Annotated in this window: 49 protein-coding genes (2 of these 49 cut by a window edge); 30 read left to right on the plus strand and 19 right to left on the minus strand. The window is 69.6% G+C overall.

The window, feature by feature from the left end; all coding sequences use genetic code 11:
- Window positions 1–667 carry the 5' portion of a glycosyltransferase family 4 protein gene (locus HOV77_RS08230; protein ID WP_290860008.1) on the minus strand. Its footprint begins 578 nt before the window's first position, so only the first 667 of its 1,245 coding nucleotides appear in the window; its start codon is at window positions 665–667; its stop codon lies off the left edge, out of view.
- Between the two features lie 438 nt (window positions 668–1,105).
- A complete protein-coding gene (locus HOV77_RS08235; protein WP_290859832.1) occupies window positions 1,106–3,064 on the minus strand; it encodes an amylo-alpha-1,6-glucosidase in 1,959 nt (652 codons plus the stop codon).
- Between the two features lie 85 nt (window positions 3,065–3,149).
- Here HOV77_RS08235 and HOV77_RS08240 point away from each other — a divergent pair, with 85 nt between their 5' ends.
- Window positions 3,150–3,734: a hypothetical protein gene (locus HOV77_RS08240; RefSeq protein ID WP_290859834.1), complete on the plus strand. Its 585-nt coding sequence runs from the start codon at window positions 3,150–3,152 to the stop codon at window positions 3,732–3,734.
- On the opposite strand, the gene HOV77_RS08245 is transcribed toward HOV77_RS08240, so the two are convergent.
- A complete protein-coding gene (locus HOV77_RS08245; protein WP_290859836.1) occupies window positions 3,725–4,909 on the minus strand; it encodes a YibE/F family protein in 1,185 nt (394 codons plus the stop codon). The two genes, HOV77_RS08240 and HOV77_RS08245, sit on opposite strands and share 10 nt — an antisense overlap.
- A 223-nt stretch (window positions 4,910–5,132) precedes the next feature.
- The gene (locus HOV77_RS08250; RefSeq protein WP_290859838.1) at window positions 5,133–7,781 is read right to left on the minus strand and encodes a glucosidase; all 2,649 of its coding nucleotides are present in this window, start codon (window positions 7,779–7,781) and stop codon (window positions 5,133–5,135) included.
- Window positions 7,782–7,887: 106 nt separating this feature from the next.
- On the opposite strand from HOV77_RS08250, the gene HOV77_RS08255 reads away from it, so the two are divergent.
- From HOV77_RS08255 to HOV77_RS08270, 4 genes are read left to right on the plus strand one after another with little or no spacing between them, the layout of a single operon-like run.
- A complete protein-coding gene (locus tag HOV77_RS08255) occupies window positions 7,888–8,538 on the plus strand; it encodes a GNAT family protein (RefSeq protein WP_290859841.1) in 651 nt (216 codons plus the stop codon).
- Between the two features lie 25 nt (window positions 8,539–8,563).
- Window positions 8,564–8,932 (plus strand): VOC family protein, encoded by a 369-nt coding sequence (locus HOV77_RS08260; RefSeq protein WP_290859843.1) that lies wholly within the window; start codon window positions 8,564–8,566, stop codon window positions 8,930–8,932.
- A 39-nt stretch (window positions 8,933–8,971) separates the two neighbouring features.
- A complete protein-coding gene (locus tag HOV77_RS08265; protein ID WP_290859845.1) occupies window positions 8,972–10,477 on the plus strand; it encodes a glycosyltransferase family 39 protein in 1,506 nt (501 codons plus the stop codon).
- Between the two features lie 29 nt (window positions 10,478–10,506).
- The gene (locus tag HOV77_RS08270) at window positions 10,507–12,825 is read left to right on the plus strand and encodes an ATP-dependent RecD-like DNA helicase (RefSeq protein WP_290859851.1); all 2,319 of its coding nucleotides are present in this window, start codon (window positions 10,507–10,509) and stop codon (window positions 12,823–12,825) included.
- Between the two features lies 1 nt (window position 12,826).
- On the opposite strand, the gene HOV77_RS08275 is transcribed toward HOV77_RS08270, so the two are convergent.
- Window positions 12,827–13,186, minus strand: coding sequence for a TIGR02611 family protein (locus HOV77_RS08275; protein ID WP_290859858.1), 360 nt, complete (start codon window positions 13,184–13,186; stop codon window positions 12,827–12,829).
- Between the two features lie 354 nt (window positions 13,187–13,540).
- Here HOV77_RS08275 and HOV77_RS08280 point away from each other — a divergent pair, with 354 nt between their 5' ends.
- Window positions 13,541–13,972, plus strand: coding sequence for an SsgA family sporulation/cell division regulator (locus HOV77_RS08280; RefSeq protein ID WP_184843436.1), 432 nt, complete (start codon window positions 13,541–13,543; stop codon window positions 13,970–13,972).
- Here HOV77_RS08280 and HOV77_RS08285 read toward each other — a convergent pair.
- On the minus strand, window positions 13,947–14,780 hold the full coding sequence (locus tag HOV77_RS08285; protein WP_290859862.1) for a hypothetical protein: 834 nt from the start codon (window positions 14,778–14,780) through the stop codon (window positions 13,947–13,949). The genes HOV77_RS08280 and HOV77_RS08285 overlap by 26 nt on opposite strands.
- A 146-nt stretch (window positions 14,781–14,926) precedes the next feature.
- Here HOV77_RS08285 and HOV77_RS08290 point away from each other — a divergent pair, with 146 nt between their 5' ends.
- Genes HOV77_RS08290 through HOV77_RS08305 form a run of 4 tightly spaced genes read left to right on the plus strand, consistent with a single transcriptional unit; the run spans window position 14,927 to window position 18,723 of the window.
- Window positions 14,927–17,392: a nitrate- and nitrite sensing domain-containing protein gene (locus HOV77_RS08290; protein ID WP_290859864.1), complete on the plus strand. Its 2,466-nt coding sequence runs from the start codon at window positions 14,927–14,929 to the stop codon at window positions 17,390–17,392.
- Window positions 17,389–17,790 carry a roadblock/LC7 domain-containing protein gene (locus HOV77_RS08295; protein ID WP_290859866.1) on the plus strand — a complete coding sequence of 134 codons (402 nt, stop codon included), beginning with the start codon at window positions 17,389–17,391 and terminating at the stop codon, window positions 17,788–17,790. Before HOV77_RS08290 ends, HOV77_RS08295 begins: the two co-directional genes overlap by 4 nt.
- The gene (locus tag HOV77_RS08300) at window positions 17,787–18,155 is read left to right on the plus strand and encodes a DUF742 domain-containing protein (RefSeq protein ID WP_290859868.1); all 369 of its coding nucleotides are present in this window, start codon (window positions 17,787–17,789) and stop codon (window positions 18,153–18,155) included. The genes HOV77_RS08295 and HOV77_RS08300 overlap by 4 nt, the downstream gene beginning before the upstream one ends.
- Window positions 18,136–18,723: an ATP/GTP-binding protein gene (locus HOV77_RS08305; RefSeq protein ID WP_290859870.1), complete on the plus strand. Its 588-nt coding sequence runs from the start codon at window positions 18,136–18,138 to the stop codon at window positions 18,721–18,723. The genes HOV77_RS08300 and HOV77_RS08305 overlap by 20 nt, the downstream gene beginning before the upstream one ends.
- A 29-nt stretch (window positions 18,724–18,752) precedes the next feature.
- On the opposite strand, the gene HOV77_RS08310 is transcribed toward HOV77_RS08305, so the two are convergent.
- A complete protein-coding gene (locus HOV77_RS08310) occupies window positions 18,753–20,243 on the minus strand; it encodes a GH1 family beta-glucosidase (protein ID WP_290859877.1) in 1,491 nt (496 codons plus the stop codon).
- Window positions 20,244–20,596: 353 nt separating this feature from the next.
- Between HOV77_RS08310 and HOV77_RS08315 the strand changes: the two genes are divergently transcribed.
- A complete protein-coding gene (locus HOV77_RS08315; protein WP_290859883.1) occupies window positions 20,597–23,956 on the plus strand; it encodes a S8 family serine peptidase in 3,360 nt (1,119 codons plus the stop codon).
- On the opposite strand, the gene HOV77_RS08320 is transcribed toward HOV77_RS08315, so the two are convergent.
- On the minus strand, window positions 23,943–25,421 hold the full coding sequence (locus HOV77_RS08320; protein ID WP_290859885.1) for an ATP-binding cassette domain-containing protein: 1,479 nt from the start codon (window positions 25,419–25,421) through the stop codon (window positions 23,943–23,945). The genes HOV77_RS08315 and HOV77_RS08320 overlap by 14 nt on opposite strands.
- On the minus strand, window positions 25,421–28,354 hold the full coding sequence (locus HOV77_RS08325) for an FtsX-like permease family protein (protein WP_290859887.1): 2,934 nt from the start codon (window positions 28,352–28,354) through the stop codon (window positions 25,421–25,423). Before HOV77_RS08325 ends, HOV77_RS08320 begins: the two co-directional genes overlap by 1 nt.
- 97 nt (window positions 28,355–28,451) lie before the next feature.
- On the opposite strand from HOV77_RS08325, the gene HOV77_RS08330 reads away from it, so the two are divergent.
- Window positions 28,452–29,018 carry a CGNR zinc finger domain-containing protein gene (locus tag HOV77_RS08330; protein ID WP_290859889.1) on the plus strand — a complete coding sequence of 189 codons (567 nt, stop codon included), beginning with the start codon at window positions 28,452–28,454 and terminating at the stop codon, window positions 29,016–29,018.
- 281 nt (window positions 29,019–29,299) lie between these two features.
- On the opposite strand, the gene HOV77_RS08335 is transcribed toward HOV77_RS08330, so the two are convergent.
- Genes HOV77_RS08335 through HOV77_RS08350 form a run of 4 tightly spaced genes read right to left on the minus strand, consistent with a single transcriptional unit; the run spans window position 29,300 to window position 33,673 of the window.
- Window positions 29,300–30,592: a D-arabinono-1,4-lactone oxidase gene (locus HOV77_RS08335; protein ID WP_290859891.1), complete on the minus strand. Its 1,293-nt coding sequence runs from the start codon at window positions 30,590–30,592 to the stop codon at window positions 29,300–29,302.
- A complete protein-coding gene (locus HOV77_RS08340; protein WP_290859893.1) occupies window positions 30,589–31,800 on the minus strand; it encodes an amino acid deaminase/aldolase in 1,212 nt (403 codons plus the stop codon). The genes HOV77_RS08335 and HOV77_RS08340 overlap by 4 nt, the downstream gene beginning before the upstream one ends.
- On the minus strand, window positions 31,797–33,062 hold the full coding sequence (locus HOV77_RS08345) for an MFS transporter (protein WP_290859895.1): 1,266 nt from the start codon (window positions 33,060–33,062) through the stop codon (window positions 31,797–31,799). The genes HOV77_RS08340 and HOV77_RS08345 overlap by 4 nt, the downstream gene beginning before the upstream one ends.
- Window positions 33,059–33,673 (minus strand): TetR family transcriptional regulator, encoded by a 615-nt coding sequence (locus tag HOV77_RS08350; RefSeq protein ID WP_290859897.1) that lies wholly within the window; start codon window positions 33,671–33,673, stop codon window positions 33,059–33,061. Before HOV77_RS08350 ends, HOV77_RS08345 begins: the two co-directional genes overlap by 4 nt.
- 203 nt (window positions 33,674–33,876) lie before the next feature.
- On the opposite strand from HOV77_RS08350, the gene glpK reads away from it, so the two are divergent.
- Complete coding sequence (gene glpK, locus HOV77_RS08355) at window positions 33,877–35,361, plus strand: glycerol kinase GlpK (protein ID WP_290859899.1); 1,485 nt, start codon at window positions 33,877–33,879, stop codon at window positions 35,359–35,361.
- 45 nt (window positions 35,362–35,406) lie between these two features.
- Here the strand turns inward: glpK and HOV77_RS08360 are convergent, their stop codons facing one another.
- From HOV77_RS08360 to HOV77_RS08370, 3 genes are all read right to left on the minus strand, one after another.
- Window positions 35,407–36,369 (minus strand): carbohydrate ABC transporter permease, encoded by a 963-nt coding sequence (locus HOV77_RS08360; protein ID WP_290859905.1) that lies wholly within the window; start codon window positions 36,367–36,369, stop codon window positions 35,407–35,409.
- Window positions 36,366–37,352, minus strand: a complete 987-nt coding sequence (locus tag HOV77_RS08365; protein ID WP_290859910.1) for a sugar ABC transporter permease — start codon at window positions 37,350–37,352, stop codon at window positions 36,366–36,368. The genes HOV77_RS08360 and HOV77_RS08365 overlap by 4 nt, the downstream gene beginning before the upstream one ends.
- 117 nt (window positions 37,353–37,469) lie before the next feature.
- Window positions 37,470–38,813: an ABC transporter substrate-binding protein gene (locus HOV77_RS08370; RefSeq protein ID WP_290859912.1), complete on the minus strand. Its 1,344-nt coding sequence runs from the start codon at window positions 38,811–38,813 to the stop codon at window positions 37,470–37,472.
- A 201-nt stretch (window positions 38,814–39,014) separates the two neighbouring features.
- Between HOV77_RS08370 and HOV77_RS08375 the strand changes: the two genes are divergently transcribed.
- Together HOV77_RS08375 and HOV77_RS08380 are read left to right on the plus strand one after the other, a co-directional pair.
- The gene (locus HOV77_RS08375) at window positions 39,015–39,806 is read left to right on the plus strand and encodes a trans-aconitate 2-methyltransferase (RefSeq protein ID WP_290859915.1); all 792 of its coding nucleotides are present in this window, start codon (window positions 39,015–39,017) and stop codon (window positions 39,804–39,806) included.
- 44 nt (window positions 39,807–39,850) lie between these two features.
- Window positions 39,851–40,861, plus strand: a complete 1,011-nt coding sequence (locus HOV77_RS08380) for an adenosine deaminase (RefSeq protein WP_290859917.1) — start codon at window positions 39,851–39,853, stop codon at window positions 40,859–40,861.
- Here the strand turns inward: HOV77_RS08380 and HOV77_RS08385 are convergent.
- Both HOV77_RS08385 and HOV77_RS08390 read right to left on the minus strand, forming a co-directional pair.
- Entirely contained in the window at window positions 40,847–41,314 is a 468-nt protein-coding gene (locus tag HOV77_RS08385) for a type II toxin-antitoxin system PemK/MazF family toxin (protein WP_290859919.1), read from the minus strand. The genes HOV77_RS08380 and HOV77_RS08385 overlap by 15 nt on opposite strands.
- Before the next feature lie 28 nt (window positions 41,315–41,342).
- On the minus strand, window positions 41,343–42,287 hold the full coding sequence (locus HOV77_RS08390) for a serine hydrolase (protein ID WP_290859921.1): 945 nt from the start codon (window positions 42,285–42,287) through the stop codon (window positions 41,343–41,345).
- Between the two features lie 191 nt (window positions 42,288–42,478).
- Between HOV77_RS08390 and thrS the strand changes: the two genes are divergently transcribed.
- The 8 genes from thrS (at window position 42,479) to HOV77_RS08430 (ending at window position 49,938) form a co-directional block, all read left to right on the plus strand.
- Window positions 42,479–44,518 (plus strand): threonine--tRNA ligase, encoded by a 2,040-nt coding sequence (gene thrS, locus HOV77_RS08395; protein ID WP_290859923.1) that lies wholly within the window; start codon window positions 42,479–42,481, stop codon window positions 44,516–44,518.
- 39 nt (window positions 44,519–44,557) lie between these two features.
- Entirely contained in the window at window positions 44,558–45,736 is a 1,179-nt protein-coding gene (locus HOV77_RS08400) for a Gfo/Idh/MocA family oxidoreductase (RefSeq protein ID WP_290859925.1), read from the plus strand.
- 87 nt (window positions 45,737–45,823) lie between these two features.
- The gene (locus tag HOV77_RS08405) at window positions 45,824–46,282 is read left to right on the plus strand and encodes an HIT domain-containing protein (RefSeq protein ID WP_290860010.1); all 459 of its coding nucleotides are present in this window, start codon (window positions 45,824–45,826) and stop codon (window positions 46,280–46,282) included.
- A gap of 68 nt (window positions 46,283–46,350) precedes the next feature.
- Window positions 46,351–47,073, plus strand: coding sequence for a VOC family protein (locus HOV77_RS08410; protein ID WP_290859927.1), 723 nt, complete (start codon window positions 46,351–46,353; stop codon window positions 47,071–47,073).
- 184 nt (window positions 47,074–47,257) lie between these two features.
- Window positions 47,258–48,058 carry a polysaccharide deacetylase family protein gene (locus tag HOV77_RS08415; protein ID WP_290859931.1) on the plus strand — a complete coding sequence of 267 codons (801 nt, stop codon included), beginning with the start codon at window positions 47,258–47,260 and terminating at the stop codon, window positions 48,056–48,058.
- Window positions 48,059–48,151: 93 nt separating this feature from the next.
- Window positions 48,152–48,586: a DCC1-like thiol-disulfide oxidoreductase family protein gene (locus HOV77_RS08420; protein WP_290859933.1), complete on the plus strand. Its 435-nt coding sequence runs from the start codon at window positions 48,152–48,154 to the stop codon at window positions 48,584–48,586.
- A 57-nt stretch (window positions 48,587–48,643) separates the two neighbouring features.
- Window positions 48,644–49,084, plus strand: coding sequence for a hypothetical protein (locus tag HOV77_RS08425; RefSeq protein ID WP_290859935.1), 441 nt, complete (start codon window positions 48,644–48,646; stop codon window positions 49,082–49,084).
- Entirely contained in the window at window positions 49,081–49,938 is an 858-nt protein-coding gene (locus HOV77_RS08430) for an MFS transporter permease (protein WP_290859937.1), read from the plus strand. The genes HOV77_RS08425 and HOV77_RS08430 overlap by 4 nt, the downstream gene beginning before the upstream one ends.
- 156 nt (window positions 49,939–50,094) lie before the next feature.
- On the opposite strand, the gene HOV77_RS08435 is transcribed toward HOV77_RS08430, so the two are convergent.
- Entirely contained in the window at window positions 50,095–52,269 is a 2,175-nt protein-coding gene (locus HOV77_RS08435) for an elongation factor G-like protein EF-G2 (RefSeq protein ID WP_290859939.1), read from the minus strand.
- A gap of 139 nt (window positions 52,270–52,408) precedes the next feature.
- Here HOV77_RS08435 and pgsA point away from each other — a divergent pair, with 139 nt between their 5' ends.
- The 7 genes from pgsA to HOV77_RS08470 all read left to right on the plus strand — a co-directional run.
- Window positions 52,409–53,038 carry a phosphatidylinositol phosphate synthase gene (gene pgsA, locus HOV77_RS08440; protein ID WP_290859941.1) on the plus strand — a complete coding sequence of 210 codons (630 nt, stop codon included), beginning with the start codon at window positions 52,409–52,411 and terminating at the stop codon, window positions 53,036–53,038.
- A complete protein-coding gene (locus HOV77_RS08445) occupies window positions 53,035–53,907 on the plus strand; it encodes a phosphatidylinositol mannoside acyltransferase (protein ID WP_290859943.1) in 873 nt (290 codons plus the stop codon). Before pgsA ends, HOV77_RS08445 begins: the two co-directional genes overlap by 4 nt.
- Window positions 53,908–53,935: 28 nt before the next feature.
- Complete coding sequence (locus HOV77_RS08450) at window positions 53,936–55,081, plus strand: glycosyltransferase family 4 protein (RefSeq protein WP_290859945.1); 1,146 nt, start codon at window positions 53,936–53,938, stop codon at window positions 55,079–55,081.
- Between the two features lie 26 nt (window positions 55,082–55,107).
- Window positions 55,108–55,590, plus strand: coding sequence for a hypothetical protein (locus HOV77_RS08455; protein ID WP_290859947.1), 483 nt, complete (start codon window positions 55,108–55,110; stop codon window positions 55,588–55,590).
- Window positions 55,591–55,881: 291 nt separating this feature from the next.
- Window positions 55,882–56,787, plus strand: a complete 906-nt coding sequence (gene pdxS, locus HOV77_RS08460; RefSeq protein WP_253752164.1) for a pyridoxal 5'-phosphate synthase lyase subunit PdxS — start codon at window positions 55,882–55,884, stop codon at window positions 56,785–56,787.
- A complete protein-coding gene (gene pdxT / locus HOV77_RS08465; protein ID WP_290859951.1) occupies window positions 56,784–57,386 on the plus strand; it encodes a pyridoxal 5'-phosphate synthase glutaminase subunit PdxT in 603 nt (200 codons plus the stop codon). Before pdxS ends, pdxT begins: the two co-directional genes overlap by 4 nt.
- Window positions 57,387–57,407: 21 nt before the next feature.
- On the plus strand, window positions 57,408–57,671 hold the 5' portion of the coding sequence (locus HOV77_RS08470) for a YebC/PmpR family DNA-binding transcriptional regulator (protein WP_290859954.1). It continues 489 nt past the right edge of the window; the window shows 264 of its 753 coding nt (coding positions 1–264); the start codon lies at window positions 57,408–57,410; its stop codon lies off the right edge, out of view.

Here is a 57,671-nt window from a genome sequence, read left to right on the forward strand (position 1 = left end):
TCTCGTAGACCAACCGCCCGGCGAACCCGACGAGCGGACCCTTGCCGCCGAGCCGCGCGCGGGCCCGCGCCACGTCCTCGGGGGTGGCGGACCAGGCGCGGTCGTCGACGCCGTTCGGAATCACCTCGACCCGATCGAGCGGGGGCTCCCAGAGCTTGCCGACCTCCCACTTCATGTACTCGGAGCAGACGAGCACCCGGTTCGCCTCGTGGGCCAGCCACCACTCCACGGAGTGGATGCACTTGTTCATCTCCTCGGGCAGCCAGCCCTGGTGGCGGCCCGCCTCGGTCGCGTGGATCGTGGCGACCAGCGGCACGCCGAGGTGCTCCTTCAGCGTGACGGCAGTGTGAGTCACCAGCCAGTCGTGCGCGTGGATCACGTCGTACGCCCCGTCCCCGGCGGTCGCCCGCAGCGCCGCGCGGGTGAGCGTGTGGTTGAACGCCATCGTCCAGGCCAGCAACGACGGCGTCGCGAGCGGGAACTGCGGCGGATCCTCCGGTGCCCGGACGACGCGTACGCCCTCGACCACCTCGTCGAGCGGCGCGCCCGGCGCATGGCGGGTGACGACCGTGACGTCGTGGCCGACCGCGACCAGGGAGGTCGCCAACGCGTGGACGTGCCGGCCAAGGCCGCCGACGACGAGCGGCGGGTACTCCCAAGAGAGCATCAAGATGCGGAGCGACTTCCCCTTTTCGCCAGAGCCTCCGGTTCCCCCGGTTGCGGGCCCGGTTCTTTTTGCGGCTCCGCTGGTCGGCCGGTCGGTCCCGGCACCCGCTGTTGCGGATCCGGGTTCGGCTCGTGTGGTGAGTTGGTCCATGACAAGCGACATACCGGCCCCCAGGTTGATCGCGCGCCGTCCGTACATACGCCACCAGGCACCTGACCAGGCACCTGGTGGTTCGACGGGGTACCTCCATCCTTGCCGATCACGCGTTACCTGCGGAGAAGTTCAGGTTTCCGGTATGTAACGTTCGCCTTGCTAGGGCGTTTCGTCCGGCGTGTCGGTCGTTCCTTTTGCTGCGCGTGTCGTCTTGGCTGCTCTTGCCGCTTTAGGCGGGCCTAGTCGTTTCTTCTCGCTCAGGCGGTCCTGGCCGCTTCTTCTCGCTTAGGCGGCCCTAGTCGTTTCGGCGGTTCTCGGGGCTTCGGCGGTCCACGTGGTTTCGGCGGTTCTTGTGGTTTCGGCGACGGACCAGGCTTGGAACGGGCAGCCGGTCGCCCCGTGGGGCGCGTCGCCGTCGGCGGTTTCGCTGACCGACCCCAGGCCGTACTCGCTCCGGTGGGCCTCGATGCCGCTTCCGGCCAGCTGCCGACCTTTCCCGGCGTCTGTTCTCGCGGCGTCTGTTCTCCCGGCGGTTACTTTGGCGGTGGCGTCGGTTCTCCCGGCGGCGTCGAGTTTCGCGGTGGCGTCGCGGAACGGGCCGAGGAGCCACGGCCAGACCGTGCCCTGGTGATACGCCCGGTCGCGATCTTCCGGCGTACCCCGGTGGTGTCCGCGATATGCGTCGGCGCCGGGCGACAGGCTCCGCAGCCCCAGCGGGGTGAGCAGGGCATCGGCCAGCGTCCGGAGGACGTGCTCATCAGGGGTCAGCGGTGCGTACGGGAGGGACCAGGCGAGCAGCTGGTTCGGCCGGATCCCGTCCTCCGGGCGGTCCAGGACGTCGTGGAGCAGGCCGTCTTCGCGGAGGAACTTGGCCTGGAAGGACTCTCGGGCCCGGTCGTGCAACTGCCGATAGCCGTCCTCGGGCCAGCGCCGGGCCAGGCCGGCCAGCCCGTTGACCCACAGCGCGTTGATGTCGACCGCCTTTCCCGCGCGCTGCGTCACGGGCACCCCGTCGAGGCGGGCGTCCATCCAGGTCAGCGCCGCACCCTCGGCACCCTGGCTGAGCAGGCCGTCGACCGGGTCCATCTTGATCGCGTACCGGGTGCCCCAGGTATGGTGGTCCACCACCGAACGCAGTTGTGGCCGCAACTCCTCGGCCAGATCGGGGTCCAGCCGCGCGTGCCGGTCGACGGCGTGCAGGAACCACAGGGTGGCGTCGGCCGTGTTGTACTCCCGCGAACCGGTGTCGCAGGTGTTCGCCAGCATGCCTTCGCTCAGCGTCGCCGCGTAGTTCCGCAGCAGTTGGCGGCCCTCGTCGACCCGTCCGGTCGTGAGGAAGAGTCCCTCATAGGAGATCATCGTGTCCCGGCCCCACGCCCCGAACCAGGGGTAGCCCGCGACGACGTCCGGCCCGTTCGGGGTGCGGACGACGAACTGGTCGGCCGCTCTCAGCTCACCCAGCCTCCGGCCGCGCTCGCGCGCTTTGCGGACGGTCATTTCGGCGGGCTCGTCCGGGGTGGTCGGAGCAGCGGCGGTCACTCCGATGGACTGGCCGGGACGATCGAGGCGACCGGCGTACTCGCCGAGGTGCCAGAGGTCCTCGCTCGGGTTCAGACCGCGCTGCGCCTCCTCGCGATGGCGTACGCCGAACCACCACTCGCCCTTCGGCCGCCACTCGGCCTCTCCGCGTACGCGGTAAGCCCCCTCGACGACCACCCCGTCCGCGATGTTCTCCGTGTGCGGCGGCGGGCCCTGAGCGGTCCGCTCGCCGTGCACGTCACGCCAGGTGCCGAGCACCGACAAGGTCAGATCGACCGGGCCGCCACTGACCAGCCGGTGCACCACGGCGACCGACGGTTCACCGTGCCGCATGGCGATCTCGCGCTCGATCACCACTGAGCCGATCTGCCACCGCCACCGAGGTATGCCGTCCGCCAGGTCGAACTCGGCCAGCAGCTCATGACCGCTCGGATCCACGGAGCCGTCCGCCCACTCGTGTACGCCGAGCTTGATCGCCCGGCCCGACTCGAGAGTGATCGTGGCGTCCAGGCTCGCCAGCCCCAGTTGCCGCCGCGCCGGCCCGTCCACCGGATCCGCCATGATCAACAGCCCGTGATACCTGCGCGTACGCAGACCGCTGACCGTCCCCATGGCGTACCCGCCGAGGCCGTCGGTCACCAGCCACTCGCGTTGCGTGCCTGCGTACAGGTCGGTGCAGAGCTGCGGTCCGAACCGGATCGTCATACCTCCGATTATCGGCGGTCCTGTTTCCGGCTCGGTCGTTTCCAGTGGGACCGCGTCTCAGGGCCGCGAGCCCTATGCTCGCCGGGTGAGGGCTTGGGGGATGGTCGTCGTGCTGGTGCTCGCCGCTGGATCGGTGGCCGGTTGTGTCAACTACGACCCGCAGCCCGTGTCGCACCCCACGCCGCCCATCCGCCCGGGCTACTCGACGGCGCCCGGGTCGCCTCCGAGCGCCGTCTCACCGACACCGTCCTCCACCTGGACGCCGGCCGGCGCTCCGACCTGGATCAGCCCGCCGCCCGTCATCGAGTGGGTGAAACTCACCCCCGAGATCTTCAACCCGGACTGCGACCGGGATTACACCGTGGTACCGGTCGTGACCGCGAAGGTGAGCGATCCTGACACTCCACTGCCGGAACTTCGAGTGACCGCGCAATGGGATGGCGGAAACGCGCACGGCGAGTTGCGTATGACATTCGATCCTCGCCGGAAGCTGTTCACCGCTGCCCTGCCTCGGATTCGGATTCACGACGTCATCGGCCCCAACAACAATGCGCCCTCAGCGATGGTCGTCGTCACCGACCCTCGGCGAGATGGACCGGGACCTCGGCCGGTGACGGCGTTCTCGTTCCTCGGCTGCATTTCGATGGGGACCATCCAGAATCACGCCTGATCGGCGACCTGCTCGGCGGGGTCGAGGGCGGCCCGGTGGGACAGACTCGTCAGCCAAGCTGCCAATGCAGTGGTGAGCGGAACCGCTGCGACGAGGCCGATCGTGCCGACGACGCCCCGGACTATCTCGGCCGAGATCTGCTGGGTGGTGAGGACGTCGCGGGTGTGCGTACCCGCTGCGACTATCAGGAGAAGGAGCGGGAGGGACGCTCCCGCGTACGCGAGGATGATGGTGTTGACCGCGGACCCGATGTGGGCGCGGCCGACCCGGATGGCCGCAGCGTAGAGGCGACGCGCGGACAGGGTCGGGTCCGCGCCGGCGATCTCGCCGACGATCGCGGTCTGGGTGACCGTGACGTCGTCCAGTACGCCCAGCGTGCCGATGATGATGCCGGCCAGGAGCAAGCCGCGCAGATCGACGCCGGACAAGACGTTCGAGAGGATCACCGACTCGTCGCTGCCGCTGCCGTTGAGGTGTAGTAGCGAGGTGACCGCCAAGCCCAGCAGGCCGGTGAGGACGAGGGCGCCGAGGGTCCCGAGAATCGCGACCGTCGTCGGGACCGTGACGCCATGGGTCAGGTACAGGACGACGAACATGATGACCGCCGACCCTACGACGGCGACCCAGAGCGGGGATTCGCCGCGTTGGATGGCGGGCAGGATGAAGACGAGTAACACGAAGAAGCTGACGGCCAGACCACCCAGGCTCGCCAGCCCGCGCCACCGGCCGAACGCGATGATCACCGCGCAGAACAGAGCGACCAGCCAGATCAACGGAGTGGTCCGATCGTGGTCGACGACGGAGTAGGTCTTGACCGACGGGTCGGCCGGATCGTCGGTGACGACCACTACTACCTTGTCGCCCTCGCGTACGGCCGGCGCCGATGTGCCCGACGGAATCGTGGCTTGGACGGTCTGCCCGTCGAGGTCGACTGTCGCGTTGCCGCATGGCCCGCCTAACGTCGGTGCCTCGCCGGGCGCGCAGGCGTCGGTGGCGCTGACGACGGTGCCCCGAATTCGCTGGATCGTGTCGGTCGCCATCGTCGGAGTCGCCCCTCGGGGCCAGAGCACGATCAGCCCGATCACGGTTGCGACGACCAGAGGTACCACGATCGCGGTCACGACCCGGCGCACTTTCGCCGGTGCGGGCGGGGCGTGGCCGTGGTCGTGACTCATGCCCGCATCGTCTCCCGGGTGGGCCGCCAGAAAGGGCATAACGGACGACATTCTGAGTTGATCAGTGCGCTCGGGAGTTGATCAGGGTCTCCGGCACGCGACACGCCGATCGATCATGCCGACAAGTTCATGATCGCGCGGAAAGCCCCCCGCGGAGATCCCCGCGCGGGAGAGCCCCCCCGCGGAGATCCCCGCGCGGAGGGCCGCAACGCGGGAAGGAGCGTCAGCGGCGGTGGAGGATCAATGAGAGCACGAGAGCGGTCCACCCGGTCTGGTGCCAAGCGCCCAGCCCGGCCCCGTTGTCCCCGTGGAAGTACTCGGGGAAGGCGAGCCGGTCCTTCCAGTCGGGATGGGTCTGGAACAGCTCGCACGCGCCGTAGATCGGCCGCCGCCCGTGCTCGTCGGGTACGAAGAGCGAGATCAATCGGTCGGCGAGGTCGTCGGCCACTTCGGTCAGCGTACGCTGAACGCCCGAACGCACCGGGTATTCGACGCGGAGGCCGTCGCCGAAGAAGTGGGCGTACTCCCGGAGCGCTTCGATCAGCAGGAAGTTCACCGGCATCCAGACCGGGCCGCGCCAGTTGGAGTTGCCGCCGAAGACGCCACTGGTCGATTCGGCCGGTTCGTAGCCGACCGTGAAGTCCTGCCCGGCCAGGGTAACGGTGAACGGCTTGTCCTCGTGCCGCTTGGACAGGCTGCGGATGCCGTACGGGGACAGGAACTCCTCGTCGGACAGCATCCGCCGGAGCACGCGCAGCAGCCGTTCGGGGTCGACCATGGCGAGCAGCCGTCGTTGCTGGCCGCCGTCGGAGATCCGGCGAGCGCCCACGACGTCGGCGTACTCGGGTTTGTTGGTGAGGAACCAGCGGACGCGCTGGGCGAGTTCGGGCAGCCGGACGAGGGTCACCGTGCCGACCGTCGTCGTAGCGCAGAGCGGGATGAGTCCGGCGACCGAGCGATAGCGCATCGGCGTACGCCCCTTGCCCGGCACCCGCAGCGAGTCGTAGAAGAACCCGTCGGCGTCGTCCCACAGCTTGGTGGCCGCCGTCGCGATGTACGCGAAGTGCTCGAAGAACTTCGTCGCGATGTCTTCGTAGGTGCGGTCGTGCAGGGCCAGGACGGTCGACATCTCCAGCATGTTGAGGGCGTACATCGCCATCCAGCCGGTGCCGTCGGACTGTTCGAGCAGGCCGTCGGCGATCGGCAGGGCGGCTGAGCGGTCGAACGGGCCGACGTTGTCCAGGCCGAGGAAGCCGCCTTCGAAGACGTTGTTGCCGTCGGTGTCCTTGCGGTTGACCCACCAGGTGAAGTTGAGCAGCAGCTTGTGCATGATCCGGCTGAGGAAGCCGAAGTCGGTGCCGCCGTCGATCTCGAACACGCGCAGCGCCGCCCAGGCGTGCACGGGTGGGTTCACGTCCCCGAAGGCCCACTCGTACGCCGGGATCTGCCCGTTGGGGTGCTGGTACCACTCGCGGAGGAGCAGGAGCAGCTGCTGTTTGGCGAACCCCGGATCCACCTCGGCGATCGCCACGCAGTGAAAGGCGAGATCCCAGGCGGCGTACCAGGGATATTCCCAGGGATCGGGCATGGAGATGACGTCGAAGCTGTTCATGTGCCACCACGCGCCGTTGCGGCCCTTGCGGCGCGCGGCCCACAGCGGCGGTGAGGCCGGGTCGCCGCGGAGCCATTGCTGCACGTCGAAGTGGTAGAACTGCTTGCCCCACATGAGCCCGGCGACAGCCTGCCGGACCACGGCGGCCTCGTCGGCCGAGGCGCCAGCCGGAACCAGTGCGGCGAAAAAGGCGTCGGCCTCCGCTTGGCGGTCCGAGAGGACGGCGGAGAACGACAGGTCGAGCGCGGGTGGCGCGCCGATCGCGGGTGGCGGGGCGGTCTGGGCGAGCCGCAGCCGCAAGGTCACCGAAGCGCCACCGGCGACTTCCAAGGCGTAATGCAGCGAGCCTTTGGTGCCGACGAGGTCGGGGTTGACCGTGGCCGCGCCGTGGATCAGGTAGTCGTTGATCCCGTCCTTCGGGTACGCCGACCGCCCGCGCAGCCCCCACAGCCGTTCCGCGTTGGACTCGTTGTCGCAGACCAGTGCGGGTGGCCGCGAGCCGTCCGGCCCCGGACCGGCCTCCAGCACCAGCTGACCGAGCGTCTGGTGCCGCGCGACGAGCCGCCCGCCGCCGGGATCGCCGTGCAGGACCGGCTTCACGTCGCGGTTCGGCAGCCCCCAGGACCAGGTGTTGCGGAACCACAGCGTCGGCAGCACGTGCAGCGTCGCCGCATCAGGCCCGCGATTGCTCACGGTGATCTCGACGCAGACGTCGTGCGGGTCGGCCTTGGCATAGACGACCTCGACCGCCCAGTAGCGGTCTTCGTCGAACACCCCCGTGTCGACCAGCTCGAACTCCGGCTCGTCCCGGCCGCGTTCCCGGTTGACCGCGACGAGGTCCGCGTAGGGGAACTCAGCCTGCGGGTAGTGGTAGCGCCAGCGCATGAAGGAATGGGTCGGCGTCGAGTCGAGGTACCACCAGTACTCCTTGGCGTCCTCGCCGTGGTTGCCCTCCGGCCCGGCCAGCCCGAACAGCCGCTCCTTGAGGATCGGGTCGCGGCCGTTCCACAGCGCCAGCGCGAAGCAGAAGATCTGATGCTCGTCGCTGAACCCCGCCAGCCCGTCCTCGCTCCACCGATAGGTCCGCGACCGCGCGTGGTCGTGCGGAAAGTAGTCCCACGCGGTGCCGTGCTCGCTGTAGTCCTCGCGCACCGTGCCCCAGGCCCGCTCGGACAGGTAGGGCCCCCACGCCCGCCACGGTTCGGCGCCGGCTTCGGCCGCCGCCAGCCGTCGCCGCTCACTGCCCGCGTGTTCCTCCATCACGAGAATCTTCCCGGTTGTACGCACAACGGCGGGCCCTTTGCCGGAAAGATTTTGCCCGAAGTTAACGCGGCCGGGGAGAACGACCCGATTCACCCTGGGGCGAATGTTGTGGTCGCTCGGAGTGAGCTCGACCTACCATCGGCGAGTGCTCAAGCCGTCCTACCCGATCTACACCGCCCGGTTGACCCTGCGTCCGTACGTGCTGGACGACTTCGGCGACCTGTACGCGATCCAGTCGAATCCCGAGGTCACGCGCTATCTCTACTGGGAGGCCCGCGACGAGCCGGCGGTCCGGGCGGATCTGCAGGCCAAGATGGCGGCTTCGGAGATCCGTGAGGTCGGCGACCGGCTGTTCCTGGCGGTCGTGTGGCGGGAGGTCGAGCGGGTCGTCGGAGGGGTGACGCTGACCTGGCTGAGCCGTGAGGACGGCGGTGGCGAGATCGGTTACGTCTTCAATCCCGAGTTCGCCGGGCACGGGCTCGCGACCGAGGCCGCCTCGGCGCTCCTGCGGCTGGCGTTCACCCTTCCGGTCGACGGCGGGCTGGGCCTGCACCGGGTGATCGGGCGGCTCGACGCGCGCAACACGGCCTCGGCGAAGGTGCTGGAGCGACTGGGACTGCGCCGCGAGGCGCACTTCGTCGAGAACGAGTACGTCAAGGGGGAGTGGACCGACGAGGTCGTCTACGCCATCCTCGAATCGGAGTGGCTGACCCGGCGCGTCTCGCCGCCACGCAGCCGAGCGTCGCGCGCCTGAGCCCGGGGCGTCCTACGCTGGGCCCATGGCGCTCGGACCCGTCGCTCAGATCCACATCTCCGTCACCGACCTCGACCGCTCGGTGGCGTTCTACCGGGACGTCCTGGGCATGTCGCTGCAGTTCGTCGTGCCCGGCCAGCCCATGGCGTTCTTCGCCAGCGGCGACGTCCGGCTGTATCTCGGCGTACCGGAGAACCCGGAGTTCCGGACCCGGACGGTGCACTACTACTCCGTCACCGACATCGACGCCGAGTACGCCCGGCTCCTCGATCTGGGCGTGGAGTTCCTCGACCAGCCGCACGTCGTGCATACCGACGACACCGGGGACCTGTGGATGGCGTTCCTCGAGGATCCGGACGGCCACAAGATCGCCCTCACCCAGCTGAAGAACTAGGGGCTGCGCGATCAGGTCCGGTCGATCACACTGGGGCAGGTGACCGCCGAGACCGTCCACTCTGCACGACGCAACCGCCCGCTGCTGCTGACGGCGCTCGTGGCCGCACTCGTGGAGTTCGCCTTCAGTGGACGGTACGGCTTCCACCGCGACGAGCTTTACTACCTCGCGGCGGGCCGGCATCCGGCGTTCGGCTACGACGACCAGCCGCCGTTGGCGCCGTTGTGGGCCGGGTTCACCGGCTGGGCCGCCGACGGCTGGCCGGACTGGTTGCAGTTGATGCTGCTGCGCCTCCCGTCCAGCCTCGCGGTCGGCGCGATCGTGCTGGTCACCGGCATTATCGCCGCCGAGTTCGGGGGCAGTCGCCGGGCGCAGACGCTCGCCGGGCTCGCCATGGCGATCGCCCCCGCCGTCGTGGTCTCCGGGCATCTGCTGTCCACTACGCCGTTCGACATCCTCGTGTGGAGCACCTTGGCCTGGCTGCTCGCGCGCTGGGTGCGTACGCGGGACGACCGGCTCCTGCTGCTCCTCGGCGTCGTCGCCGGCGTCGGTCTCCAAGTCAAGAACCTGCCCCTCGTGTACGCGGCAGGCCTGGTCGCCGGGCTGCTGCTGGCCGGGCCTCGGGAAGTGTTCCGCCGCTGGCAGCTCTGGGCGGGCGGGCTGATCGCGCTGCTCATCTGGGCGCCGAACCTCTGGTGGCAGGCCACCCACGGCTGGCCGCAAGTCGCGATGACCGCCGTCATCCGGGACGACGCCGACTGGGGTGGCCGCGCCGGGCTCATCCCGTTCCAGATCCTCCTGTTCGGCATCGTCACCACCATCGTGTGGGCCACCGGACTCTGGCGGCTGCTGCGCGATCCCACGGCGTCACCCTTCCGAGCGCTCGGGTGGGCGTACCTGGTGGTCCTCGTGCTCGTGTTGGCGACCGGGGGACGGGAGTACTACCCGGCCGGGGCGTACCCGGCCCTGCTGGCCTCGGGCGGCATCGTCCTCGACCGGTGGCTCGGCGACAGTTCGAAACGGCGCGCCACGGTCGGCTGGGTCGCCGGTCTCAGCGCGGTCAGCACGCTGGCCCTGAGCCTGCCGGTGTACCCGGTCGCCATGCTGCACGCGACACCGGAACCGGCGGTCAACTACGACGCGGGCGAGACGGTCGGCTGGCCGGGCTTCGCCGAACAGGTGGCGGTGGTCTACCGCGGCTTGTCCGCCGAGGAGCAGCGTACGGCGGTGCTGCTCGCCGGGAACTACGGTGAAGCCGGCGCGCTCGACCACTATGGACCGTCGCTGGGACTGCCGCAGGTGTACTCGGCGCACCTGGCGTACTGGCGCTGGGGGCCGCCGCCGGAGGGACCGGGTCCGGTGATCCTCGTCGGCCACGGCTGGAAAGAAGCCGAACTGCGTCAGGAGTGCGCAGACGTGACCCATGCGGCGACCTTCGACAACGGCGTACGCCTCGACAACGACGAGCAGGGCGCGGAGGTCTGGGTCTGCCGGGGCAAGCGGCGTACCTGGGCCGAGCTGTGGCCCGGGCTGCGGCGCCTTTGATTGTGAGACCCAGCTGTTAAGTTGCATCCGTGCTGCAGGAAGCTCCCCCGAAAGGCGCGGTGCTGGAGGCCGTCCTCGAACGGATCACGTACGCCAACGAGGAGACCGGCTACACGATCGCCCGCGTCGCCACTGATCGAAGCGCGACCGATCTGCTGACGGTCGTCGGGCCGCTGCTGGGCGCGCAGCCGGGGGAGAGCCTGCGGTTGACCGGCCGCTGGACCTCCCACCCGAAGTACGGCAAGCAGTTCGAAGTCTGGTCGTACGCCACGGTGCTGCCCGCGACCGTGAAGGGCATCGAGCGCTACCTCGGGTCGGGGCTCATCAAAGGCATCGGGCCACGACTGGCGGAGAAGATCGTCGCGCATTTCGGCGTGGACACGCTCCGGATCATCGAGGAGGAGCCGGACCGGCTGGTCGAGGTGCCCAAGCTCGGCCCGAAGCGGACCAAGCTGATCGCCGCCGCCTGGGACGAGCAGAAGGCCATCAAAGAGGTGATGGTCTTCCTCCAGGGCGTCGGGGTGTCCACCTCGCTGGCGGTCCGCATCTACAAGCAGTACGGCGACTCCTCGGTCTCGGTGGTGAAGAACGAGCCGTACCGGCTGGCCGCCGACGTGTGGGGAATCGGGTTCAAGACGGCCGACACCATCGCGCAGGCGGTCGGCATTCCGAAGGACAGCCCCGAGCGAGTGAAGGCGGGCCTGCAGTACACCCTGAACGAGGCGGCCGACGCCGGGCACTGCTTCCTGCCGCAGCCGAACCTCATCGGCGATGCCGTGAAGATTTTGGAAGTGCCGGCGGCGCTGGTCACCGAGTGCCTCGAAGACCTCGTCGTCACCGAGGGCGTCGTACGCGAGCAGGTGCCCGGGCCTGCCTCGGCCGACGGCCCCGCCACCATCCCCGCCGTGTACTTGGTGCCGTTCCACCGGGCGGAGACGGCGCTGGCGAGCACCCTGCTCGGGCTGCTGAACACGAGCCGGGATCGCATGTCTGCGTTCGGCGGTGCCGGCTTGAACGCTCGAGCCGGGAGTGAGGACGGAGAGCCGGCCCAACGGGGCACAGTCGATTGGGTCAAGGCGCTGGCCTGGCTGCGTACCGTGACGGGGCATGAGCTCGCGCCCGAACAGGAGCAGGCGGTCCGCCTGGCGTTGACCGAGAAGGTCGCGGTGCTCACCGGCGGCCCGGGCTGTGGCAAGAGCTTCACCGTACGCTCGGTGGTCGAACTCGCCCGGGCCAAGCGCGCGAAGATCGTGCTGGCCGCGCCGACCGGACGGGCGGCCAAGCGCCTGGCCGAACTCACCGGGCACGAGGCCACGACGGTGCACCGGCTGCTGCAGCTGAAGCCAGGCGGCGACGCCACCTACGACCGGGAGAACCCGCTCGACGCCGATCTCGTCGTCGTCGACGAGGCGTCCATGCTGGATCTGCTGCTCGCCAACAAGCTCGTGAAGGCGGTTGCGCCCGGTGCGCACCTGTTGTTCGTCGGCGATGTCGACCAGCTGCCCTCGGTCGGGGCCGGCGAAGTGCTGCGCGATCTGCTCAACGCCGACACGGTGCCGCGCGTACGCCTGACCCGGATCTTCCGGCAGGCTCAGGAGTCCGGCGTCGTGGTGAACGCGCACCGCATCAACAACGGCGAGCCGCCGCAGCTGCGCGGCTTCGGCGATTTCTTCTTCTTCGCCCGCGACCAGCGCGAGGACGAGGAGCCGGCGCAGACCGCGGAGGCGACCGCTCAGCTGGTCGTCGACCTGGTGAGCAAGCGCATCCCGCGGAAGTTCGGCCTGGACCCCCGGCGGGACGTGCAGGTGCTCGCGCCGATGCACCGGGGCGCGGCCGGGGCCGGGAACCTCAACATCTTGCTGCAGGAGGCGCTCACGCCCGGTAAGGAGAACGCGCCGGAGAAGCGGTTCGGCGGCCGGGTGTTCCGGGTCGGCGACAAGGTCACCCAAATCCGGAACAACTATGACAAGGGTGTGGCGGGTGTCTTCAACGGCACCGTCGGTGTCGTGACCGGACTGTCGGTCGAGGATCACAAGCTCACCGTCCGCACCGATGAGGACGAGGAGGTCGAGTACGCCTTCGACGAGCTCGACGAACTGGCTCACGCGTACGCCGTGACGATCCACCGCTCGCAGGGCAGCGAGTATCCGGCGGTGGTGGTGCCGCTGACCACCGGAGCCTGGATGATGCTCCAGCGCAACCTGCTCTACACGGCCGTCACCCGGGCGAAGAAGCTCGTCGTGCTGGTGGGCTCGTTCAAGGCGCTCGGCGTCGCCGTACGCACCCTGGGCGCGGGCCGCCGGTGGACCGCGCTGGACCACCGGCTCACGCCCGGGGACTTCAGATAGCTCAGGACACGTAGCTCAACAGGTCGACGCCGAAACTGAGCTTCAGCGTCAGCCAGACCACGAACGAGACGAAGGCGAGCCCGACTGCGCCGATGAGCGCCTTGACCGGCCAGGGTTGCAGGCTGACCCATGCGGTCCACGCGCCGAGCTTGCGCCGTCCGTACTGGAGCAGATGGCGTGCCCAGACGAACTCGATCGCCCAGACGCTCACGCCGAAGAAGACGATGAGCCAGCCCGGTCCGGGCAACGGGACGAGAACGAGTCCAAGAACGACGATCAGTCCGCCGAGAATGGCGATCGCGGTCCGAAAGGCGACACTCCCCGTGGGGTGCGCCCGAATTGCCGTAATCTTCGCCTTCATCCCCCGGCGACTGTCCGGTTTCGACCCTCCCGTGGGGCCATCGGGCGTACTCATATCGCGTGTGGCGGTCTTTCCGGGTGACTCGTCTGGCATGGCGGTGCTCCTCGCCCGTCACCTTACAAGCGGCGCGCACGTTACGGAGGTGAGTCGACGTTGAAAGCACCCGGCGCCGACAGGCACCCCGCAGCGAGCTGCGGATTCTAACGAAATCCGGTCCCCAGTGGGCCGGGTTTCTGCCTGTCTTCCCACTACTGGGTGAGATCATCGTATGACGGAGCGTAATTGCCGGAGTGCGCCTGAGTATGGGAAGGCGGGGCGAGACCAGCCTCGCAGCGGTGCCGGGGGGAGTACGACATGAGTGCCATCCGACCAACGACCGTCGAGGTCGAGACGTCGCTGCGGCTCGTCGCGCCGGACGCGACGGCGCTACCTGTACGCGCCAGCCTGCGCTATGACCCGGCTGACCCGTACGCGGTCCAAGTGATCTTCCATGCCGAGTCCGCCGGAGGGGAGGCGGTCAGCTGGTCGTTCGCTCGCGAACTACTGGTGACCGGCCTCGACGAGCCGGCCGGGATCGGCGACGTACGCGTCTGGCCGTGGGCCACGCCGCGCGGCGACTTCGTCGCGCTCGCGCTCTCGTCACCCGACGGGAACGCCCTGTTCGAAGTGCCGAGGAGCGTGCTCGTACGCTTCCTCCGGCGTACCTATGTCGTCGTTCCGAGGGGTCGGGAGACCGAGCACCTGGACGTCGACGCTGCGGTCAACCGGCTGCTGGCCGGGCGCTGACCGTCGTCACAGCGGGTGAAGACGAGGCAGGCGGCGCAGGGGAAGGTGTCGCCTCCTCATATTTCTCCCGATGGTCGGCTCCGAGCCGGGTCTTGTCCGGGTCCAGGAAGTCGATGAGGTCGATGAGTGCCCGCTGGGTGTCGATGATGCGAGCGTTGCCCGCGATGCTCTGATCGGCGATGTCGTCCACCTCGCGGAGCAGCCGGGCGAACCAGCGGTGGAACCGCGGGTCTTCGGCGAGCCGGTGGGTGAACTCGGGATAGGTGAGGCAGTCGTGGTGGCCGTCGGCCCCCGGCTGCATCATCAGTTCGCCGAGTGCCTGCTGCTGGCCGCGGAACAGCCGGTAGTGCGGCGACCCGTAGATCTTCTGGTCGGACAGCGTGTTCGTCACCGCCAGTAACCGCTTGGTGAAGTCGCGGTTCTCCCGCTCCGCGCCCAGATCGAGGAAACGCAGCTCGCGCCGGATGATCTCCACCCAGCAGAGGTACTCCGCCAGGGTGTAGACGGTGAACACCCGGGCGTACTCCTCCTGCTCCTCGTCGCCGCAGTGCAGGTAGACCGGCAGGTACTCGTCGCGTACCGCGTTGTAGAGCCGGGACTGGAGGCTGTTGGCCGCCAGGAGCAGCGGCTCGCGATAGCGGCTGAGCACCTTCGCGGCCTGCTCCGCCTTCGTCTCCTCGTGCCGCTCCCGCTCCAGCTTCGCCTGGAACGCGGTCGCCTTGCGGCTGGACCAGCTGGTCATGACGCCGGCGACGATCGCGCCGAGCACCGAGACGACGGCCGAGAGGATGCCGATCAGGTTGTCCACGGCGGCAGTCTGCCGGGTACGCCCGCCGGGCGGCATCGGCCACCCGGCCGGGTGTTGACTATCCAAACTAGACGGACGTAGTGGACAACCAGCCCCGCCTGTGATGCCATGTCCGGCGTGCTAACTTGCTCCGCCGGAGGCTTGAGGTGTTGAAGAGACGGTCGATCCGGGCGAAGATGGCGGCCCTGGTCATCATCCCCCTGGTGGCGCTGCTCGGGCTGTGGCTGCTGGCCACGGCGCTGACCGTCGGGCCCGCCCGGAACCTGGCCGACGCGGGGCTCTTCGCCAAGCACGTCGGCGGGCCGGCCGCCCAGGTCGTGGCCGAGCTGCAGACCGAGCGCCGGCTGACGGTCGTCGCGCTGGCTCAGGCGGGCCCGTCCACCGAGGTGAACTCGCAGCGGGATGCCACCGACACGGCGGTGCGGACGTTCCGGGCGCAGTCGGCCGGTGCCGAGGTCACCGATCGGGCCGACGACCTGATCCGCCGGCGGCTGAGCGAGTTCACCGCCGAACTCGATCAACTGCAAGCCGCCCGGAACGCGGCGGACGCGGTGAACGCGAGCCGGGGCGCGGATCTGCGGGCCGCCGCGATGACGGCGTACACCCGGATCATCGACGCCGCGTATCGGCTGTTCGTGCCGCTCGCCGAGGTCCAGGATCCGGAGCTTTCCCAGCTCTCCCGTACGCTCATCGGCCTGTCCCGGGCGCGCGAGCTCGTCGCTCAGGAGGACGCGCTCCTCAGTGCGGTCTTCGCGGTCGGGAAGCCGACGATGAACGACGTAACCCAGATCGCGGGGGCCATCGGAGCGCAACGGCAGCTGTTCGCCGACGCCGTCGGCGAGCTGCCCGACGCCGACCGCGCCCGCTATCAGGAGATGGTCCGGGGCGACGCGTTCGTGCAGCTCGCGGTGATGGAGGAGACCTTCCTCAGCCACGGCCAGCCCGAACGGCCGCTGCCGATCAATGCGGCGAACTGGCGTACCGCCACGAACGCGGTACTCAAGGCGCTGCGATCGTTCGAGGAGCAGGCGGCCGCCGCGCCCGCGGAGCGGTCGGAGGCCGCCGTGTCCGCGGCGTACACCCGGATCGTCGCGACCGGTCTGGCCGGCCTGATCTCGGTGGCGCTCGCGCTGTGGGTGGGTCTGCGCGTGTCGCGGTCGGTGGCCGGGCGGCTGCTGCGCCTGCGGGACACCGCGCGTGACCTGGCCGAGGTCGAGTTGCCCGCAGTCGTGGCCAGACTGCGCCAGGGCGAGCGGGTCGAGGTCGACGAGGCCGAGCTGAACTTCGGCCACGACGAGATCGCCGAGGTCGGCCGGGCCTTCGCCGAGGTACGCCAGACGGCGGTGCGCTCGGCGGTCGACGAGGCGGTGCTGCGCCACGGGTTGAACGAGGTCTTCCTGAACGTCGCCCGGCGCAGCCAGACCCTGCTGCACCGGCAGCTGAGCCTGCTCGACCGGATGGAGCGGCGCGCCCGCGACCCGCAGGAGCTGGAAGACCTCTTCCGGCTCGACCACTTGTCCACCCGGATGCGGCGGCACGCCGAGGACCTCGTGATCCTGGCCGGTGGAGCGCCCGGCCGGGGCTGGCGTCACCCGGTCGCGGCGGTCGACGTCATCCGCGGCTCGGTCAGCGAGATCGAGGAGTACGTCCGGGTCGTCGTCGAGAAGATCCCCGACGTCGCGATCGCCGGTCGGGCCGTCGGCGACATCATCCACCTGCTCGCCGAGCTGGTCGAGAACGGCACCTCGTTCTCCCCGCCGCAGACCCGGGTGAACGTCAGCGCCGAGACACGGCCGGACGGACTGCTGATCCGCATCGCCGACCGCGGCCTCGGCATGACTCCCGAAGCGCTGCAGGAGGCGAACGCCCGGCTTGTGGTGCCGCCGGACTTCGACCCGGCCGACAGTGCCCGGCTCGGCCTGATGGTGGTGGCGCGGCTGGCCGCCCGGCACGGGATCACCGTGGAGCTGACCCGGTCGACGCACGGCGGCGTGGCGGCCGAGACCCTGATCCCGCAGTCGCTCATCGCGAAGGTGGGCAAGCCGGCCGTCAAGGCGGCCCCGGTGACCGAGCTGCCGAAGCGGCCGACGGCGGCGGCCGTGCCCGCTCAGCGCGACGCCGACCGGCCCGCCGAGCTGTCGCCCGAGCCGGTCGCTCAGACGGCCGGCGCAGTCGACGTCGGCGGTCTCCCGCGCCGGTCGCGGCAGACGCCGGCGGACCCGCCGGTGTCGCCCGCGCCGGAGGCCACGCGGCCGGTCAGCGAGCGTACGCCCCAGCGGGTGCGCGCCAACCTCGCGGCGTTCCAGCGAGGCACCGCCTCCGGCCGGGCGTCGCTCGACCCGCCGGTCGACCAGCTGGAGACACCGGTCGATCCAACCGGGTCGACTGTTGAAGCCGACCCGAACCGTCCTCACGCCCGGCTCGATCGAACCGGGTCGGCGGGGTCCGTTGGGTCGGTAGTGGACGGTGGGGAAACCGACAGTTCCGAGCCGGTCCGCGCGGGTGATAATGGGCCGTCGGCGGCGCAGCCGGCCCTGACGGCGAACAAACCGGAGACCGGTCCGGTCGAGGGCGATCAGCCCGTGCGCGACGAGGGGGAGGCCCAGCCATGACGTCCACCAGCGACACCGCCGCGCCGAGCGGGCTCGGGTGGCTGCTCGACGACCTCGTCGGCAAGGTGCCCGCCGCGCGGCACGCGGTCCTGCTGTCGGTCGACGGGCTGGTGCTCGGCCGGGACGCCAAGTTCGACGTCGACGAGGCCGATCATCTGGCGGCGGCCGCCTCCGGCCTGGCCAGCCTCGCCCGGGGCGCGGGCCGCCGGTTCGAGGGCGGCGCGGTTCGGTCCACTGTGGTCGAATTCGACACGGCGTACCTGCTCATCTCCGACGCCGGCAACCGGACTTGTCTGGCCGTGCTCACCGGGGCGGACACCGACCTCGGGCTGCTGGCGTACGAGGCCGAACTGATGGTCACCCGGGTGGGCGAGCACCTGGCGACTGGAGCGCGGTGAACGCGGAGGACTGGGAGTCCGGCTGGCTGGACGAGGAGGCCGGTCCGGTCGTCCGTCCGTACGCGATCACGGGCGGGCGGGTGGACCCGGCCGGGTTCGACCTCATCGCGCACGTGGTGGCGACCGTCGACGACCCAGCCCGGGGCCAGACGCCCGAACAGCGGGCCATCCTCGCCGCCGCCGCCCGGCCGTGCGCCGTGGTGGAGGTGGCGGCCATCGTCGACCTGCCGCTCGGGGTGGTCCGCGTCCTGCTCGCCGACCTGCACGCCGACGGGCTGATCGAACGCTACGATCCGCCATCCACACCGGACGGTCCTACCGAGCAGCTTCTCCAGGCGGTGATCCATGGCCTCCGGGCGATCTGACCGGGCGGCGGTGCCGCAAGCGCTGAAGATCCTGGTCGCGGGGGGCTTCGGGGTCGGCAAGACGACGCTCGTCTCCTCGGTCAGCGAGATCAGCCCGCTGCGTACGGAGGAAGTCCTCACCAGTGCCGGCGAGGAGACCGACGACATCAACGGTGTCGAGACGAAGCGGACCACGACGGTCGCGATGGACTTCGGCCGGATCACCATCGCGCCGCACCTGGTGCTCTACCTGTTCGGCACGCCCGGCCAGGACCGCTTCATGTTCCTCTGGGACGAGCTGGCCTCGGGCAGCCTCGGCGCGGTCGTCATGGCCGACACCCGGCGGCTGGCCGACAGCTTCAACGTCATCGACTACTTCGAGCGCCGGGGCACGCCGTTCATGGTCGCGGTCAACTGCTTCGACGGGGTGCGTACGCACACCTCGACCCAGGTGCGTACGGCGCTGGACCTGGAACAGCACGTCCCGGTGGTGCTCTGCGACGCCCGGGAACGCGAGTCGGTCAAGGAAGTGCTGATCACGTTGCTGGAATACATCCTGCGAACGGGCGGAGCCTCGGCCACCAAGTGACCGAGGCTCCGGTGTGTGAAGCGGGCGGATCAGACCTTGTTCGCGTGGATGACGTCGGAGTACCAGAGCGCGCTGCGCTTGGGGATGCGGCGCTGCGTCGGGTAGTCCACATAGATCAGACCCCAGCGCTGCTCGTAGCCCTCTTGCCACTCGAAGTTGTCCATGAAGGACCACACGTGGTAGCTCTCCAGGCGTACGCCTTGCGCGATGGCGGCGTGCGCGGCCGCGAAGTGGTCCCGCAGGAACGCGATCCGGCCGGCGTCGTCGACCTTGCCGTCCGCGCCGAGCTGGTCCGGGGTGGGCAGACCGTTCTCGGTGATGGTCAGCGGGACGTCGCCGTAGTCCTTCTTGACGCGTACCAGGATATCGGTCAGCCCCCGCGGGTAGATCTGCTGCCAGAACGCCTCGGTCAGCGGGTGCTTCTGGACCGTGCCACCACCGGCGGTCACGTAGATGGGCGTGTAGTACTGGACCGCCAGGACGTCCACCGGCGCCGAGATGATCTTCAGGTCACCGTCCTTGATGTACTGCGCCATCGGGCTGAACGCGGCGATCGCCTCGAGGGTGTCGCGCGGGTACTCACCGCGGAACACCGGGTCGAGGTAGAGCCGGTTCTCGAAGCCGTCCATGAGGTGCGTCTGCTCGGCCGCGTCCGCGCTCTCGTCGGCCGGATAGCACGGGTGCAGGTTCAGCGCCGGGCCGATCCGGGAGCCGCCGATGTGCGGGCGCGCGGCCTCCACCGCCAGGCCGTGAGCCAGCATCAGGTGATGCGCCACCACGTACGCCTTCGCCGGGTCGCGGAATCCGGGGGCGTGCCCGCCGTTGAGGTAACCGTTCTGCACCACCGTCTTCGGCTCGTTCAGCGTCAGCCACGTCGGGACTGAGTCGCCGAGCGCCTCGGTCACCGCGGCGGCGTACTCGGCGAAGCGGTAGGCGGTGTCGCGGTTCTCCCAGCCGCCCGCGTCCTGTAGCGCCTGCGGGGTGTCCCAGTGGTACAGCGTCGCCATCGGCGTGATGCCCCGCTGGTGCAGCCCGTCCACGAGTCGCTTGTAGAAGTCCAGGCCCTGCTGGTTGACCGGGCCCTTGCCGTCGCGGATCACGCGCGGCCAGGCGATGGAGAACCGGTAGGAGGACAGCCCGATCGACTTCATCAGGTCCAGATCGGCGGCGAAGCGGTGGTAATGGTCGGCTGCGACGTCGCCGGTGTCGCCGTTGCGCACCTTGCCCGGCGTGTGGCTGAACGTGTCCCACACCGACGGCGTGCGGCCGTCCTCGGCGGCGGCGCCCTCGATCTGGTACGCCGACGTGGCGGCGCCCCAGACGAATCCGGTGGGAAAGCTCAGCCCGAGCGTCGGTTCGGGGATGGGCTGCCCGGGGCTGTCGTCGCAGGCGGCCACGGTTGCGCCCACGGCCGTCGCAGCGGCCGCCGCCGCGCCGGTCGTGCGGGCCGTGGTGACCGCCGCGCTGTAGGCCGAAACTGCGGCCTTTTCCAGCAGCCTCCGGCGGGTGAGCACCGGCATGGTCGACTCCTTCAGTTATGGACCTGGACGTAGTGTATGTGGGAACGCTCCCACGTTCGGCCGGGCATCGCCCTATCTCCAACCGGGTCGCCTCGTTGCGCTGCGATCAAGTCTTTGCCGCCGACCGTGGGAGCGTTCCCACGCTATTGGGGAGGACTGTATCTCGGATGACTCGGCCTTTGGAAGACCCGCAACCACATTTGAATATTTCAGGCACTTGCCCGTAACGCGGATCGGCTAGTCATCCGCGGAATTTGGCCCACGGCCGGTGCAACGCGACCCCCATTCGAGGCGTCTTCCGATGTGCGGGCATCCATGAACTCATGGATGCCATTACACGGATAGGGGAGGTCATGCTTCGACACCGACGAGAGGGCGGCCGCGTTCTGGCGGCCACCTTCGCTCTGGCGGTGCTGTTCGGCGGCGTACCCGCCACTGCGGCGCCGACCGGTCCGGTCAGTGCAAACCCGACCGCCACGACAACCGGGGGCTTCCGTGCCACGCTTCCGGGCCGGGCTCACACCGTCACGCTGATCACCGGCGACGTCCTGCGGGTCGCCGACTCCGGTCAGGTCAGCGTGGTCCGGCAAGCCGGCCGCGAACACATCACCTTCGCCAGCTACCGCTCGAAGGGACATCTGCACGTCATCCCGTCCGACGCCCGGCCGCTGCTCGCGGCGGGCCGGCTCGACTCCCGGCTGTTCGACGTCACGGCGCTCATCCAGTTCGGCTACGACGAGCGCCGCGCCGACCTGCCGGTCATCGTGGCCGCGAAGTCCGCGCCACCGGCCGACACCGGCTTGAAACTGATCCGCACGCTCAAGGCCGTGCACGGCGCGGCCGGTCGGGCCGACAAGAACCGCCTGGGCAAGCTGTGGAAGGGCCTGACCGGCTCCGACGCCCGGCTCGCGGCTCAGCCGTTGGCCACGGCCAAGGTCTGGCTCGATGGCGTACGCACACCGACGCTGGACGTCAGCGTTCCGCTCATCGGGGCGCCCACGGCCTGGCAGGCGGGCTACACCGGGGCCGGGGTGAAGGTGGCCGTCCTCGACACCGGCGTGGACGAGACGCATCCCGATCTCGCCGGAAAGGTCGTCGCCCGGCAGAACTTCGCCGCCGCCGACTACCCCGACGAGGACGACCGCGACCACGTCGGCCACGGTACGCACGTCGCCTCGACCATCGCCGGAAGCGGCGCGGCGTCGGGCGGCAAGTACAAGGGTGTGGCCCCGGACGCGCAGCTGCTCAGCGGCAAGGTGTGCGTCGTCGACGGCTGCGCCGAGTCGTGGATCCTTGCGGGCATGCAGTGGGCGGCCGAGCAGGGCGCCGACGTCGTCAACCTGAGCCTCGGCGGACCGGACACGCCGGACGTCGATCCGCTGGAGCAGGCGGTCAACGATCTGACTGCGCAGTACGGCGTACTGTTCGTCATCGCGGCGGGCAACGACGGCGAGTTCGGCGACCGGACGGTCGGCTCGCCGGCCAGCGCCGACGCCGCCCTGGCGGTGGCCGCCACGTCGAAGACCGACGAACTGGCCGAATTCTCCAGCCGGGGACCGAGGGTCGGTGACGGTGCGGTGAAGCCGGAGATCTCCGCGCCCGGCGTCGACATCGTGGCCGCGTGCAGTTCCGTCGGCTTCCTGTGCACTCCGGGCCAGCCGTACGCGACCCTGTCGGGCACCTCGATGGCGACTCCGCACACCGTCGGTTCGGCCGCGCTCCTGGTGCAGGAGCATCCGCAGTGGACACCGGCGCAGCTGAAGGCGACGCTGATGGCCTCGGCCAAGCCGCTGGACGGCATCGCCGCCTTCGGCCAAGGCGCGGGCCGGGTGGACGTCGCCCGGGCGATCGGGCAGACGATCACCGCGGACGGGCCGAGCCTCAGCTTCGGACTGGCGCGGTGGCCGCATACCGATGACACTCCCGTGGCCAAGACGGTCACGTATCACAACAGCGGGTCGGCCGACGTCACGCTGAATCTGGCTCTGAATACCACGGGAGCGGGAGACGCCGGTTCGCTGTTCAGCCTCAGCGCCTCGACGGTGACCGTGCCGGCCGGTGGCTCGGCGTCCGTCACCGTCACCGCCGACACCCGGGCCGACGTGGCGGACGGCTTCTACAGCGGCCAGCTCGTCGGCACCGCGCCCGGCGTCAGTGTCAGCGTGCCCTACGGCGTGGAGAAGGAGGTGGAGAGCTACGACGTCACCTTCGAGCACCTCTCGCGCGACGGTACGCCGAACGAAGACCACCTGACCATCCTGGCCGCCGGCGGCCAGGGCGAATACGTGCTCTACAACGGGGGGACGGAGACGATCCGGCTGCCCAAGGGCGAGTACTTCGTCAACAGCTGGCTGAACGACATGGCGAACCTCTCGACCACCATGCTCGTGCGGCCGAAGCTCGTCGTCGCCGGATCGGGCAAGGTCGTGCTGGACAGCCGGACTGCCGAGCCGGTGCACACCGCCGTGCCGGACCCGGCGGCGGTCAACGTCTCGACCATCCTCGACGCCACCTACACGTTCCCCGACGGCGGGCAGGCCGGCTTCGCCCTGCTCGGCGATGAGCAGTTCGGGAAGATTTACAGCGCTCTGCTCGGCGACGCGCCGGTCGACGGGCTGCGTGGGGCGGTGTCGTCGACCTGGGCCACGCTGGGCCCCGACGGCACGTGGTTCAACGCGCCCGACATGTACAACCTGGCCTGGTTCTACCCGAAGTCGTTCCCGACCGGGCTCGACAAGCGGGTCACCAAGCGGGACCTGGCCACGGTGAAGACGACCTACCACCAGCACAACTCCGGCCAGACTGCGGTGGCGTTCAGTCACGCCACGCCGGTGGGTGATCCCCTCGGCGGCGGCTGGGCGACCGGCATCGGCTTCCAGACTCCGTTGCAGCGCACCAATTACTACGGTGGCGACAACGTGGCCTGGCAGGACGAGTTCGACGAGTCCGACGACTCGGATGCGACCGGTGGGCAGTGGACGATGCTGACCGGGGCGCAACGCGTACTCAAGCCGGGCCGGGTCACCGCGGAGTCGTGGAACGCGCCGGTGTTCGGCCCGGCCTTCGGCGCGGCGACGTATCCGTTCGAATACCTCGTGCGGTACGGCGACGAGCTGATCATCGGGCCGCCGACCTTGGGCGACGGGGCCGGGCACGCCGGTTACTCGGCGTACGCGTCGGCGAAGACCACGTTGTATCGCAACGGGGTGAAGTTCGCCGAGGCGAGCGATCCCTACCTCGACGTCGAGGTTCCGCCGGAAGCCGCGGACTATCGCGTAGTCACCGAGGTGAACCGGGACACCCGGTTCTCGACGAAGGTAATCGCCAGCTGGTCGTTCCGATCCCAGCACGTGGAGATCGGCGACGACCCGCTGACCTCGGTCAAGCGGTTGCCGGTCACCTCGGTGAGCTTCGCCCCGGAGGTCGACGCCACCGGGCTGGCCGCACCGGCGGTGGTCGCGATGGTGCCGGTCACCGTGGCGGGCCAACCCGGCTCGGGAGCGGCTCCGCTGCGCAAGCTGGTGGTGGACTACTCCACCGACGGCGGCAAGAGCTGGAAGCCCGTGCTGATCGTTCAGGCCGGCTCGACCTGGTACGCGTTCCTGCCGCAGAAGGCGGGCAGCACGATCTCGCTGCGCGCCCGGGGCAGTGACGCGACCGGGGTGGTCGTCGAGCAGACGATCATCGGGGCGTACGCGGTCAAGCAGAAGTAGCAGCGCTCTGCAGGAGGAGCGGGTCGTGGGTGGCGACGACGATCGCCGCCCCGGCCCGCGCCGCCGCTCGCAGGGTCGCCGCGACGAGTCCGGCATGCGCCTCGTCCTGCTGTGACGTGGGCTCGTCGAACACGGCTATGGACGGCTCAGCGGCCAGCGCCCGGGCGACGGCGACGCGCTGGCGTTCCCCACCGGACAGCGTCTCCACCGGCCGATGGCGTACGCCGGTCAGCCCGAGCCGGGCGATCAGCCGCCCGATCAGCTCCGCGTTCTCGGGTAGCCCCCGGGCCTCCCGGGCGACGTGGAGGTTGGCGACGGCGTCCAGCGTCTCGACGAGCGCCGCCCGTTGCCCGGCGACCCCGAGCCAGGTACGCCGGAACCGGGCGAGCTCCGCTCGGTCTAGTGTGGACAGGTCGGTGCCCTGGACGACGACCTGACCGGAGTCCGGCCGCTCCAACCCGGCGAGCAGCCGCAGCAGCGTCGTCTTCCCGGAGCCTGAACGTCCCTTGAGGACGGTCCACGTCTCGGCCCGGACGTCGAACGACAGTCCGGAGAGGATCTCACGGCCGTCGCGGGCCAACGAGACCTCCGACAGCGAGGCGACGACCTCGCCCGGTGGGTGTGGCGTACCGGTCTCCGGCGAGGGGCGCTCCGTCTCGACCGGAGTGGACGGACGAAGAAGCAACCCTTCCGGGCGCTGCTCTGGGCGTACTCGATGAAGAGCGAGCGGGAGCCGAACCCAGCCGCGGTCGTCGACGACCAGGTCCTCCGGCTGGCCCGGACGCCATTCCTCGGACAGCCGCCCATCGCGGATCCGGACCACCCGATCGGCGATGCGGGCCGCGCGGACGTCGTGGCTGACGACGAGCAGGGACGCGCCGACCGCGGCCGTGGCCGCCACGAGCAGGTCGTAGATCGCGTCGGCCGAGGCGCGGTCGAGCTCGCCGGTCGGCTCGTCGGCGAGCACGAGGGTCGGGGAGTGGGCCACGGCGGCGCAGACGGCGACGCGCTGCGCCTCGCCGCCGGAGAGCGTTCCGGGGGACCGATGCGCGAGATCGGCGAGCCCCAGCGTGGCGAGAAGCTTCAGCGCGTGATCTTTCGGCTTGTCTGCTTTTCGCGTTCCCACTCGGCTTTGCAGCGTTATGTTGTCCACAACGGACAGTTCCGGGACGAGAGTCTTCTGCTGATCTACCAAACCGAGTACGCGGGACCGCAATCGGGCTGTCTCGGCTTGCGGCGCGCCCACGAGATCGACGCCACCCACCGACACCGTCCCAGCGCTCGGCGCGATCTCCCCGGCGAGCACCCGGAGCAGCGTCGTCTTGCCCGAACCGTTAGGGCCGTGCACCAGCAGGCGTTCACCGGGGGCCAGTTCGAGGGTCAGCCCGCGCAGGGCCGCCACGAAACCGTTGCCGGATACGCGATGCAGGCAGAACAAGTCGTCGGCGCGAATCACCGGGGTCATTACAAAGCCTCCGGTCGCACGGGCAGGGGAGTGCGGAACGATCGCCAGGCCACCAGGCCGGCGCAGAGCAGACCGAGCCCGACGCCCGCGCCGAGGACGGCGGCAAGCTGCATTGGCGAGGCGGAGAGCGCGAGGGGCGGCCGCGGTGCGGAACCGACGGCGGTGACGAGCACCAGTGCGGTGGTCAACCGGGTCAGTAACAGTCCCAATAGGACACCACAAGGGACGGCGACCACCACGACGGCCGTGGCGCGAGCGAACAACAGTCCACGCAACGCACCCGGCGTCAGGCCGTCGCTTTCCCAGGCGTACAGCTCGGCGGCGTCGTCCCGGCGCTCGGCGATCACTAGCAGAACCAGGGCGACCGCGCCCACGCCGAGGGCGACGAGTGCTCCGGTCCACAGCAGACCGGCCGCGCCGACGGCGAGGGGGTCGGTGGCGAGCTGCTGCTCGACCTGAGCTCGGGACCGCACGGTGAGCTGATCGAACGGGGACTTCGCGAGGTTCTGGCGCAACGCGTCCGGGTCCGATGAGGACAGCCAGAGTTCGCTCACCGAGCCGGTGCCCGGCTCCCGGGCGTCCATGGCGCCGGCGAGCGCTTGGACGTCGGCGACGACGAACCGTTCGCCGATGGCCGGGAATCGGGGGAGGACCTGCACGATCCGGCCGACGATCGGGGCCGCGCCTTGGATGGACAACTGGACCCGGCCACCCGAGGCGGCGCTCGCCGTGACCGGGTCGAGGATCACCGGCACCTCGGCCTCCGCCGCCGCGCCGATCAGCGCCACCAGCCGCCCGGTGGCCAGGTTGTAGTCCGTCTCGAAGGTGTTGCCGAGCCCGGCCAAGGTCAGGTGCCCGCTGAGGACCGGGACGTCGAGCCCGCCCTCGCCGGTGTGGTGCTGGCGGCGCTGGCCGTAATCGGGCGTCTCGGCGATGTTGAAGGCGAACAACCGGGCCTCGGTGGTGGTCGCCTTCGGCAGCTCACCGGTCAGTTTCTGGCCGGATCGGGCCAGCGCGTCGGTCGCTCGCCGGCCCGTCACGGTCAGCTCGACCGCGAAGTCCCGGCCGCCGGAGTCGCGCAACCAGGCGGTGAACTTCAGGTTGTCCAACTGCCCCGTCACGTCGAACGTCAGGCTCTTCGTGCCGACCGGGACGACCCAGCCCTGAACCGGCGTCGCGGACGTGATCAGCTTGGCCGACCGGGCGGCGTCCTGGCCACCGGTCACCCGTTCCCAGGCCGGGATGTGCGTCAACGCCGCCGGGGTCACACCGAGGACTTCGGCCGCCTTGGATTCGGCCGCGTTGACCCGGATGCCGGCCGAGGTGCGTACGACGCGGGCGGTCAGCACCTCCGGCGCCAGCGCGGCGTAGGCGCTCTCGTCGGCCACGTCGAGCGGACGGCGGAGGTTCTGCCCCGCGCGTACGCTCACGTCGAGCGGCACGGCGAAAGTGGCCTGGTCGACCGCGCCTTGGCGCAGCGTCGCCCGGTAGCCTCCGGCGAACAGGACGATCCCCGTCGCCGCGGCGAGGAAGGCAACGGTCGCCACCGCCCGCAGCGGGCGGCGTACCGCCCCGGACAGGCCCAGTCGCACCGGCAGCCCGGCGTTGCTCGGCAACCGGCGCGCGAGGCGTACGCCGAACGGCGCGACCAGCGGGAACAGCCGCCCGGCGAGCAACCCGCCGCAGACCACCGCGATGATCGGCAAGGCCACCAGCAACGGGTCCGTACGCTGATCGATCGCCTGCACGGTGACGACGCCCCGGGCGAGCGCCACGGCGGCCACCACGATCCCGGCGACGACCACGGCGTCGACCGCCCGCCACGGATGCTCGGGCGCCCAGCTGAGCGCGGCTCCGAGCAGAACCGCGGCGAGCACTGCGGTGACGGCGATCTGCACCATCGCTGGGCCCGACAGGCCGGTGGTCCCGAACACGGCGAGTCCGATGAGGACGCCTGCGGCGGTTCCGGCCAGAACGGGGATCGCCGCCGTGACCGCCGTCAGGGTGAACAGGCGGCGGGCCGGTGCGCCCCTTCGGCGTACGAGGGCGACGACGGCACGATGATCCCGGCGCGCGCCGATCGCGCCGATGACGGCGAAGCCGACCAGCAGAGCCGTGGCGGCCCCGCTGAGCAGGTCGAAGCGGCGGGTGCTGCGCTGCGCCCGATCGTGCTCGGACCGCAGCACCTCGTCGGGGGCGGTCAGATGCAGACCGACGCTGTAGCGGGACAAGTCGTCGCCCGCTTGGCGGCTGGCGTCGAGGTACGCGTTCACGTCGGCCGAGGCGCGCTCGACGTCGAGCGGAGCCACCCAGCCGTACTGCCGCTGGAAAGCAGTCAGCGAATCGATGGCGCTCGCCTTCGCCACCCCGTCCGCGAGCAGCAGCGGAATGTCGCGCTTCGGCTCGAACGTGCCGGTCAGCAGCAACGGATCGGTGCGTACGCCGGTCCCGACGATCTCGACGCCCAGCCCGTCCGGCATCTTCGGCGGCGTCTGTCCGATGAGGATGATCTCGCAGTGCTTCGGCGTGCACTCGGCCGGAAGCCGCCCGCTGGTCACCTCGACGCCGGAGGCGAGATCGTCGGCCGCGCCCAGGAAGAAGGAACCCCCGGCGGTGTCGCCCATCTCCCGGAACAGCATCTGCGCCCGGGCGGGATGGCGGGTCAGCTTGGCCAGCCGGGTGCGTACCTCGGTGTCCATGCCGGTCAGCTGGGCCGGTTCCATCGCGAGGTTGGGGTAGGACACGATCAGGCTCTGCTCGCCGGCCGGCAGCGCGGCCAGTCCGTGGGCGAGCGCCTTGGTGGAGGTCGAGGCGGCGGTGGCGGCGGCCGACATCGGCAGCAGCGTCGCGACGGCGATCCCGGCCACGATCAGCAGCCAGCGTGTCGGCCCCCGATACAACCGGGCCAGAGCCAGTGAGAGGATCGCCCGCACGCCTTCTCCTTCTGGAGAACCAGCCGGTCTTCTCCTTCTGGAGAGCTAACCGGTAGAGTACGTTTTAGAGGTTAGTGGTTGACTAAGGGGTAGAGCAATGCCTGTCATGGTCGACGGTCTGCGGATGCCCGCCATCGTCGCCGGAGACGTGGCGCTCGAGATCTGCAACACCCGCGCGGCCTGGTCCGGCGGTGAAGAGACCCACGAATACCTGCACAGCTACCAGCATGTCGCGGTGTGGGCTCGCCATGCGGGATTGCTGCCCGATCTGGCGACCGCCGACGCCGCCGAGGGAGAGCGGGTGCTGGACCGCGTCCTGGAGTTCCGCCGGGCGTACTACCTCGCGCTGACCGACGGCGACGCCGACTGGGCGTTGCTGTCGCGATATGTCCGCGACTACGGCCCCGGCCTGCACGCTGGGACCGACTCGGTGGCCGACTGGGATTACGGGGACGACGCGGAGCGCCCGTTGCGTGCGATCGTCCACCGGGCCGCGCAGTTGCTCGCCTCGCCCCACAGCCACGAAGTACGCGCCTGCGCCGGGATCGGCTGCGGTTGGCTGTTCCACGATCCGCGGGGACGGCGGCGGTGGTGCGTCATGGCCGTGTGCGGGAACCGGGCCAAGGCGGCTCGGCACGCCGCCGCGCATCGCCCGTCCGCCTGACACCTCACACCGCCCGCTGCGCGCCCCGCCCTGCGCGCCCCCCCCGCTGCGCGCCCGTGGGCGGCCCTGGGCGACCCGCCCGTTGGCGCTGGATCAGGGATCACGGCCGAATCATGGTCCAAGATTCGACCCGGATCCCTGATCCAGCGCTGAAGGCGGGAGCGCGGCGCGCGCCGAGCCCGGCTGGGCGGGTTGCCTGCAAATCACGGTTACGCAGGCCAAACCGGCCTCGGGAAGCATGCGTAACCGTGATCTGCAGCCGAAAAGCGAAAGCCGGAAGGTCAGGGGCCGAGGACGCGGGACAGGTAGGCGTTGGCGAACACCCGGTCGGGGTCGAGTTTCTCCCGGGCCGCGAGGAAGTCGCCGAACCGCGGGTACAGCGACGCGAAGTCGGACGAGTCCCGGTAGTGGATCTTGCCCCAGTGCGGCCGGCCGCCGTGCGTACGGAAGATCTGCTCGACCGCCCGGAAGTACTCGTGGTGGTCTTCCTTGTAGTAGCGGTGGACCGCGATGTATCCGGTCCGGCGCCCGTACGCCGTCGACAGCCAGATGTCGTCGGGAGCGGCGACGCGTACTTCGAGGGGGAAGGAGATCCGCCAGTTCTTGCGGGCGATCAGCTCCTCGATCTCCCGGACGGCGTGCGGGATCGCCTCGACCGGGAGGGCGTACTCCATCTCGCGGAAGCGGACGCGGCGGACGGTGGTGAAGACCGAGGTCGAGACGTCGGTGAAGGTGCGGTCGCCGGTCAGGTGCGAGGCCAGCCGGTTGATCGACGGAATCGCCGCCGGGAGGGCCCGGCCGACGCCGCAGACCCAGGAGAAGACGGTGTTGGACATGAACTCGTCGTCGACCCACCGCTTGAATCCGCCCAGCGGCGCGCTCTCCGAGGACGCGGGCAGACGGGTGTTGGTCTTCGTCAACGCGGTCGTCGTATGCGGGAACCAGTAGAACTCGAAGTGATCGGGTGCGGCCGAGCGCTCCAGAAACGACTCGAGTACGCCCGCCAGCGGCTCGGGCTGCTCGACCGCCGAGAGCTTGAACGCCGGTACGCATTGCACCGTGATGTCCACGAGTACGCCGAGAGCACCGAGCCCGAGGCGGGCGGCACTGAACAGTTCGTGCGAGGAGTCGATCCGCAGGGTCTCCCCGGTCGCGGTGACGAGGGTGACCGCCACGATCTGGGTCGCGAGCCCGCCGAACGCCGCGCCGGTGCCGTGCGTACCGGTCGAGGTGGCTCCGGCGATCGTCTGGGCGTCGATGTCGCCGAGGTTCTGCATCGCCAGCCCGTGCGGGGCCAGCAACGCCGGAACCTCGTGCAGATGCGTACCGGCGGCGAGGGTGACCTGCTGAAGCTCCGGATCGACCCCCAGGAGACCGCTGAGCCGGGACAAGTTCAGCTGTACGCCGTCAGCGACGGCGATCCCGGTGAAGCTGTGTCCCGCGCCGATCGGCTTGACCGTCAGCCCGTCCCGGCGGGCGTCGGCGATCGCGGTGGCCACCTCGTCCGGCGACGCCGGAGTGACGACGCGGACAGGGTTGGCGGACTCCGACCGACCCCAGTTGTGCCAAGTCACAGGAACACCTTTCCTTCGCCGCGATACGTCGGCACCGAGCCCACGACCGTCTGTCCGTCCACGATGTACAACTCGTCGACGTGTTCGCAGATCTCGCCGGCCTTGGTATGCCGCAGCCAGACCCGGTCGCCGACCCGCAGTGAGCGAGCGGCCGCACCGACTACCGGCGTCTGCACCTCGCCGGCCGCTTCCCGGGCCACATAGGACAGCCCGGTCGGCCACACGATCTGGGGCAGCCGATCCGGTCCGGGCGGGCCCGACGCGATCCAGCCGCCGCCGAGCAACGTCACCCGGTCCGGGGCGGGACGGCGTACGACGCTCAGGGCGAACGCGGCGGCCGGGGCCGGCGTGAAGTGCGCGTAATTGTCGAACAGATGCGGACCGAGCAGCCCAGATCCGGCGGTCACCTCGGTGACGGACGGGTCGGACGCGGTCGCCTCCAGGCTTCCGGTGCCGCCGCCGTTGACGAACTCCAGCTCGGCCAGCTCGCGGACGGCGGCGACGGCGGCGGTCCGCCGTTCGATCAGCTCCGCCATCGATCGCTTCTGGACGGTCCGCAGTAGACGGCCCATGAGCGGCTTGCCGCGCGGCGCGTTTCCCAGCCCGGCGATCTGCGCCTCGTAGCCCATCATCCCGACGAGGGTGAAGCCGGGCCGCCGGACGATCTCGCGGGCCAGGGCGGCCGCCTCGGGCGCCTGCCGGATGGGCGACCGCCAAACGCCGACGTGCCCCAACAGGCGCGATCGGTAGGACGAGTCGAGCTCCATGCATACCCGGAACGGTTCACGGTGCGGCACGACGGAGTCGATGAAGTCCAGCTGCTCCACCGAGTCGACCATCAAAGTCACGCGCGTGGCCAGTTCCGGCGACACCGCCAGCTCCGCGAGCGCCGCGCGGTCCGCCGTGGGATAGCCGACGACCACGTCCTCGATGGTGCCCGCCAGCCACATCGCCTCCGGCAGCGTGTAAGCGAGCACGCCCCGATACTGCGGCAGGGCCAGCAGGCTCGCGATCAGCTCACGGCTGCGGATGCTCTTGCTCGCCACCCGAATAGGAGTATGCCCAGCGCGGCGGACCATGTCCTGTGCGTTGTGCCGCAGCGCTCCCAGATGGACAGTCCCAAAAGGAGGGTCCAACTCGGCGGTCGCCTTGTCGACCTCCGCCCAGCCCACGGGCAGGTGCGCTGCGGGCAACGACAGGTCGATCATTTGACGCCTTTCACGGGTGCGACGCAGAGGGCGCCGACGAGCGAGGTGAGCCCGGCGATGAGGTAGAGCACCCCGAACCCGCCCGCGTACGCGACGATGGCCGCGCCGACCAGCGGAGCGACCGCCTGCGGCACGGTCGTCGCGATGTTCATGATGCCGAGGTCCTTGCCGTGCGTCGCCGGGTCGGGCAGCACCTGCGTCGCCAGGGCCTGGTCGACGGACAGGAAACAGCCGTAACCGAGCCCCAGCAGCCCGGCCCCCACGGTGGCGACGGTCAGGTTCGGGAAGACGGCCAGCAGGATGGCGGCCAGGGCCTGGCTGGCCGACGCCGTGATCACGAAGATCTTGCGGCGGCCCAGGCGGTCGGACAACCGGCCCAGGTAGAGCGAGGCGGCGATCACGAAGAACATGTAGATCACCGAAAGCAGCAGCAGGGAGCCGTCCGGATCGGCCGCGTGCACGTGGTACTTCAGGAAGTACAGCAGGAGCGTGGTGCCGAATGCGTTGCCGAGGTTCACCAGAATCCGGCTGAGGAGGGTCCAGCCGAAATCGGGATGCTGCTTCGGGGAAACCCAGAAGCCGGCGAGCAAGCCGCGCAGGCTGAAGCGTTGCTTGTCACTCTGGCGGAGCGCTGCGTCAGGCGTACCAAGGAGAAAAGGAAGGACCAGCGCGACGAGCAAGACGGCGACGGTCGTATAGCCCCGGACCCGGCCCGTGAAGATGGTCGTGACCAGCAGCAGGCCGAGGATCGTGCCGATGGCCTGCGGTGCGGAGATCCAGCCGGAGACGAAGCCGCGCTGGCCCACGGGCACTTGGTCGGAGATGGTCGCGGTCAGCGCGGCCGTGAGCACGCAGAAGCCGATGAGCGCGAGCGTCCACCAGATGCCGACCGCGACGACGCCGGTTTGCGTGCCGAGAACCACCAGCGACACCGCGAACAGCAGCGTGCCGATGGCGATCCACGGACGGCGACGGCCGAACCGTGACGTCGTGCGGTCGGAGAGCGCCCCGGTCAACGGGTACGCGACCAGGGCGAACAACCCGGCGACGCCGGAGATGACGCCGAACGCCATGACGCTGCCGACCCAGTCGGAGGCCGGGCGTTGCGCCTCGACCTGCTCGGGCAGCAGCAATTGGACGGGCGTCAGCTGAGCCATCCAGATGCCCAGCCAGGCCAGGCCGAACAGGCCGACCCAGCGGCCGGTGACCGGCTTGGCGGGTTCGGCGAAGGCAGCGGGTCTTTCGGCGAGCATTTCGCTCATGCCGGCTCCGAAGTGTCGAGAGGGTCCGCGAGCGCGGCGATCGCGTCCGCGGCGAAGTCGATGATCGGCTGAGTGGCCGCGCGGTCGCGATGAACCAGCCAGCCGAGGGTGAGCCCGTCGGTCAGGGTGACGACGATCCGGGCGATCTCGCTCGCCGGGCGGCTCCAGGTACGCCCGGTCAGCTGAGCGGCCGCTGCCACGATCCCTTCGGCCGCCTTGTAGTAACTCGCGTACTGGGCCTTTGCGGCTTCCCGCAGTTCCTCCGTACGCAGCGCGTACAGGGAGAGTTCGAACATCGCCTGTTCCCGGGCGGGGTCGGCGGCGACCAACTCGACGAAGCCTTCCAGGCCTCGTTTGATCGTCTCCCGCAGGTCGCGCCCGGGCGCGAGGGTCTGCTCCGCCGCCAGGCTCTCGTGCTCCACGACGTACGGGATGAGCTCGGCGATCAGTTCGTCCCGGGACCGGAAGGCGTAGTGGAAGCTGGCCAGCGACATGCCCGCCTCGGCGGTGATCGCACGAGTCGTTGCGGCCGCCACCCCGTCGGCGGCGATCACGCGCAGCGCCGCCTGGATCAGCGCGGCTCGCCGCTCGGTCACCGCCATCCTGGGCATACGGCACTTCCTCCGTAGTGGGTCAACTGACCCAGTCGTGTGACCTAGAACTATGGCACGCGTCACGCTCCTTGTCCACGGCGCTTTTCGGTTTGGCGCGAGTGCTTAGGTGCTGGATCAGGGTTCTGGGCCGAATCTTGGGCGAAATACGACCGAGAACCCTGATCCAGCGCCCAAGGGGTTGGGTGCACTAACCTCATCGCGTGCGGTATGTCGCAGCCATCGATCAGGGCACAACCTCGTCCCGGTGCATCGTCTTCGACGCCGAGGGGCAGGTCGTCGCCGTCGACCAGCACGAGCACGAGCAGATCTTCCCGCAGCCGGGCTGGGTCGAGCACGATCCGGAGGAGATCTGGGCCAACGTACGCCGGGTCGTCAGCGGCGCATTGGACCGCGCCGGGCTGACCCGGTCGGACCTCGACGCCGTCGGGATCACGAACCAACGCGAGACGACCGTCGTCTGGGACAAGCAGACCGGCCGTCCGGTGCACAACGCGATCGTCTGGCAGGACACGCGTACGGACACTCTGCTGCGCGAATTCGGCGAGCCGGAGGTGTTCCGGGCGCAGACCGGGCTGCCGCTGGCGACGTACTTCGCCGGGCCGAAGCTGCGCTGGCTGCTCGATCACGTGCCCGGACTACGGGCGCGCGCCGAGGCGGGGGAGGTGCTCTTCGGCACGGTCGACTCCTGGCTCATCTGGAATCTGACCGGCGGCCCGAAGGGCGGCCGTCATCTGACCGACGTCACCAACGCCAGCCGTACGCTGCTGATGAATCTCGCGACGCTCGACTGGGACGACGACATCGTCAAGGCGATGGGCATCCCGCGCGCGATGCTCCCCGAGATCCGCCCGTCCGTCGAGGTCTACGGCGAGGCCCGGGGGGAACTGGCGGGCGTACCGGTGGCGGCGGCGCTCGGCGATCAGCAGGCGGCCCTGTTCGGCCAGACCTGCTTCTCGCCCGGCGAGGCGAAATGCACCTACGGCACCGGCAGCTTCCTGCTGCTCAACACCGGCACCCGGCCGGTCGCCTCGACCCATGGGCTGCTCACGACGGTCGGCTATCAGATCGGCACCGGGCCGGCCGCGTACGCGCTGGAAGGGTCGATCGCAGTCACCGGCTCGCTGGTGCAATGGCTGCGCGACAACCTCGGCCTCATCCGGTCCGCCGACGAGATCGAGACGCTCGCGGCGAGCGTGCCCGACAACGGCGGCTGCTATCTGGTCCCGGCCTTCGCCGGCCTCTTCGCGCCGCACTGGCGCTCGGACGCGCGTGGGGTCCTCGCGGGACTCACCGGCTACGTCACCAAGGGCCACATCGCCCGCGCCGTGCTCGAGGCCACCGCCTGGCAGACCCGCGAGGTCGTCGACGCGATGCTCCAGGACTGGGAGGGCGACGGCCTCGCGCAACTGCGGGTCGACGGTGGCATGACCGCCAACAACCTGCTCATGCAGTTCCAGTCCGACGTGCTCGACGTGGAGGTGGTCCGGCCCGCGGTCGCGGAGACGACCAGCCTCGGCGCGGCGTACGGCGCGGGGCTCGCGGTGGGGTATTGGCCCGACCTCGCGACCCTCCGGGCACAGTGGACGGTCTCGGCCCGCTGGACTCCCGCGATGACCTCAGGGGTACGCGAAAAGGAGCTGACCCAGTGGCGTAAAGCGGTGCAGCGGACTCTCGGCTGGGTCTGACACCCTGTCCCGCCCCTCGGCTGGGAGCGGGACAGGGCCGGTAGGTCAGCCCTTGACGGAGCCCGCGAGCAGGCCGCGGACGAAGTAGCGCTGCAACGACAGGAACACGATCAGCGGGATCACGATCGAGATGAACGCGCCCGAGGTGAGGCGCTGCCATTCGTTGCCGCGCGTACCCGCCATCTCGGCCAGGCGGACGGTCAGCGGCGCGGTGCGCTGATTGCCCCCGGCGAAGATCAGCGCGACGAGCAGGTCGTTCCAGACCCAGAGGAACTGGAAGATCGCGAAGCTCGCCAGTGCCGGGACGATCAGCGGCAGCACCACGCTGCGGAAGATCTTCGGATGGCTGGCCCCGTCGACCTTGGCCGCCTCGATCAGGTCGCGCGGCAGGTCGGCCATGAAGTTGTGCAGCAGGAAGATGCCGAGGGGCAGGGCGAAGCAGGTGTGGGCGAACCAGACCTGGATGAACTTGTCCGGCCCCTGCAGGTCCCACGCGGGCAGGATCGTGACGCCGCCAAGGCTGACGCCCCGGCTGAAGAAGCTCAGCAGCGGCACGAGCGCCATCTGCAGCGGCACGATCTGCAACGCGAAGATGCCGATGTAGATCCAGTCCCGCCCCTTGAAGTTCAACCAGGCCAGGGCGTACGCCGCGAGGCTGCAGAAGAAGACCGGGAACAGCACCGAGGGAATGGTGATCACGATGGAGTTGATGAAGTAGCTGGCCAGCCGCCCGTTGACGTTGGACGTGCCGAACAACACCTCCTGGTAGTTCTCCAGGGTGAAGCTGGGGTTGGTGAAGAAGTTCCACCACCCGTCGCCCTTGATGTCGTTCTCCGGGCGGAACGAGGAGATGAACAGGCCGAACGTCGGGACCGTCCACAGCAGAGCAATGAGGATCGAGACGACGGTGGCCGTGCGGCTGGTCAGCCTCTTGCCGACGCGCTTGGCGACCCCGCCGGGCGCGACCTCGGTTTCGCCGGTGACGACGGCTGGCGGTACGACGGTCATCGGATCTCCCTCTGCTGGCGGAGGTTGCGGATCTGGTAGATCACGATCGGCGTGACGAGCAGGAAGAGGAAGACGGCCAGCGTCGAGCCTCGTCCGGTGTTGTCGAACGGGAACGCCCAGTTGTACATGTCGTACGCCAGGACGCTGGTCCCGAAGTTGCCGCCGGTCATCGCGCGGACGATGTCGAAGACCTTGAGGGTCGCGATCGTGATGGTGACCAGCACGACGATGAGGGCCGGGCGGATGCTGGGCACGGTGACCCGCCAGAACATCTGCCACGGCGTCACACCGTCCAATCGGGCCGCCTCGACGATCTCGGCCGGGATGGCCTTGATGGCCGCGGACAGCACGACCATCGCGAAGCCGGCTTGGATCCAGATCAGCACGACGATCAGGAACAGTGTGTTCCAGGGTCCCTTGAGCAGCCACTGCTGCGGGGTGCCGCCGAGCCACACGACGAGCTGATTGAGCAGGCCGAGCTGCTTCTCGTCTTCGGGCCGGTACTCGTAGATGAACTTCCAGATGATGCCCGCGCCGACGAACGAGATCGCCATCGGCATGAAGATCAGCGACTTGGCGAAGGCCTCACCGCGCGAGCGGTCCACGAGTACGGAGTAGATCAGTCCGACCGCGGTCGACACGGTCGGGACCAGCAGCACCCAGAGCAGCGTGTTCAACAGGGTGTGCCGGGACTCGGGTTCGGTGAACATCCAGATGTAGTTCTCGAACCCGGCGAACTTGTTGGTGCCGGGGTGGGCGATGTCCGGCTTGGTGAACGAGAGGATGAACGTCCGGATCGCCGGGATGACCAGGCCTATGGTGAGCAGCGCGCCGGCCGGGAACAGGAAGGTCAGCGCGATCCAGCGTTCCTTGCGCATCGGCAGCTTGTCGAGGACGAACAACAGCACGCCGACCACGGCCAGGAAGGCGATGACGCCATAGAGCAGCTCTAAGAGTTTCGGAGGTTCGTTGCTGAAATCCATCTGATCTCCCGGTGTGCCCTACGGGGCCGGTGGGCGGCCGGAGCCCCCTCCGAGGGGGACGGAGCTCCGGCTGGTGTCGATGTCGTCACGGCCACGGCGGGCGCCGCGGCCCCAGGATCACTTGGGCCAGCTGTTCTCGATGTAGTCCAGCGTGTCCTTGGTGCTCTTGCCGTTGATCCAGTCGGTCATGCCCTTCCAGAACGAACCCGCGCCGACCGCGGCCGGCATGAGGTCCGAGCCGTCGAAGCGGAAGACCGTCGAGGAGTCCTTCAGGATCTCGACCGACTTCTTGTCGATCGGGTTGGCGACGTTCGCGATGTCCAGGCCCTTGTTCGCGGAGACCCAGTTGCCCAGCTTCGCCCGCGAGTTCGCGTGGTCGGCGCTGGCCAGGTAGGTCTGGAAGGCCTGTACCTCGGGCCGGTCGTCGAAGACCGCGGTGAACTCGCCCGCGCCCAGCACCGGCTTCTTCGACGGGTCGACCGCCGGGAAGTAGAACGCGAAGACGTCGCCGTCCTCGCCGACCTTCGTGCCCTGCGGCCACTGGTTGGCGTAGAACGACGCCTGCCGGTGCAGCGCGCACTTGCCCTGCGTGATCGGCGTACCGCCGGCCTGGAACGAGGTGGTCGCGATGGACTTCACGCCGCCGAGGCCGCCGTTGACGTACTTGTCGTTCTTCAGGATCGAGCCGACCTTGTCGACCGCCGAGGCGATCTTCGGGTCGTTGAACGGGATGCTGTGCGACACCCACTGGTCGTAGACGTCCGGACCCTGGTCACGCAGGAGGACGTCCTCGATCCAGTCGGTGGCCGGCCAGCCGGTCGCGCTGCCGGACTCGATGCCCGCGCACCACGGCTTGATACCCGTGGCGGCGATCTTGTCGCTCAGCGAGATCAGCTCGTCCCACGAGGTGGGGATGGTCCAGCCCTTGTCCTTGAACATCTTCGGCGAGTACCAGACGAACGACTTCACGTTCGAGCCCAGCGGCGCGCCGTAGAGCTTGCCGTCCACCGTCGCGTACTTCAGCCAGTCGGCCGAGTAGTTCTGCTTGGCCATCGTCTGGGTCTTGTCGCCGGCTGGCTTCAGGTTGCCCGCCTTGGCGAGCTTCTCCAGCAGACCGGGCTGCGGGATGAACGCGATGTCGGGCGCGTTGCCACCCTGTACGCGTACCTGGAGCTGGGCTTCGAAGTCGCCGTTGCCCTCATAGTCGATCTTGACGCCGGTGCAGTCGGCCCACTGCTTCCAGGACTGCTGGAGCAGGTCGGCTTCGGCGTCGCGGATCGACGTGTAGACGCTGACGGTCTTTCCGGCGATCCCTGTGTAGTCCTTGAATGCCGCACATTCCGGCTTGTCTAGATTGTCGCTGGACTTCTCGCCGGAGCTGCACGCCGCGAGTCCGCCGCCGAGCGTGAGCCCGGCCGCCGCGACGAGCGCCACGAATGAACGCCGCCTGGCTGATGCCATGGACATCTCCTTCTCACCCTGCTGGGTTCTTGCACGACCTGATCGGATCATGCAATCCCTTACCGTCGGTTTACGTCTAGAGGCGGGCCGTAGCGGGCTTCGTAACGATTCGGAAACCCACTCGTGAGGCCCTCGTGACCTCGGTTATCGTTTAACAAGACGGACGTACGGTTTTCTGAATACTGCGTGGGAGCGTGCACGATGTGGGACCCCAAGGTGTATCAGCGGTATGGAGACGAACGGTCTCGCCCATTTTATGATCTTCTGGCACGTGTTGGGGCTGAAGCGCCTGCCCACATCGTGGACCTTGGCTGCGGTCCTGGCAACTTGACGGCTTCGCTGGCCGAGCGCTGGCCGGACGCCCGGATCGAGGGCATCGACTCGTCAGCCGACATGATCGACTCGGCCGCTGAGCTGCCGGAAGCGCGTACGGGACGGGTCGGGTTCGCCGTCGGCGACGTGTCCACCTGGACCCCGCCCGCCGACGTGGACCTGATCGTCGCCAACGCGCTGCTCCAGTGGGTGCCCGGCCATCGGCAGCTGGTGCGCGGCTGGGCCGACGGCGTACGCCCGGGCACTTGGCTCGCCTTCCAGGTGCCGGGCAACTTCGACGCGCCGTCGCATCAGCTGCTGCGCGAGCTGGCGGCCAGCCCCGAGTGGGCCGGGCAGATCGCCGGGCTGCGCGACTCCGGAGCGGGCTGGGACCCCGCCGAGTACGCCGGAGACCTGCTCGAAGCGGGCTGTGACGTCGACGCGTGGGAGACGACGTACCTGCATCTGCTGCCCGCTTCCTCCAGTACGCCGCATCCGGTGCTCGCCTGGATGGAGGGCACCGCGTTGCGCCCGGCCAAGGCCGCACTCGCCGACCGGCCGCAGGACTGGGCGCGGTTCCGCGATCAGCTGGCCGACCGGTTGGCCAAGGCGTACCCGGTGCGGCACGGAGTCGTGGCGTTCCCGTTCCGCCGGATCTTCGTCGTCGGGCGCAAGCGGTGACGGCGCTGCCCGGCTCGGCTCGGCCCGCCGCCTATGATCACTCGATGCAGGAGTTCATCGCCGGTCTACCCAAGGCCGAGCTGCACGTGCACCATGTCGGCTCAGCGTCGCCGCAGACCGTCGCCGCGCTGGCCGCCCGGCATGAGGGCACTTCACCGGTGCCGGCCGATCCCGACAAGCTGGCCGAGTACTTCACCTTCACCGACTTCGCCCACTTCGTGCAGGTCTATCTCAGTGTCGTCGACCTGATCCGGGACGCCGAGGACGTGCGTACGCTGACCGCCGGGATCGCCGCCGACCTGGCCGGCCAGAACGTCCGGTACGCCGAGCTGACTGTCACGCCGTGGTCGAGCGTCCGGCGCGGGATCCCCGCCGAGGCGTTCTGCGAGGCGATCGAGGACGTCCGGCTGATGGCCGCCCGTGACCTGGGACTCCAATTGCGCTGGGTGTTCGACATCCCCGGCGAGGCCGGGCTGGAGGCGGCCGAGAACACCCTGCGGATCGCCCTGGACCAGCGTCCGGACGGGCTGATCAGCTTCGGCCTCGGCGGACCGGAGATCGGCGTGCCCCGGCCGCAGTTCAAGCCCTACTTCGACGCCGCGCGCGCGGCCGGACTGCACTCGGTCCCGCACGCGGGGGAGACGAGTGACGCGCAGAGCATGTGGGATGCCATCCACGAGCTCGGCGCGGAGCGCATCGGGCACGGCATCCGCGCAGTGCAGGACCCGGAGCTCGTCGCGTACCTGGCCGAGCACGGGATTCCGCTGGAGGTGTGCCCCACGTCGAACGTCTGCACCCGGGCCGTCGCCTCGCTCGACGAACACCCGTTGCCACAGCTCGTCGCGGCCGGGGTGCCGGTGAGCATCAACACCGACGACCCGCCCATGTTCTCGACCTGGCTCAACAAGGAGTACGCCGTCGCCGCCGACCTGCTCGGTCTCGACGAGCGGGGAGTCTCCGACCTCGCCCGGGCGGCGGTACGCCAGTCGTTCGCGTCGGACGCGGAGAAGTCCGCGCTGCTAGCCGAGATCGAGGCGTACTCAGACGCCGTGTAGGCGGCGTACCTTCTGCCAGATCTTGGCGTCGAGCGTCCCGGCCCGGTCCTGGAAGCCGCCCAGCGGCACCCGGATCGGGCCGGTCAGGTCCAGCCAGCTGTCGTGATCCGCGTCCGGATCCCAGGTACGCGTCGGGATTACGACGTGATCGTTGCGGTCCGACTGGTCCTGGCTGGTGATCTTGAGTACCTCGCGGTCCCGGGCGCCGCCCCGGAGAACCAGGCACGGGCGTACTTTGTGGCCGGTTCCGTCCTCATAGGGCACATCAGCCCACCAGATCTCACCTGGTTGCGGGCCGCCCGCCGGAGTGGTGCTTCGCTTGGGTGGGGCGGGTTTCGGGCCGCGGCTCGGCTTGACGGGCCGCTGCGGCCGCTTCTCCGGCCGAGTGACAAGACGCGTGACGATCACGACGGCGGCGACGAGAGCGACGGCCAGCAGCACCCACCAGATCATGGCGAGACTGTATGCCACACGTGCGGCGTCACGCTTGGACGGTCAGTTGCTCCAGCAGCTGGCTGGTGACCTCCCGGCACACCTTCTCCCCGTACGCCTGCCCGTAGCCGACCGGGTAACGGGTGAGGATTGCGAGGACGATCTGCTCGCCGCCGGCGGTCGAGGTCCACTCGGCCAGGCAGTTGAGGTTCCACAGGCCGGTACGGGCGTGGTCGGTCCAGCCGTTCTTGATCGCCGGGTCGGCCTGCGGGTCGACTTCGCCGAGCACCTCGGCGATGCCGAAGGCGTTGCCGGGCGAGACGTTGCGCATGAGGTCGTCGACGAGCCAGGCCACCAGCTCGGAGGTCTTGGCCCGGTCGAGGATCTCCCGCATCATCCGGGTGGCGTCGAGCGCGGTGATCTGCGTCTTGGACCACCAGGACTCGGTGATCGAGGTGCCGCTGAGCCCGCATTCGTCGATCGCCCGCTGGATGACCTTGTCTGCGCCCCGGCGCAGGTAGAGCGTCTGCGCCGCGGAGTCGTCGGAGTTCTTGATCATCTTGGTGATCAGCGCCTTGTCGGCGTCGCTCAGCGGCTTGCCCGACGCTTCGACGCCGGCCAGATAGTCGGTCCCGATCCAGGCTTTGATCATGGACTCGGTGTTGTTCGTCTGCTTGGCGGCGTTCGCGGAGCCGTAGCTGTCGCCGGTGGTCAGATTCACCCACTGCCAGGCGTACCAGGTGTCCTCGTCGGTCTGGACCCGGACGACGGGCGTGGTCTTCTTCGCCGGAGCGGCCGCGGTGGCGGCGCTCGACGACGACGGTGTGGGAGTCGCGGACGAGCTGGTCGCGGCCGGGGACGGGCTGGCGGCGTTGCCGCCGGACTGCGCGCTGAAGATGCCGACGCCGCCGACCGCGGACGCTGCGATGCCGCCGGCGAGGATGCCCATCAGGCGTCGACGGCTCAGCTGAGGGCGGCGAGTCGTGTCCTCCATGACCTCGACCATGACGGGTCAACCTGTGAAGGACCTGACAATCGTGCTCGCCGCGTGGCACACCTCACTGCGCGCGGCCGGACGGGGCGGCGGGCGCGGCCCACGGGTGGGCCGAGACAGCGTGGCGATAGCATGACCCGGGCCGGAATGTCCGGTCTGACGAGCGTCCGAAACTACTCGAGGAGCACACCGTGAGCGCAGCGCCCGCACCCGCCGCCGGCCAGACCGGAGACGCCGTCGTCACCGTGGCCGCCGGGACGACGGCCGCCGCCGCGGTGGCCGCCGCCGGACTGCCGGTGCACGGCCCGAAGGCGATCGTCGTCGTCCGCGACGCCGAGGGCACCCTGCGAGACCTGGACTGGACCCCGGCCACCGACGTCGAGGTGCAGGCGGTCCCGATCGACTCGCCGGACGGCCTGAACGTGCTGCGGCACTCCACCGCGCATGTCGTGGCGCAGGCGGTGCAAGACGTCTTCCCCGAGGCCAAGCTCGGCATCGGCCCGCCCATCGAAAACGGCTTCTACTACGACTTCCAGGTGCCCAAGCCGTTCCACCCCGAGGACCTGGCCAAGATCGAGACCCGGGCGCAGGAGATCATCAAGCAGGGCCAGATCTTCAAGCGCCGCCGGTTCGACTCGCTGGAGCAGGCCAAGTCGGAGCTGAAGGACGAGCCGTTCAAGCTCGAACTCGTCGACGTCAAGGGCGATGTGGACCCCGACGTCATGGAGGTCGGCGGCGGCGAGCTGACGATCTACGAGAACTTCGATCCCAAGTCGGGCGACCGTTGCTGGGGCGATCTGTGCCGGGGTCCGCACCTGCCCAGCACCCGCCTGATCGCCGCGTTCAAGATCATGCGCAGTGCGGCGGCGTACTGGCGGGGCGACGAGAAGAACCCGCAGCTCCAGCGGATCTACGGCACCGCTTGGCCGACCCGGGACGCGCTCAAGGCGTACCTCACCTTCTTGGAAGAGGCGGCCAAGCGCGATCACCGCAAGATCGGCGCGGACCTGGACCTGTTCTCCTTCCCGGACGAGATCGGGTCGGGGCTCGCGGTCTTCCACCCGAAGGGCGGCATCATCCGCCGCGAGCTGGAGGCCTACTCGCGCAAGCGCCACGAGGAGTCCGGCTACGAGTTCGTGAACACGCCGCACATCACCAAGGCGCAGCTGTTCGAGACCTCCGGCCACCTGCCGTACTACGCGGACACGATGTTCCCGCCGATGCAGCTCGAAGGCGCGGAGTACTACCTCAAGGCCATGAACTGCCCGATGCACAACCTGATCTTCTCGGCGCGCGGGCGGTCCTACCGGGAGCTTCCGCTGCGCTTCTTCGAGTTCGGCACGGTGTATCGGTACGAGAAGTCCGGCGTGGTCCACGGCTTGACCCGCGTACGCGGCCTGACCCAGGACGACTCGCACATCTACTGCACCAAGGAGCAGATGCCGGGCGAGCTCACGACGCTGCTGGAGTTCGTGCTGAACCTGCTCCGCGACTACGGGCTCGACGACTTCTACCTGGAACTGTCCACTCGCGACGACTCGCCGAAGTTCATCGGGGCCGACGAGGACTGGGCGGAGGCGACCGCCGCGCTGGAGACCGCCGCGCGCAACTCCGGCCTGGAGCTCGTGCCCGACCCGGGTGGCGCGGCGTTCTACGGCCCCAAGATCAGCGTGCAGGCCCGCGACGCCATCGGGCGTACCTGGCAGATGTCGACGATCCAGGTCGACTTCAACCAGCCGGCCCGGTTCGGGTTGGAGTATCAGGCCGCCGACGGCACCCGTCAGCGCCCCGTCATGATCCATCGCGCGCTGTTCGGCTCGATCGAGCGCTTCTTCGGCGTGCTCACCGAGCACTACGCCGGTGCGTTCCCCGCTTGGCTCGCTCCGGTGCAGGTGATCGGCATCCCGATCCGATCCGATTCGGGCGACGGCCCGGACCATGTCGCGTACCTGCGCGACTTCGCGGCTCAGCTGAAGGCGCGCGGACTGCGGGCCGAGGTCGACGCCTCGGACGACCGGATGCAGAAGAAGATCCGCAACGCGCAGGGGCAGAAGATCCCGTTCATGGTGATCGCGGGCGATCAGGACGTGGCCGACGGCACCGTCTCGTTCCGCTTCCGCGACGGGTCGCAGCGCAACGGCGTACCGATCCCCGAGGCCGTCCAGCACGTCGAGGAGTTCGTGCGGTCGCGGGTCAACACCGCTCCGACCGCCGCCGCCCCGGTCGAATAGCCGGTTGACGCGACCGATCCGATATGTGATCTTGGCCGGATGGAAGACGTTCGACTGGGATTCATCGGATTCGGCCTGCGGAAGAGTCTCGCGACGGCCGCTCACCACCCGGGTTCGGGTTCCCGGGTGGTGGCGGTCGCGGACACCGACCCCGTCGCTCGGGAGACGGCCGCCTCGCTGATCGAGGGAGTCGACACCGTCGCGGATTACCGCACACTGCTCGACCGGTCCGACGTCGACGCGATCGTCATCATGACCCCCGACCACACCCACCTGCGTGTGGCCACCGACGTGCTCGAGGCGGGCAAGGCGGCGTACGTGGAGAAGCCGCTCGGCATCACCGTCGAGGAGTGCGACTCGATCCTCGCGACGGCCCACCGCACCGGCACCCGGCTCTACGTCGGCCACAACATGCGGCACATGGGCGTGGTCAGGCTGATGCGCGACATCATCGCCCGCGGGGACATCGGCCAGGTCCAGACCATCTGGGTACGCCATTTCGTCGGCCACGGCGGCGACTTCTATTTCAAGGACTGGCACGCCCAGCGGGCGAACACGACCTCCCTGCTGCTGCAGAAGGCGGCCCACGACATCGACGTGCTGCACTGGCTGGCCAACGGGTACGCCCAGCGCGTGAGCGCCTTCGGTGACCTGCGCGTCTACAACCGGGTGACCGACCGCCTGGGGCCGGACGAGCCGAAGCACGACGACTGGTACGCCCCGGAGAAGCACTGGCCGCCGCTGGCCCAGTCCGGGATGCACCACGAGATCGACGTCGAGGACGTCTCAGTGGTGAACATGGTGCTCGACAACGGGGTGCTCGCGGCGTACCAGCAGTGTCATTTCACCCCGGACTACTGGCGCAACTACACCGTGATCGGCGACGCCGGGCGGCTGGAGAACTTCGGCGACGGCCCGGGTGGCGTGGTGAAGGTGTGGAACGCGAAGCGCTCCGGCTATCGCGCGGACGCCGACGCCGTGTACGACATCCCGGGAGCGACCCAGCTCCACGGCGGCGCGGACCCGCTCATCATGGCGGAGTTCTGCCGGTTCGCCCGGGACGGCGGGGCGACCGACACGTCCCCGGTCGCGGCTCGGATGAGCGTCGCCGCCGGTGTCTCCGCGACGGTCTCGCTGCGGGCGGGCGGGGTTCCGCAGGACGTCCCCGCGCTGGACCCGGCGCTGGCGGCGTACTACGCCAACGCTCAGGTCTGCTGAGCTCGGTAGCCGACCGGCCGATAGGCTGTCCACGTGGAACAGATCGGGGAGCCGGACGGGCTCGAACGGCTGTGGACCCCGTGGCGGATGGCGTACGTGCAGAGCGGCGACTCGTCGGCCGAGCCGGTGGGTTGCCCGTTCTGCGTCGCGCCGGACAACGACGTCCACGGTCTCGTGGTGGCGCGCGGCGACCTCGTGTACGCCGTCCTCAACCGGTTCCCGTACAACCCGGGTCACCTGCTGATCTGCCCGTACCGGCACGTCGCCGACTACACCGACATCGATGTGGCGGAGACCGCCGAGCTGGCGTCGTTCACGCAGACCGCGATGCGCGTGATCCGCAAGGTGTCCGCGCCGCACGGCTTCAACCTGGGCATCAACCAGGGTGGAGTGGCGGGGGCCGGCATCGCCGGGCACTTGCATCAGCACGTCGTCCCGCGGTGGGGCGGCGACGCCAACTTCATGCCGGTGATCGGGCGGACCAAGGCGCTGCCGCAGCTGCTCACCGACACCCGGGACCTGCTGTCGGCCGCCTGGCCCGCTTGACCGACTCGGCTCGGTGGCTCCGGTCGCTCACGACGCGATGGCTTGCTTGAGTGTCACACCCTGCGGGTATGCAGAGTGACGTGATCGGAAAACTGAGCGAGATCGTCATCGACACCCCCGACGTGGTCGGGTTGTCCGCCTTCTATCGCGACCTGGCCGGGTTCGAGGTCGTCCGCACCGACGACGACTGGGTCACCACCACGTCGCCGGAGGGGTGGAAGGTCGCCTTCCAGCTGGCCCCGAATCTGGTGGCCCCACGCTGGCCGGATCCGGCGTACCCGCAGCAGATGCACCTCGACTTCGTCACCGCGGATCTTCCGGCGGCGATCGAGCGCGCCGAGCTTCTCGGCGCGACCCGTCTACCCGGCGGCGGCGAGACCTTCAGCGTGTTCGCCGATCCGAGCGGGCACCCGTTCTGCCTCAGCCGGCGCGACGGCGTCGACGGGGTCGGCCTCGCCGACGTCATGATCGACTCACCCGACGGAGCCACGCTGGCCCGCTTCTACGCCGAACTGCTGGGGATGAAATCGGCCTACGAGGGTCCCGAAGGAGCGATGATCTCGGCCGGCGGCCAGCCCGACGTCTGCTTCCAGAACGTCGCGTCCTACACCGCGCCCCGGTGGCCGGATCCGGCGTACCCGCAGCAGTATCACCTGGACGTCGAGGTGGCCGACGCCGACGAGGGGGAGCGCCAGGTCCTCGCGCTGGGAGCGACCCGGCTGCCCGGTGGCGGCGAGGATTTCCGGGTCTTCGCCGACCCGGTGGGACACCCGTTCTGTCTGGTGTGGTGAGCTCGCCGACCGGCTCGAATTGATCGGCCGTTCGTCGGTGATCATGCTGGTGATCACGGGTTTGCCCGGTCGGACAAGTTGATCGATTTTGTCGATCGGGTGGCAGAACGGGGCACCGGCACCGCACGATTTCCCATAAGGACGCGACTCGTATTCGCGATTCGCATCCGAACGGGGGGTCAGGGTGCCGGTTACACGCCGCAGCATGCTCGCCGGTGGCACAGTCGCCGCCGGTGTCACCGCCGTCGCCGCGACGGTTGGCCCACGGGTGCTGGGTCCGCATAGGTTGCCGCTCGACGGCGGGTACGCACCGGCGGGCAACCCGCTCGGCTGGAGCAGCCGGGGCTCGATCCAGTGCTTCTGGCACGTGCCGACCGAGGCTCCACTCGTCGCGCTGACCTTCGACGACGGGCCGATGCCGGACTGGACGCCACGGGTACTCGACACCCTCGACCGGCTCGACGTCTCGGCGACGTTCTTCCTGGTGGGCCGGCACCTCCGGGATCACGCCGACATCGTGGCGGGCGGCCGCTACGACGGGCACGAGGTCGGCAACCACACCTGGTCCCACGCCGACCTCGCGCAGCTCGACGCGGACGGCGTACTGCGGGAGCTCCAGGCCACCCACGACGAGATCGCGCTGCAGCTCGGCCGGGAACCGCGGCTGATGCGCCCGCCGTGGGGCCACGTCGGCGGCTCGACCCTCATCGTCGCCGACAAGCTCGGCTACGACGTCGCGATGTGGAGCCAGCTGGTCCCGGAGAAGCAGCACGTCGGCGACCCGGACGGCTTCGTGCGGCAGATCGTGGCCGACGCCCGGCCGGGCTCGATCATTCTCGCTCACGACGTCGGCGCGAAGAGCCGGCTGCTCATGGTGGAGAACCTAGCGGCCATCGTGCAGGGATTGAGGGCCAAGGGACTGCGGCCGGTGACCGTTTCCGAGCTGGTGGCGTCCGCGCACTCGGTGCGGGCCGACGTCCGGTGAGCCGTCCCGCCGTCTGGCGTGACCGATCCCGAGTGATCAGCGGAACAGGTGGCGGGGTCGCGTACCGGGCAGCCCAAGCGGGATGATGGTCACGTGAGACCGACATTCGTCTTCGACGGTGACTGCGCCTTCTGCACGTTGTGCGCGAACTTCGTGAACCGGTGGATCCCGACGCCGGCCGAGGTCGTGCCGTGGCAGCGGGCGGACCTCACCGCGTTGGGCGTGACCAAGGAGGCGGCCCAGCAGGCCGTCCAGTGGGTCGCCGCGGATCGGGAGCCGCTGGCCGGACCCGAGGCGATCGGCGCGCTGCTGCGGTCGAGCAACGTGTTCTGGAAGCCGTTCGGCTGGGTGCTCGCGCTCCCGCCGGTCCGGGCCCTCGCCTGGCCGCTCTACCGGCTCATCGCTCGCAACCGGCACCACATGCCGGGTGGGACCGCCGCCTGCGCGCTGCCCGTCGGCCACCCCGCCGCGACGCCGGTCGCCCCCGCGCCGGTCCGCAAGCTGGCGAAGGTCTCGGCGATCCGGTAACGCTGTCCGTGTCGGGACAGCGGCCGGGTTCGGCGACCGGCTACGCTTCGGTCCGCCATGGACACGCTTTCCCGTACCGCCCGCACGACTCGAGTGGTGATCACCGCCGTCGTCTGCGCTCTGCTGCTGGGCGGAACCCTCTGGGGTTCCGACGACGACTTCCCGTTCGGCCCCTTCCGGATGTACGCCGGAGTCAACCCGCCGAACGAGCCCGCTCCTGATCCCCGGATCGAAGGCGTGACCGCCGACGGGACCGTGATCCTGCTCGACGAGAAGCGCACCGGGCTGCGCCGGGCGGAGGTCGAGGCGTCGCAGGACGCGTACACCGCCGACCCGTCGCTGCTGCGGGAGGTGCTGGAGGCGTACGAGAAGCGCAATCCGCAGGCCGCTCCGCTGGTGGAAGTGCGCTACGTCAACCGGATGCACGAGATCCACTCCGGGCGGCCCACCGGCAAGTGGACCGACAACGTGCTGGCCGATTGGCGGGTGGCCCGATGAGCTGGCTGTTCGCCCCGGTGCCCAAAGCCCGGCTCGCGTTGTTCCGCACGATCGTCTACCTGTTCGCCGCGGCCGACCTCGTGATCTTCACTCCATGGGTACGCGGCCACGCCCACGCGAGTGCCGAGTCCTACCAGCCGTTGCTGGTTGCCCGGCTGCTGCACCTGCCGCGGCCGACCGCCCTGATCGTCTGGGTCGTCTTCTGGACTCTCCTCGTCACGGCGCTCGCCGCCGCGACCGGCCGATACCCGCGGCTGCTGGGCTGGACCGTGTTCGGGCTCTACTTCGCCTGGATGCTGGTGGCGATGAGTTACGGGAAGGTCGACCACGACCGGTACGCGTACCTCATGGCCCTCGCGGTGCTGCCCACCTGCGGCCCGGCGCGCTACGGCGACCGTACGCCCTCCGAGCGTGCGGGCTGGGCGTTCCGCATGGTCCAGCTGGGCGTGGTGGCGACCTACTTCCTCGCGTCCTGGGCGAAGCTGCGGTACGGCGGTCCGGAGTGGATGACCGGGTCGGTGCTGGCGCGGGCGATTCTGCGCCGGGGCACTGACCTCGCGGACCTGATCGCGCCGATCCCCGGCCTGCTGATCGCCGCGCAGATCGGCATCATGGCGTTCGAGCTGTTCAGCCCGATGGTCTTCGTGGTGCCCGAGAAGTGGCGGCTGCGGATGGTCGGGTTCTTCTACTCGTTCCACCTCGTGACGATCGCCACGATCACGATCTCGTTCGCCCCGCACCTGGTGGCGATGTTGAGCTTCCTGCCGCTGGAGCGGGCCTACGACTGGCTGCGCCGCCGGTTCAAGCGGAGTACGCCGTCCGAACCGGCGGCCGAGCCGGCGCTCACCGGCTGACGCTGACCCGTCGAGTCGATCACCCGCCCCGGGGAACGATCAGGGCGCTGTGGACACGACACGCCGGCCGATCATGCCCGAAAGTTCATGATCGGCCGGATAGCGCCCGGCCGGACAGCGCCCGGCCGGACAGCGCCCGGCCGGACAGGGGGCGGGCTAGCGGTTGGCGTGCTCCTTCTTCGCGGCTTCGGCCAGGTGGGACGGCATCGGCTCGAACCGGGCGAACGACCGCCGGAACGTCCCCGCTCCAGACGTCATCGCCCGCAGCTCGATGGCGTACCGGACGAGTTCGGTCGCGGGAACCTCGGCGTGCACCAGGGTCTTGCCCTCGTGGTCGGGGTCGGCGTCGCTGCCGAGCACCCGTCCCCGTCGGCCGGACAGGTCGCTCATAACTGCTCCGACGTAGGCGTCGGGGACCCGGATCTCGACGTCATCGACCGGCTCCAGCAGCGAGATCTGGGCCTTGTCGGCGGCGTCCTTGAGCGCCATGGAGCCGGCCGTCTGGAACGCGGCGTCGGAGGAGTCGACGCTGTGCGCCTTGCCGTCGACCAGGGTCACCCGGACGTCGATCACCGGGTATCCGGCGACGAGCCCCTTCTCGACCTGGGCGCGTACGCCCTTCTCCACGCTCGGGATGTAGTTGTGCGGCACCGCGCCACCCACGACGCGTTCGGCGAACTCGATTCCGGTGCCCCGGGGCAGCGGCTCGACGACGACGTCGCAGACGGCGTACTGCCCGTGCCCGCCGGACTGTTTGACGTGCCGGCCGTGGCCCTGTGCCTCCGAAATGAACGCCTCCCGCAGAGCGACCTTCACCGGTTCGGTGCTGAGCTCGACGCCGCCCGCCTTGAGCCGTTCGAGGACTACGTCGGCGTGCGCCTCGCCCATGCACCACAGGACGAGCTGATGGGTCTCCGGATTGCGTTCCAGCCGCAGGGTCGGGTCACCGGCGGCGAGCCGGCCGAGGTTCTTGGCCAGCGCGTCCTCGTCGGAGCGGGTCTTCGGCACGACCGCGACGGGCAGCAGCGGCTCGGGCATCTCCCACGCCTCGACCAGCAACGGGTTGTCCTTGGCCGAGATGGTGTCGCCCGTCTCGGCGGCCGTCGACTTGGTGATCGCGCAGACGTCTCCGGCGATGGCGTACGGAATCTCCCGGAGGTTGGAGCCGAGCGGCGAGTAGATGTGCGCGATGCGCTCATCGGTGTCGTGGTCGGCGTGGCCTCGTTCGGCCAGCCCGTGGCCGGAGATGTGCACCGCCGTCTCCGGGCGCAGCGTGCCGGAGAAGACCCGGACCAGCGACACCCGTCCCACGTACGCGTCGATGGTGGTCTTGACGACTTCGGCCACGAGCGGGCCGTCGGGGTCGCAGGTCAGCGGCGCCTGCGGAGAGCCGTCCACCGAGGTGACGGCCGGCAGCGGGTGCTCCAGCGGCGTGGGGAAGGCGCTGGTGAGCAGCTCGAGCAGGGCGTCGAGGCCGACGCCGGTGGGGGAGTTGACCGGGACCACCGGGTAGAAGTGGCCGCGCGCGACCGCCTTCTCCAGGTCGTCGACCAGGGTCTGCACGTCGATGTCCTCGCCGCCGAGGTAGCGGTCCATGAGGGTCTCGTCCTCGCTCTCGGCGATGATCCCCTCGATCAGCTCGTTGCGGGCTTCCTCGATGGCGGGCAGGTGCTCGGGGTCGGGGTCGCGGACCACCGGCGGATAGCCCTCGGAGTAGTCGAAGACGCGCTGGGTGAGCAGCCCGATCAGGCCGACGACGCTCTCGCCGTCGTCACCGTGCATCGGCAGGTACAGGGGGATGACACCTTCGCCGAAGACGCGTCCGCACAGCGCCACGACCTCGTCGAAGTCGGCGCGCGGGTGGTCCAGGCGGGTGACCGCGACGGCGCGGGGCATGCCGACGCCGGCGCACTCCTCCCACAGCGCGACGGTCGCGGCGTCCATGCCGTCGACGGCGCTGACGACGAAGAGGGCGGCGTCGGCCGCGCGCAACCCGGCGCGCAGCTCACCCACGAAGTCGGCGTAGCCGGGGGTGTCGAGGAGGTTCACCTTCACGCCGTTGTGCAGCAGCGGAGCACAACCCAGCGCGACCGAGCGCTGCTGGCGTACGGCGGCGGGGTCGTTGTCGGTGACCGTGGTGCCGTCGGTGACGGACCCTTCCCGGGAAATCGTGCCGGTCGCGGCGAGCAACGCCTCGACCAGGGTCGTCTTGCCCGAGCCGGAGTGCCCGACGAGCACCACGTTGCGTACGTTGACGGGCGATTCCACCGCCGGCACGACGCCGGCGACCCCCTTCTCCGCGCCCTTGGCGGGCGCAGTCTTCTGGGCCATCGCAACCTCCTCATTCCTGGGGCTAAACCCGGACTTCAGATGTGGTTCACGTCACATACGTAAATCCCACACCCCGGAAGCCGACTTAACAACCCCGACACACAGATCCGGCAGTGCCTCCGATTATCTTTAGACCGCTATGGCGAAGATCTTCAGCGTCACCGTCAAGAGCGCCACCGTGCGACTCTTCGACCCACTCATTCGCGCTCTGCTGCGCATCGGCGTGACGGCCAACGTCGTCACGGTCATCGGCACGCTCGGCGTCGGCGTCGGCGCGCTCGGCTTCGCGACCCGCGGCCACCTGGTCGCGGCGGTCGTGATCGTCACGCTCAGCGCGCTCACCGACGTCATCGACGGCGCGGTGGCCCGGGCCCAGGGCAAGCCCGGCAAGTTCGGCGCGCTCCTGGACTCCACCCTCGACCGGGTGGCCGACGGGATGGTCTTCGCCGCGCTGGCCTACTTCTACCGCCACGAGACCCCGACCCTGGTCGCCGTGCTGATCTGCCTGGTCGCGGGTCAGGTCGTCTCCTACGTCAAGGCCAGGGCGGAGGGGCTCGGCCTCGACGCGAACGTCGGGCTGGTCGAACGGTCCGAGCGGCTGATCAGCATCGGCGTCGGGGCATTGCTCACCGCTGCCGGCGTCGGCTGGGGCCTGCCCGCCGCGCTCTGGCTGCTCGCGGCCGGTTCGATCTTCACCGTCGGCCAGCGGATGGCCCAGGCCGCGCGGTCGGACCGGCAGCAGCTCGCAGAGCAGCAGGACACCGCGTGAACCGGGACCGGCTCGTCGAACTCGGCTTCGCGGCCGGCTGGCGGCTCGTGCGGGCCCTGCCCAAGCCGGTCGCCGCGGCGGCCTTCCGGGCCGGTGCGGATCGTGCCGTGCGTCGTCAAGGCCCAGGGGTACGCCGTCTCGAAGGCAATCTGGGGCAGGTCCTGGGCGGGCCGGTGCCCCCGGAGCTGCTGCGCGACGCCGTACGCTCCTACGCCCGCTACTGGATGGAGTCGTTCCGGCTGCCGTCGCTGTCTCGGCAGCAGCTCCGCGACGGGTTCGCCCTCGAGCATTGGGAGATGCTCCGGGAAGCCCGCGAGCGGGGGACCGGGGCGATCGTGGCGCTGCCGCACGCGGGGAACTGGGACGCCGCCGGAGCCTGGGTCACCGCGATGGACATGCCGCTGACGACGGTCGCCGAGCGGCTCAAGCCCGAGGCCGTCTACCAGCGGTTTCTGGCGTACCGGGAGAGTCTGGGGATGCGGATCATCCCGACCGCCGGTGGCTCCGGCTCGCCGACCGAGCTGCTGGTCGAGGCGCTGAACGCCAATCACATCGTCCCGCTGCTGGCCGACCGGGACCTGTCGCGGCGCGGGATCGACGTGCGCTTCTTCGGCGGCAAGACCCGGATGCCGGCCGGCCCCGCGCTGCTGGCTCTGCGTACGGGTGCGCCGTTGTTCGTGGCGAGCCTCTGGTACGAGCCCGACCGTCCGGTCGGACGGCTCGTCGGTCCCCTCGAGCCGCCGCCAGACGGTACCTTGACCGAGCGGGTGCGCGCGCTGACCCAGACCGTCGCCGACGAGCTGGCCAAGGGGATCGCCCAGCACCCCGCCGACTGGCACATGCTGCAGAAGATGTGGCTGGCCGAATAACCCGGGCTGCGGGAAGAGGGGAGGGGCAGTGCGGATCGGGATCGTCTGCCCGTACTCGCTGGACGTGCCCGGTGGCGTGCAGTTCCACATCCGCGACCTGGCCGAGACGCTGATCGGGCTCGGGCACGAGGTGAGCGTGCTCGCGCCGGCCGACGAGGAAGCCGACCTGCCGGACTACGTGGTGGCCGCCGGGCGGGCCGTGGCCGTGCCCTACAACGGGTCGGTGGCGCGACTGGCGTTCGGCCCGATCTCGCTGGCCCGCGTACGCAAGTGGCTGGCCAACGGACGGTTCGACGTGCTGCACGCTCACGAGCCGACCGTCCCGAGTCTGTCGATGCTGGCCGTCATGACCGCCGACGGCCCGATCGTGGCGACCTTCCACAGCGCGTTGATCCGATCCAAGATGATGGCGGCGGCCCAGGTGGCGCTGCAGGTGGTGCTGGAACGGATCACCGGCCGGATCGTGGTCAGCGACCTCGCCCGCCGGGTTCAGGTCGAGCACCTGGGCGGCGGCGGCGTCGAGATCCCGAACGGTGTGGCGGTCGCCAAGTTCGCCACCGCCGAGCCGCTGCCCGGCTGGCCCGGCGAGGGCGGCGCGATCGGCTTCCTCGGCCGCTTCACCGAACCCCGCAAAGGCTTCGGCATCCTCACCGAGGCGTTCGCCCAGATCGCCCCGGAACGCCCCGGCCTCCGGCTGCTGCTGGCCGGTCCGAGCGACCTCGACGAGATCGAGCTGCCCTCGATCGTCCGCGAGCGGCTCACCTTCCTCGGCAAGGTGTCCGAGCCCGACAAGGCCCGGATGCTGCGCAGCGTCGACCTCTACATCGCGCCCAACACGGGCGGCGAGTCCTTCGGGATGATCCTCACCGAGGCGATGGCCGCCGGTACGCCGGTGGTCGCCAGCGATCTCGACGCCTTCCGCCGGGTGCTCGACGGCGGCCGGGCCGGTGCGTTGTTCGCCAACGGCGACGTCGGCTCCCTCGCGCGTACCATGTCGGAGCTTTTGGACGACCCGGGACGCCGCGCCGACCTCGCGGCCAAGGCCACCGCGGTCGTGGGGGAGTTCGACTGGCCGGTGGTCGCGCAGCGGGTGCTGGAGGTGTACCAGACGGCGATCGACGCGAGCCCGGGCAAGGTCGTGCCGGGCGCGGACGAGTCGCTGACCGCCGGGTGATTCCCGCGACATGAGCGACCACTACCATGCTCGACGTGGCGTGGGTGGTGGGAGTCGTGGCGGTCGTCGTCCTCGTGGGCACGTACGTCACGTGGCTCGCCGCGCGGCTGGACCGCTTGCACCTGCGGGCGGGCTCGGCCCGGCGCGCGCTCGATGCCCAGCTGGTACGCCGGGCGGCCGCCGCCGCGGTGCTCGGGGAGCAGGCTGATACGCCGCAGGACGAGCTGTACCTGGCGGCCCGGGCGGCCCTCGACGCGCCGAACGGTGAGCGGGAGGCGGCCGAGAACGACCTCACTCGGCGACTTCGCGAACTCGACGTGACCTCGGCGAAGGCCGACCCGGCCTTGGTCGAGGCGGTCGACGCGGCCGGTCGGCGGCTGGCCCTGGCCCGTCAGGTGCACACCGACTCCGTACGCGACGTCCTCACGCTGCGCGAACACCGCATGGTGCGGATGCTGGGGCTGGCCCGGCGGCACGGCCGCCCCGCCTACTTCGACATCGACGTCTAGCGCCTCCCCTCCGCGCGTCCCCTTCCGCCCTCTCCGCGCGGCCCCTTCCGCCCTTTCCGCGCGATCATGAACTAGTCGGGGTGATCGACAGCGTTTTCCCAGGAGACGGTTCCCGTTTGCGGGTGATCGACTCCCGAGCTGGGTGATCAATGCCACCCGTCGGCCCAGCCTGAGTGTGACGGGCGCCACACGGGCGGCCACCCGGATGCGATTGGCCGTAGGGCGGCGATCTCGCGAACGCGTAACATCGCTGGTAGACCCCCCTTGTATCCGACAGGAGTTGATACCGCCATGTCCGAATCCGTCAGCACGGCCGCGGTCACCGGAACCGCACGCGTCAAGCGCGGCATGGCCGAACAGCTCAAGGGCGGCGTGATCATGGATGTGGTCACCCCTGAGCAGGCCAAGATCGCCGAGGACGCCGGCGCGGTCGCCGTCATGGCGCTGGAGCGCGTACCCGCCGACATCCGCGCCCAGGGTGGCGTGTCCCGCATGTCCGACCCCGACATGATCGACGGGATCATCAGCGCCGTCTCCATCCCGGTGATGGCGAAGGCCCGGATCGGCCACTTCGTCGAGGCGCAGGTGCTCCAGGCGCTCGGCGTCGACTACGTGGACGAGTCGGAGGTGCTCACCCCGGCCGACTACGCGAACCACATCGACAAGTGGGCGTTCACCGTGCCCTTCGTCTGCGGCGCGACCAACCTCGGCGAGGCGCTGCGCCGGATCACCGAGGGCGCGGCGATGATCCGTTCCAAGGGTGAGGCCGGGACCGGCGACGTCTCGAACGCCACCACGCACATGCGCAAGATCCGGGGCGAGATCAAGCGGCTGACCAGCCTGCCCGAGGACGAGCTGTACGTCGCGGCCAAGGAGCTGCAGGCGCCGTACGAGCTCGTCAAGGAGATCGCGGAGACGGGCAAGCTGCCGGTCGTGCTGTTCACCGCGGGCGGCATCGCCACCCCGGCCGACGCCGCGATGATGATGCAACTGGGTGCCGAGGGCGTCTTCGTCGGCTCCGGCATCTTCAAGTCGGGCAACCCGGCTCAGCGGGCCGCCGCGATCGTCAAGGCCACGACCTTCCACGACGACCCGGACGTCCTCGCGAAGGTGTCCCGCGGTCTCGGTGAGGCCATGGTCGGCATCAACGTCGACGAGATCCCGCAGCCGCACCGCCTGGCGGAGCGTGGCTGGTGAACGACCCGATCATCGGGGTCCTCGCCCTCCAGGGCGACTTCCGCGAGCACCTGGCGGCGCTCGCGGAGTGTGACGTCATCGCCCGGCCCGTACGCCGGCCGGCCGAGGTCGACGAGATCGACGCCTTGATCATCCCCGGTGGCGAGTCCACCACGATGAGCAAGCTCGCCCAGGAGTTCGAGGTCTTCGACCCGATCGCCGCGCGGCTGCGGGCTGGGATGCCGGCGTACGGGACGTGTGCCGGGATGATCATGCTCGCCGAGGAGGTCCTCGACGGCCGCCCGGACCAGCGTTCCTTCGGCGGCCTGGCGCTCCAGGTACGCCGTAACGCCTTCGGCCGTCAAGTGGACTCGTTCGAGACGCCAGTCGAGATCGCCGGAGTCGAGGGCGGTCCGGTGCCCGCGGTGTTCATCCGAGCCCCGTGGGTCGAAAAGGTCATCGGCGACGTGGAGGTGCTGGGGCAGGTGGGCGACGGACCGGAGGCTAGGATTGTCGCGGTCCGGCAGGGCAACCTGCTCGCGACGTCATTCCACCCGGAGCTCACCGGGGATCTGCGCCTGCACCGCTACTTCGTGGACATGGTGCGGTCCGCGGTCTGACCGCAACACGACGGAGGGGTTATGTCCGGCCACTCAAAGTGGGCGACTACCAAGCACAAGAAGGCTGCCATCGACGCCAAGCGTGGCAAGCTTTTCGCCCGCCTCATCAAGAACATCGAGGTCGCGGCGCGTACTGGTGGTGGTGACCCCGGCGGAAACCCGACCCTCTATGACGCCATCCAGAAGGCGAAGAAGAGTTCCGTCCCGAACGACAACATCGACCGGGCGGTCAAGCGGGGCTCGGGTCTGGAAGCCGGCGGCGCCGACTGGCAGACCATCATGTAC

The organism is Hamadaea sp. (assembly GCF_013362815.1).
GTDB lineage: Bacteria > Actinomycetota > Actinomycetes > Mycobacteriales > Micromonosporaceae > Hamadaea.

Bases quoted from the DNA above. Each gene is read 5' to 3' on its own strand.
- HOV77_RS08235 (WP_290859832.1), bottom strand. From the start codon at position 3,064: ATGACGATCCGGTTCGGACCGCAGCTCTGCACCGACCTGTACGCAGGC.
- HOV77_RS08245 (WP_290859836.1), bottom strand. From the start codon at position 4,909: ATGAGTCACGACCACGGCCACGCCCCGCCCGCACCGGCGAAAGTGCGC.
- HOV77_RS08250 (WP_290859838.1), bottom strand. From the start codon at position 7,781: ATGGAGGAACACGCGGGCAGTGAGCGGCGACGGCTGGCGGCGGCCGAA.
- HOV77_RS08255 (WP_290859841.1), top strand. From the start codon at position 7,888: ATGTTGTGGTCGCTCGGAGTGAGCTCGACCTACCATCGGCGAGTGCTC.
- HOV77_RS08260 (WP_290859843.1), top strand. From the start codon at position 8,564: ATGGCGCTCGGACCCGTCGCTCAGATCCACATCTCCGTCACCGACCTC.
- HOV77_RS08275 (WP_290859858.1), bottom strand. From the start codon at position 13,186: ATGAAGGCGAAGATTACGGCAATTCGGGCGCACCCCACGGGGAGTGTC.
- HOV77_RS08280 (WP_184843436.1), top strand. From the start codon at position 13,541: ATGAGTGCCATCCGACCAACGACCGTCGAGGTCGAGACGTCGCTGCGG.
- HOV77_RS08295 (WP_290859866.1), top strand. From the start codon at position 17,389: ATGACGTCCACCAGCGACACCGCCGCGCCGAGCGGGCTCGGGTGGCTG.
- HOV77_RS08305 (WP_290859870.1), top strand. From the start codon at position 18,136: ATGGCCTCCGGGCGATCTGACCGGGCGGCGGTGCCGCAAGCGCTGAAG.
- HOV77_RS08310 (WP_290859877.1), bottom strand. From the start codon at position 20,243: ATGCCGGTGCTCACCCGCCGGAGGCTGCTGGAAAAGGCCGCAGTTTCG.
- HOV77_RS08315 (WP_290859883.1), top strand. From the start codon at position 20,597: ATGCTTCGACACCGACGAGAGGGCGGCCGCGTTCTGGCGGCCACCTTC.
- HOV77_RS08320 (WP_290859885.1), bottom strand. From the start codon at position 25,421: ATGACCCCGGTGATTCGCGCCGACGACTTGTTCTGCCTGCATCGCGTA.
- HOV77_RS08330 (WP_290859889.1), top strand. From the start codon at position 28,452: ATGCCTGTCATGGTCGACGGTCTGCGGATGCCCGCCATCGTCGCCGGA.
- HOV77_RS08340 (WP_290859893.1), bottom strand. From the start codon at position 31,800: ATGATCGACCTGTCGTTGCCCGCAGCGCACCTGCCCGTGGGCTGGGCG.
- HOV77_RS08345 (WP_290859895.1), bottom strand. From the start codon at position 33,062: ATGAGCGAAATGCTCGCCGAAAGACCCGCTGCCTTCGCCGAACCCGCC.
- HOV77_RS08350 (WP_290859897.1), bottom strand. From the start codon at position 33,673: ATGCCCAGGATGGCGGTGACCGAGCGGCGAGCCGCGCTGATCCAGGCG.
- HOV77_RS08360 (WP_290859905.1), bottom strand. From the start codon at position 36,369: ATGACCGTCGTACCGCCAGCCGTCGTCACCGGCGAAACCGAGGTCGCG.
- HOV77_RS08365 (WP_290859910.1), bottom strand. From the start codon at position 37,352: ATGGATTTCAGCAACGAACCTCCGAAACTCTTAGAGCTGCTCTATGGC.
- HOV77_RS08370 (WP_290859912.1), bottom strand. From the start codon at position 38,813: ATGGCATCAGCCAGGCGGCGTTCATTCGTGGCGCTCGTCGCGGCGGCC.
- HOV77_RS08375 (WP_290859915.1), top strand. From the start codon at position 39,015: ATGTGGGACCCCAAGGTGTATCAGCGGTATGGAGACGAACGGTCTCGC.
- HOV77_RS08380 (WP_290859917.1), top strand. From the start codon at position 39,851: ATGCAGGAGTTCATCGCCGGTCTACCCAAGGCCGAGCTGCACGTGCAC.
- HOV77_RS08385 (WP_290859919.1), bottom strand. From the start codon at position 41,314: ATGATCTGGTGGGTGCTGCTGGCCGTCGCTCTCGTCGCCGCCGTCGTG.
- HOV77_RS08390 (WP_290859921.1), bottom strand. From the start codon at position 42,287: ATGGAGGACACGACTCGCCGCCCTCAGCTGAGCCGTCGACGCCTGATG.
- HOV77_RS08400 (WP_290859925.1), top strand. From the start codon at position 44,558: ATGGAAGACGTTCGACTGGGATTCATCGGATTCGGCCTGCGGAAGAGT.
- HOV77_RS08405 (WP_290860010.1), top strand. From the start codon at position 45,824: ATGGCGTACGTGCAGAGCGGCGACTCGTCGGCCGAGCCGGTGGGTTGC.
- HOV77_RS08410 (WP_290859927.1), top strand. From the start codon at position 46,351: ATGCAGAGTGACGTGATCGGAAAACTGAGCGAGATCGTCATCGACACC.
- HOV77_RS08425 (WP_290859935.1), top strand. From the start codon at position 48,644: ATGGACACGCTTTCCCGTACCGCCCGCACGACTCGAGTGGTGATCACC.
- HOV77_RS08430 (WP_290859937.1), top strand. From the start codon at position 49,081: ATGAGCTGGCTGTTCGCCCCGGTGCCCAAAGCCCGGCTCGCGTTGTTC.
- HOV77_RS08435 (WP_290859939.1), bottom strand. From the start codon at position 52,269: ATGGCCCAGAAGACTGCGCCCGCCAAGGGCGCGGAGAAGGGGGTCGCC.
- pgsA (WP_290859941.1), top strand. From the start codon at position 52,409: ATGGCGAAGATCTTCAGCGTCACCGTCAAGAGCGCCACCGTGCGACTC.
- HOV77_RS08455 (WP_290859947.1), top strand. From the start codon at position 55,108: ATGCTCGACGTGGCGTGGGTGGTGGGAGTCGTGGCGGTCGTCGTCCTC.
- pdxS (WP_253752164.1), top strand. From the start codon at position 55,882: ATGTCCGAATCCGTCAGCACGGCCGCGGTCACCGGAACCGCACGCGTC.